At 67.8% G+C, this 55,416-nt stretch carries 50 protein-coding genes, 1 tRNA gene and 1 riboswitch (2 of these 52 cut by a window edge); of the genes, 21 read left to right on the top strand and 30 right to left on the bottom strand.

Going from position 1 to position 55,416, the window contains the following annotated elements:
• Positions 1–1,033 carry the 3' portion of an NAD(P)/FAD-dependent oxidoreductase gene (locus CBM2586_RS04620; RefSeq protein WP_115662653.1) on the top strand. The gene continues 593 nt to the left of window position 1, outside the view, so only the last 1,033 of its 1,626 coding nucleotides appear in the window; its start codon lies off the left edge, out of view; the stop codon is at positions 1,031–1,033.
• Here CBM2586_RS04620 and CBM2586_RS04625 read toward each other — a convergent pair.
• The gene (locus tag CBM2586_RS04625) at positions 1,030–2,304 is read right to left on the bottom strand and encodes a TIGR03862 family flavoprotein (RefSeq protein ID WP_115686931.1); all 1,275 of its coding nucleotides are present in this window, start codon (positions 2,302–2,304) and stop codon (positions 1,030–1,032) included. The genes CBM2586_RS04620 and CBM2586_RS04625 overlap by 4 nt on opposite strands.
• Positions 2,305–2,434: 130 nt before the next feature.
• On the opposite strand from CBM2586_RS04625, the gene CBM2586_RS04630 reads away from it, so the two are divergent.
• On the top strand, positions 2,435–3,046 hold the full coding sequence (locus tag CBM2586_RS04630) for a DUF1415 domain-containing protein (protein ID WP_115688644.1): 612 nt from the start codon (positions 2,435–2,437) through the stop codon (positions 3,044–3,046).
• Here CBM2586_RS04630 and CBM2586_RS04635 read toward each other — a convergent pair whose 3' ends face one another.
• Positions 3,047–3,889: a class I SAM-dependent methyltransferase gene (locus CBM2586_RS04635; protein WP_115662651.1), complete on the bottom strand. Its 843-nt coding sequence runs from the start codon at positions 3,887–3,889 to the stop codon at positions 3,047–3,049.
• 187 nt (positions 3,890–4,076) lie between these two features.
• Between CBM2586_RS04635 and CBM2586_RS04640 the strand changes: the two genes are divergently transcribed.
• Positions 4,077–5,690 (top strand): DUF342 domain-containing protein, encoded by a 1,614-nt coding sequence (locus tag CBM2586_RS04640; RefSeq protein ID WP_115686932.1) that lies wholly within the window; start codon positions 4,077–4,079, stop codon positions 5,688–5,690.
• A gap of 261 nt (positions 5,691–5,951) precedes the next feature.
• On the opposite strand, the gene CBM2586_RS04645 is transcribed toward CBM2586_RS04640, so the two are convergent.
• Complete coding sequence (locus tag CBM2586_RS04645) at positions 5,952–7,064, bottom strand: CapA family protein (protein ID WP_115686933.1); 1,113 nt, start codon at positions 7,062–7,064, stop codon at positions 5,952–5,954.
• 225 nt (positions 7,065–7,289) lie between these two features.
• Between CBM2586_RS04645 and CBM2586_RS04650 the strand changes: the two genes are divergently transcribed.
• From CBM2586_RS04650 to CBM2586_RS04660, 3 genes are all read left to right on the top strand, one after another.
• The gene (locus tag CBM2586_RS04650) at positions 7,290–8,678 is read left to right on the top strand and encodes an FAD-binding oxidoreductase (RefSeq protein WP_115663794.1); all 1,389 of its coding nucleotides are present in this window, start codon (positions 7,290–7,292) and stop codon (positions 8,676–8,678) included.
• Positions 8,679–8,798: 120 nt separating this feature from the next.
• Positions 8,799–9,716: a polyphosphate kinase 2 gene (gene ppk2, locus CBM2586_RS04655; protein ID WP_115662648.1), complete on the top strand. Its 918-nt coding sequence runs from the start codon at positions 8,799–8,801 to the stop codon at positions 9,714–9,716.
• A 68-nt stretch (positions 9,717–9,784) separates the two neighbouring features.
• Positions 9,785–10,021 (top strand): hypothetical protein, encoded by a 237-nt coding sequence (locus CBM2586_RS04660; protein WP_115662647.1) that lies wholly within the window; start codon positions 9,785–9,787, stop codon positions 10,019–10,021.
• 40 nt (positions 10,022–10,061) lie between these two features.
• Here CBM2586_RS04660 and CBM2586_RS04665 read toward each other — a convergent pair.
• The 3 genes from CBM2586_RS04665 to pepN all read right to left on the bottom strand — a co-directional run bounded on the left by CBM2586_RS04665 (position 10,062) and on the right by pepN (position 14,091).
• Positions 10,062–10,137, bottom strand: a tRNA-Thr gene (locus CBM2586_RS04665).
• A gap of 144 nt (positions 10,138–10,281) precedes the next feature.
• A complete protein-coding gene (locus tag CBM2586_RS04670) occupies positions 10,282–11,298 on the bottom strand; it encodes a class 1 fructose-bisphosphatase (protein ID WP_115662646.1) in 1,017 nt (338 codons plus the stop codon).
• 81 nt (positions 11,299–11,379) lie between these two features.
• Positions 11,380–14,091 carry an aminopeptidase N gene (gene pepN / locus CBM2586_RS04675; protein WP_115686934.1) on the bottom strand — a complete coding sequence of 904 codons (2,712 nt, stop codon included), beginning with the start codon at positions 14,089–14,091 and terminating at the stop codon, positions 11,380–11,382.
• Positions 14,092–14,376: 285 nt separating this feature from the next.
• Between pepN and CBM2586_RS04680 the strand changes: the two genes are divergently transcribed.
• Positions 14,377–15,006: a DUF4136 domain-containing protein gene (locus CBM2586_RS04680; protein WP_115663793.1), complete on the top strand. Its 630-nt coding sequence runs from the start codon at positions 14,377–14,379 to the stop codon at positions 15,004–15,006.
• A 303-nt stretch (positions 15,007–15,309) separates the two neighbouring features.
• The gene (locus CBM2586_RS04685) at positions 15,310–17,631 is read left to right on the top strand and encodes an NADP-dependent malic enzyme (protein ID WP_115662644.1); all 2,322 of its coding nucleotides are present in this window, start codon (positions 15,310–15,312) and stop codon (positions 17,629–17,631) included.
• A gap of 100 nt (positions 17,632–17,731) precedes the next feature.
• Here the strand turns inward: CBM2586_RS04685 and CBM2586_RS04690 are convergent, their stop codons facing one another.
• The 6 genes from CBM2586_RS04690 to CBM2586_RS04715 form a co-directional block, all read right to left on the bottom strand.
• A complete protein-coding gene (locus tag CBM2586_RS04690) occupies positions 17,732–17,977 on the bottom strand; it encodes a hypothetical protein (protein WP_012352285.1) in 246 nt (81 codons plus the stop codon).
• Positions 17,978–18,205: 228 nt separating this feature from the next.
• Positions 18,206–19,273 (bottom strand): porin, encoded by a 1,068-nt coding sequence (locus tag CBM2586_RS04695; protein WP_115662643.1) that lies wholly within the window; start codon positions 19,271–19,273, stop codon positions 18,206–18,208.
• Positions 19,274–19,453: 180 nt separating this feature from the next.
• Positions 19,454–19,972 (bottom strand): 2-oxo-4-hydroxy-4-carboxy-5-ureidoimidazoline decarboxylase, encoded by a 519-nt coding sequence (gene uraD, locus CBM2586_RS04700; RefSeq protein WP_115686935.1) that lies wholly within the window; start codon positions 19,970–19,972, stop codon positions 19,454–19,456.
• Positions 19,969–20,919: an allantoinase PuuE gene (puuE, locus tag CBM2586_RS04705; RefSeq protein ID WP_115686936.1), complete on the bottom strand. Its 951-nt coding sequence runs from the start codon at positions 20,917–20,919 to the stop codon at positions 19,969–19,971. The genes uraD and puuE overlap by 4 nt, the downstream gene beginning before the upstream one ends.
• 157 nt (positions 20,920–21,076) lie before the next feature.
• On the bottom strand, positions 21,077–22,483 hold the full coding sequence (locus tag CBM2586_RS04710; protein WP_115662640.1) for a nucleobase:cation symporter-2 family protein: 1,407 nt from the start codon (positions 22,481–22,483) through the stop codon (positions 21,077–21,079).
• Between the two features lie 171 nt (positions 22,484–22,654).
• Positions 22,655–23,431, bottom strand: coding sequence for a GntR family transcriptional regulator (locus tag CBM2586_RS04715; RefSeq protein ID WP_115662639.1), 777 nt, complete (start codon positions 23,429–23,431; stop codon positions 22,655–22,657).
• Positions 23,432–23,729: 298 nt separating this feature from the next.
• Between CBM2586_RS04715 and uraH the strand changes: the two genes are divergently transcribed.
• A complete protein-coding gene (gene uraH / locus CBM2586_RS04720) occupies positions 23,730–24,083 on the top strand; it encodes a hydroxyisourate hydrolase (protein ID WP_012352291.1) in 354 nt (117 codons plus the stop codon).
• Positions 24,084–24,114: 31 nt separating this feature from the next.
• Complete coding sequence (locus CBM2586_RS04725) at positions 24,115–25,326, top strand: urate hydroxylase PuuD (RefSeq protein WP_115686937.1); 1,212 nt, start codon at positions 24,115–24,117, stop codon at positions 25,324–25,326.
• Positions 25,327–25,493: 167 nt separating this feature from the next.
• On the opposite strand, the gene CBM2586_RS04730 is transcribed toward CBM2586_RS04725, so the two are convergent.
• The 7 genes from CBM2586_RS04730 to xdhA form a co-directional block, all read right to left on the bottom strand.
• Positions 25,494–26,069 (bottom strand): TMEM165/GDT1 family protein, encoded by a 576-nt coding sequence (locus tag CBM2586_RS04730; protein ID WP_115662636.1) that lies wholly within the window; start codon positions 26,067–26,069, stop codon positions 25,494–25,496.
• Between the two features lie 27 nt (positions 26,070–26,096).
• Positions 26,097–26,332: riboswitch (yybP-ykoY riboswitch) on the bottom strand.
• Positions 26,333–26,381: 49 nt separating this feature from the next.
• Positions 26,382–27,545, bottom strand: a complete 1,164-nt coding sequence (locus CBM2586_RS04735) for a fatty acid desaturase (protein ID WP_115662635.1) — start codon at positions 27,543–27,545, stop codon at positions 26,382–26,384.
• Positions 27,546–27,729: 184 nt separating this feature from the next.
• Complete coding sequence (gene guaD, locus CBM2586_RS04740; protein ID WP_115686938.1) at positions 27,730–29,052, bottom strand: guanine deaminase; 1,323 nt, start codon at positions 29,050–29,052, stop codon at positions 27,730–27,732.
• A 77-nt stretch (positions 29,053–29,129) separates the two neighbouring features.
• Positions 29,130–30,185 carry an adenosine deaminase gene (locus CBM2586_RS04745; protein ID WP_115662633.1) on the bottom strand — a complete coding sequence of 352 codons (1,056 nt, stop codon included), beginning with the start codon at positions 30,183–30,185 and terminating at the stop codon, positions 29,130–29,132.
• A gap of 55 nt (positions 30,186–30,240) precedes the next feature.
• On the bottom strand, positions 30,241–31,230 hold the full coding sequence (gene xdhC, locus CBM2586_RS04750; RefSeq protein WP_115662632.1) for a xanthine dehydrogenase accessory protein XdhC: 990 nt from the start codon (positions 31,228–31,230) through the stop codon (positions 30,241–30,243).
• A gap of 152 nt (positions 31,231–31,382) precedes the next feature.
• Entirely contained in the window at positions 31,383–33,743 is a 2,361-nt protein-coding gene (gene xdhB / locus CBM2586_RS04755) for a xanthine dehydrogenase molybdopterin binding subunit (protein WP_115686939.1), read from the bottom strand.
• Between the two features lie 26 nt (positions 33,744–33,769).
• Complete coding sequence (gene xdhA / locus CBM2586_RS04760) at positions 33,770–35,272, bottom strand: xanthine dehydrogenase small subunit (protein WP_115686940.1); 1,503 nt, start codon at positions 35,270–35,272, stop codon at positions 33,770–33,772.
• Positions 35,273–35,502: 230 nt separating this feature from the next.
• Between xdhA and CBM2586_RS04765 the strand changes: the two genes are divergently transcribed.
• Positions 35,503–36,450 (top strand): LysR substrate-binding domain-containing protein, encoded by a 948-nt coding sequence (locus CBM2586_RS04765; RefSeq protein ID WP_010809162.1) that lies wholly within the window; start codon positions 35,503–35,505, stop codon positions 36,448–36,450.
• A gap of 9 nt (positions 36,451–36,459) precedes the next feature.
• Complete coding sequence (locus CBM2586_RS04770) at positions 36,460–36,981, top strand: GrpB family protein (RefSeq protein WP_115686941.1); 522 nt, start codon at positions 36,460–36,462, stop codon at positions 36,979–36,981.
• Positions 36,982–36,985: 4 nt separating this feature from the next.
• Here CBM2586_RS04770 and CBM2586_RS04775 read toward each other — a convergent pair whose 3' ends face one another.
• Positions 36,986–37,828: a substrate-binding domain-containing protein gene (locus tag CBM2586_RS04775; protein ID WP_115662628.1), complete on the bottom strand. Its 843-nt coding sequence runs from the start codon at positions 37,826–37,828 to the stop codon at positions 36,986–36,988.
• A 144-nt stretch (positions 37,829–37,972) separates the two neighbouring features.
• On the opposite strand from CBM2586_RS04775, the gene CBM2586_RS04780 reads away from it, so the two are divergent.
• From CBM2586_RS04780 to CBM2586_RS04800, 5 genes are all read left to right on the top strand, one after another.
• Complete coding sequence (locus CBM2586_RS04780; protein ID WP_115662627.1) at positions 37,973–39,070, top strand: substrate-binding domain-containing protein; 1,098 nt, start codon at positions 37,973–37,975, stop codon at positions 39,068–39,070.
• Between the two features lie 120 nt (positions 39,071–39,190).
• Positions 39,191–39,790: a DUF4126 domain-containing protein gene (locus tag CBM2586_RS04785; protein ID WP_115662626.1), complete on the top strand. Its 600-nt coding sequence runs from the start codon at positions 39,191–39,193 to the stop codon at positions 39,788–39,790.
• Between the two features lie 84 nt (positions 39,791–39,874).
• Positions 39,875–42,490, top strand: coding sequence for an ABC transporter permease (locus tag CBM2586_RS04790; protein WP_115686942.1), 2,616 nt, complete (start codon positions 39,875–39,877; stop codon positions 42,488–42,490).
• Between the two features lie 36 nt (positions 42,491–42,526).
• Positions 42,527–42,943 (top strand): group II truncated hemoglobin, encoded by a 417-nt coding sequence (locus tag CBM2586_RS04795; protein ID WP_115686943.1) that lies wholly within the window; start codon positions 42,527–42,529, stop codon positions 42,941–42,943.
• Positions 42,944–42,987: 44 nt separating this feature from the next.
• Positions 42,988–43,584 carry a DUF924 family protein gene (locus CBM2586_RS04800; RefSeq protein WP_115686944.1) on the top strand — a complete coding sequence of 199 codons (597 nt, stop codon included), beginning with the start codon at positions 42,988–42,990 and terminating at the stop codon, positions 43,582–43,584.
• An 18-nt stretch (positions 43,585–43,602) separates the two neighbouring features.
• Here CBM2586_RS04800 and CBM2586_RS04805 read toward each other — a convergent pair whose 3' ends face one another.
• The 10 genes from CBM2586_RS04805 to CBM2586_RS04850 all read right to left on the bottom strand — a co-directional run bounded on the left by CBM2586_RS04805 (position 43,603) and on the right by CBM2586_RS04850 (position 51,099).
• Complete coding sequence (locus CBM2586_RS04805; protein ID WP_115686945.1) at positions 43,603–44,187, bottom strand: TIGR00730 family Rossman fold protein; 585 nt, start codon at positions 44,185–44,187, stop codon at positions 43,603–43,605.
• A complete protein-coding gene (locus CBM2586_RS04810; RefSeq protein ID WP_115662622.1) occupies positions 44,184–44,882 on the bottom strand; it encodes a TetR/AcrR family transcriptional regulator in 699 nt (232 codons plus the stop codon). The genes CBM2586_RS04805 and CBM2586_RS04810 overlap by 4 nt, the downstream gene beginning before the upstream one ends.
• A gap of 108 nt (positions 44,883–44,990) precedes the next feature.
• Positions 44,991–45,476, bottom strand: coding sequence for a diacylglycerol kinase (locus CBM2586_RS04815; RefSeq protein WP_115662621.1), 486 nt, complete (start codon positions 45,474–45,476; stop codon positions 44,991–44,993).
• Entirely contained in the window at positions 45,403–46,542 is a 1,140-nt protein-coding gene (locus CBM2586_RS04820; protein WP_115686946.1) for a glycosyltransferase family 4 protein, read from the bottom strand. Before CBM2586_RS04820 ends, CBM2586_RS04815 begins: the two co-directional genes overlap by 74 nt.
• A gap of 72 nt (positions 46,543–46,614) precedes the next feature.
• A complete protein-coding gene (locus tag CBM2586_RS04825) occupies positions 46,615–47,589 on the bottom strand; it encodes a UDP-2,3-diacylglucosamine diphosphatase (protein WP_115686947.1) in 975 nt (324 codons plus the stop codon).
• Between the two features lie 117 nt (positions 47,590–47,706).
• Positions 47,707–48,687 (bottom strand): esterase/lipase family protein, encoded by a 981-nt coding sequence (locus CBM2586_RS04830; RefSeq protein ID WP_115662618.1) that lies wholly within the window; start codon positions 48,685–48,687, stop codon positions 47,707–47,709.
• Positions 48,684–49,211, bottom strand: coding sequence for an RDD family protein (locus CBM2586_RS04835; RefSeq protein WP_115662617.1), 528 nt, complete (start codon positions 49,209–49,211; stop codon positions 48,684–48,686). The genes CBM2586_RS04830 and CBM2586_RS04835 overlap by 4 nt, the downstream gene beginning before the upstream one ends.
• Positions 49,212–49,332: 121 nt before the next feature.
• Positions 49,333–50,100 (bottom strand): DUF3106 domain-containing protein, encoded by a 768-nt coding sequence (locus CBM2586_RS04840; RefSeq protein WP_115686948.1) that lies wholly within the window; start codon positions 50,098–50,100, stop codon positions 49,333–49,335.
• Position 50,101: 1 nt separating this feature from the next.
• Positions 50,102–50,533 carry a DUF3619 family protein gene (locus CBM2586_RS04845; RefSeq protein ID WP_115662615.1) on the bottom strand — a complete coding sequence of 144 codons (432 nt, stop codon included), beginning with the start codon at positions 50,531–50,533 and terminating at the stop codon, positions 50,102–50,104.
• Positions 50,530–51,099 (bottom strand): RNA polymerase sigma factor, encoded by a 570-nt coding sequence (locus CBM2586_RS04850; protein WP_115662614.1) that lies wholly within the window; start codon positions 51,097–51,099, stop codon positions 50,530–50,532. The genes CBM2586_RS04845 and CBM2586_RS04850 overlap by 4 nt, the downstream gene beginning before the upstream one ends.
• 380 nt (positions 51,100–51,479) lie before the next feature.
• On the opposite strand from CBM2586_RS04850, the gene CBM2586_RS04855 reads away from it, so the two are divergent.
• The 4 genes from CBM2586_RS04855 to CBM2586_RS04870 form a co-directional block, all read left to right on the top strand.
• Positions 51,480–53,243, top strand: a complete 1,764-nt coding sequence (locus CBM2586_RS04855; RefSeq protein WP_115662613.1) for an acetolactate synthase 3 catalytic subunit — start codon at positions 51,480–51,482, stop codon at positions 53,241–53,243.
• Complete coding sequence (ilvN, locus tag CBM2586_RS04860) at positions 53,243–53,734, top strand: acetolactate synthase small subunit (RefSeq protein WP_012352317.1); 492 nt, start codon at positions 53,243–53,245, stop codon at positions 53,732–53,734. The genes CBM2586_RS04855 and ilvN overlap by 1 nt, the downstream gene beginning before the upstream one ends.
• 118 nt (positions 53,735–53,852) lie before the next feature.
• The gene (gene ilvC, locus CBM2586_RS04865) at positions 53,853–54,869 is read left to right on the top strand and encodes a ketol-acid reductoisomerase (RefSeq protein ID WP_115686949.1); all 1,017 of its coding nucleotides are present in this window, start codon (positions 53,853–53,855) and stop codon (positions 54,867–54,869) included.
• Positions 54,870–55,126: 257 nt separating this feature from the next.
• Positions 55,127–55,416, top strand: partial view of a phosphatidylserine decarboxylase gene (locus CBM2586_RS04870; RefSeq protein WP_115662612.1) — the start only. 361 nt of this gene lie beyond the right edge of the window; only the first 290 of its 651 coding nucleotides appear in the window; its start codon is at positions 55,127–55,129; the stop codon falls past the right edge of the window.

Genomic DNA, 55,416 nt, shown 5'->3' on the forward strand with positions numbered 1-55,416 from the left:
CATCCTGTACAAGGCACGCCCGCATATCGGCACCTTCCGGCTGGTCAGCATGGTCGAGAAGATGCGCGCCGAGATCATCGAGCTGGGCGGGGAGATCCGCTTCGAAACCCGCGTCGACGATATCGACATCGACGGCGGCAAGGTGCGCGGCCTGAAGCTGTCGAATGGCGAGTACCTCGAAGCCGACCACGTCATCATGGCGGTCGGCCACAGCGCGCGCGATACCTTCCAGATGCTGCATGACCGCGGCGTGTTCATGGAGGCCAAGCCGTTCTCGCTGGGTTTCCGCATCGAGCATCCGCAGGGGCTGATCAATCGCAGCCGCTTCGGCAAGTTCGCCGGCAACAAGCTGCTGGGCGCGGCCGACTACAAGGTGGTGCACCACTGCAGCAACGGCCGCTCGGTGTACAGCTTCTGCATGTGCCCGGGCGGCACGGTGGTGGCAGCGGCGTCGGAGCCGGGGCGCGTGGTGACCAACGGCATGAGCCAGTACAAGCGCGCCGAGCGCAATGCCAATGCCGGCATCGTGGTCGGCATCACGCCGGAAGACTACCCGGGCGGCCCGCTCGCCGGCATCGAGTTCCAGCGCAAGTGGGAAGAGCGCGCGTTCGAGCTGGGCGGCGGCAACTACAACGCGCCGGGCCAGCTGGTCGGCGACTTTATCGCCGGCCGCGCGTCGACCGCGCTGGGCTCGGTCGAGCCTTCCTACAAGCCAGGCGTGACGCCCACCGACCTGAGCACGTCGTTGCCCGACTACGTGATCGAGGCGATCCGCGAAGGCATTCCCGAAATCGACAAGAAGTTGCCTGGCTTCGCCCTGCATGATGCGGTGCTGACCGGGGTCGAGACGCGCACCTCGTCGCCGCTGCGCATCCGCCGCAATCACGACGACTACCAGAGCATCAACGTCAAGGGCCTGTACCCGGCCGGCGAGGGCGCGGGCTATGCGGGCGGCATCTACTCGGCGGCGATCGATGGCATCGAAGTGGCCGAGGCGGTGGCGCTCAGCATCGCCGGCGGCAGGGCTGCCTAAGCCTGTTGCTTCAGATAAGCCGCGGCCCCCAGCGCCGCGGTGCGGCCGCTGGCGAAGCAAGCCGTCAGCAGGTAGCCGCCGGTGGGCGCTTCCCAGTCCAGCATCTCGCCCGCGCAGAACACGCCGGGCAGGGCGCGCAGCATCAGGCTGGCATCCATCGCCTCGAAGCGCACGCCGCCGGCGCTGCTGATGACCTCGTCGATCGGGCGCGGGCGCAGCAGGCGCAACGGCAGCGCCTTCAGCGACACGGCCAGCGTGCCAGGGTCCTGCATCGCATCTTTCGTCAGGCATTCGCGCAGCAGCCCGGCCTTGACGCCGGTAATGCCGAGCCGGCTTTGCAGATGGCTGGATAGCGAACGCGAGCCGCGCGGATGCTCCACCTGCGCGCTGACCTGTTCGGCGCTGTGCGACGGCAGCAGGTCGAGGTGGACGGTGGCCTCGCCATCGGCTTCGATGCGGTCGCGGATCGGTGCCGACAGCGCGTAGACCAGGCTGCCTTCGATGCCGTCGCGGCTGATCACGAATTCACCCTGACGGTAGTGTGCGTGGCCATCACGGTCATTCAGCGCGATCGCCACCGGCTTGACCGGCGCGCCGGCAAAGCGCTCCGCGAAGGCCTCGCTCCACGCCACGTCGAAGCCGCAATTGGCTGGCCGCAGCGGGTCGATCCCGACGCCGCGCTCGGCCAGCCGCGGCACCCATGCGCCATCTGAGCCCAGCCTGGCCCAGCTGGCACCGCCCAGCGCCAGCACCACGGCGCGCGCGCGTACGATCGTGTCACCCTGCGGCGTGGCAAAGCGCAGCGCATGCGGCGCGGCGTCGCCATCCTCCCAGCCGAGCCAGCGATGGCGCATATGGAACTGCACGCCGGACTCGCGCAGCCGGTGCAGCCACGCGCGCAGCATCGGCGCGGCCTTCATGTCGGTCGGAAAGACGCGCCCGGAGCTGCCGACGAAGGTGTCGATGCCCAGCCCATGGACCCAGTCGCGCAGCGCCTGCGCGCCGAAGCCGGCCAGCATCGGCGCCAGCTGCGCCGTGCGCGCGCCGTAGCGGCCCAGGAAGGCCGGCTCGGGCTCGGCATGGGTCAGGTTCATGCCGCCCTTGCCGGCCATCAGGAACTTGCGGCCGACCGACGGCATCGCGTCATAGACCGCCACGCCGGCGCCCTGCGCCGCCAGCACTTCGGCCGCCATCAGGCCGGCCGGGCCGCCGCCGATGACGGCAACGTCGGCAGTGGCATAGTCAGGGGCGGGCGTGGTGGCAGCGGGCATCGGCAGGACTCGGCAGGACTCGGCAGGACTCGGCAGGACTCGGCAGGACTCGGCAGGGCGGGGGTGTTTCCGCCGCGGATTATAGAGCCTGCGGCAGCGCTAGAATGAGGCTTTGCCGCGCCTTGCCATCATGTCTTCCCCCATGCACTCCGACAGCCAGCCCGACGATGCCGTCATTGCCGCCACCCGCCACTGGCTCGAGCGCGCGGTGATCGGGCTCAACCTGTGCCCGTTCGCCAAGAGCGTGTACGTGAAGGAGCAGGTGCGCTATGTGGTCAGCGCCGTCACCGAGGCGCCGGATGTGATGGATGAGCTCGAGCGCGAGCTGCGCCTGCTGGCCGCTGCCGACCCGGCGCAGATCGACACCACCCTGCTGATCCTGCCGCATGCGGTGGCCGATTTTCTGGACTTCAACGACCTGCTGTACTTTGCCGAGCGCCTGCTCGCCAGCCTGGGGCTGGAAGGCACGCTGCAGATCGCCAGCTTCCATCCGCAGTACCAGTTTGCCGGAACCGAGCCGGACGATATCGAGAACTACACCAACCGCGCGCCATACCCGATCCTGCATCTGCTGCGCGAGGACTCGATCGCGCGCGCGGCGGCGGCCTTCCCCGATGCGGCGGACATCTACGAGCGCAACCAGGCGGTCATGCGCCGCCTCGGCCACGAGGGCTGGCAACGCTGGATGGCTGGCGAGGATGAGCCCCGGACCGAGCCCGGCATCGAGCCCCGGAAGGCGTAGTTACGCCACCGCTGCCGGCGCGGTGAAGAAGCGCTCGCGCAGTTCTTCCAGTCCCAGCCGCCCCAGCACCTCCTCCAGCCGCTCGGCCGGGCGGCGGCGCGGCAGGTCCTTGTACTGGGCGATGATCAGTTCGTTCTTCATCGAGTGTTCCCAGCCCACCAGCTCGGTCACGCTGACCTGGTAGCCGTGCGCCTCCAGCTGCAGGCAGCGCAGCACGTTGGTCACCTGGCTGCCGAACTCGCGCGTGTGCAGCGGATGGCGCCAGATCTCGGTCAGCGGATTGCCAGCCAGCAGCTTGCCCTTGTGCTTGCGCAGCACGCCGGCCACTTCGGCCTGGCAGCAAGGTACCAGCACGATGTGCTGCGCGTGCCTGGCCAGCGCGAAGCGGATCGCGTCGTCGGTCGCGGTATTGCACGCATGCAGCGCGGTGACCACGTCGACGGTGGGCGGCAACTGCGGCGAGGCGATCGAGTCCGCCACCGACAGGTTCAGGAACGACATCCCCGCAAAGCCCAGCCGCGCCGCCAGCGCCTGCGAAGTCTTCACCAGTTCTTCACGGGTCTCGATGCCGTAGATGTGCGAGTCGTCCTGCAGGGCCTTGAAGAACAGGTCATAGAGGATGAAACCGAGATAGGACTTGCCGGCGCCGTGGTCCACCAGCGTGACGCGGCCGCGCGCGGCCTTGACCTCCTGCAGCAGCGGTTCGATGAACTGGAACAGGTGGTAGACCTGCTTGAGCTTGCGCCGGCTGTCCTGGTTCATCTTGCCGTCGCGCGTCAGGATATGGAGTTCCTTGAGCAGTTCGATGGACTGGCCGGGGCGGATTTCGTGGGTATTTGACATGGAGGGACTGCACAAGGCTGCGGGGCGCGGCGCGCCCGGGAATGGCGACAGTTTACCGAAAAGTCGCGCGGAGCCCGCCGCGGGGACCGGGTGCGCTAAAGTTCCCAGCGCGCCGGCCGTTGGTGATGTATCGATAACAAGCAGAGCGCCGGCAATCGCCGTCGCCGCCAGACGATTCAGGGGACGCATGATGCATGAATCGGGACTGAGCCTGGAGCTTGCCGAGCCGGGCGAACAGGTGCATGCACGCTACACGCCGCAGCCGGGCCGGCTGCCGCCGGACCCCGGCAGTCTGCAGCAATGCCTGGAGGGGCTGGGCTGGTCCGGCGCGCGGCTCGATGCGCGTGCGGTGGCGCGGTTCCTGGCGCAATGCCAGGGTGCCGAGCATGAGATCGACGCCACCATCGGCGCGCTGATCGATGGCGCATTCGAGCTCGACATCAGCAATGACGGCCTCGCCGTGCGGCTGACGCTGATGCCGGCGGAGGGCGGCCGGCCGGTCAGCGCGGAAGAGATCCGCCGCGCCGTGGCGGAGCGCGGCGTGGTGGCGCCGATCCAGGCGCTCGCGCTGGACGACGCACTGGCCGAGGGCGGCTGCGAATTGCGCACCATCGCCGCAGGCATTGCGCCGCGGCAGGGCGAGCCGGCGCGCTTCATCAACCTGCTCGAGCCGCGCAAGCCGGCGCAGAGCGACGACGATGCCGGCAAGGTCGACCTGCGCGAGCTGGGCAACCTGCTGCTGGTCAGCCCCGGCACGCCGCTGATGCGGCGCATTGCGGCGGTGCCGGGCCATGCCGGCGTCGACGTGTTCGGCCAGCCGATTGCCGCCGATGCGGTCGACGACCCGCCATTTGCCGAGGGCCTGACCGGCGCCGCGGCCGATGCGGACGACCCCGGACTGCTGCGCGCGACGATAGCCGGAGCGCCGGTGGTCGGCATCTGCGGCATCTCGGTCAGCCCCGTGGTGCAGGTGGAATCGGTGGACCTGCACTCCGGCAACGTGGCGTTCGACGGCACGCTGCGCGTGTCGGGCGACATCCGCACCGGCATGTCGGTCAACGTCAGCGGCGACGTGGTGGTCGAAGGCACCATCGAAGCCGCCAGCGTCGAGGCCGGCGGCAACGTCATCGTCAAGGGCGGCATTATCGGCAAGTCCGAAAGCGTCCATGCCGAAGGCGGCATCCGCCGCGCCAGCGTGCGCTGCAAGGGCGCGGTGAAGGCGCGCTTCATCGAGAATGCGGTGGTCGAGGCCGGCACCGAAGTCACCGTCGACAGTGGCATCCGCCAGAGCGACGTCGCCGCGGGCCAGCGCATCGTGGTGGGCGGCACCGGCATGCAGGGCAGCATCAGCGGCGGCCGCAGCCGCGCCTTGCTGGCGGTGCGGGCCGCGGTGCTGGGCGCGCCGGCCGGCACCGCCACCAGCATCCAGGTCGGCCTCAATCCCTATGCCGACGCCCAGCGCGCCGCGCTCGAGGCCGAGCGCCGGCGCATGCTGGAGGAGCAGAACAAGGTCAGGCAGCTAGTGGACTTCTTTGCCAGGCACCCCGAGCGCGCCGTTGGCGACCTGCGCGAAAAGGCGCGCGCGACGCTGTTCAAGCTGTCGCGCGACCTGTTCGAGCTGGAGGCGCGCGTGACCGAACTGGGGCAGCAGATGCAGCCGACCGCCGATGCCGTCATCGATGCTCCGCGCCGTATCCACGGCGGGGTCATGCTGCAGGTGGGCAGCCGCGTGCTCAAAGTGATGGAAGACAAGCCCGGCGGCCAGGTCCGCCTGCTCGACGACCGCATTACGGTCGGCTGATAACGCGCGCTTTCCTGATCCTGCTTTGATCCGCGGGGATTTGTACTATCCTGCAGGTATGTCCTGGGGTGCCGCAGGATGGGCGACCGAGCTAGCGTTGGGCAATGAATGCAGAAGCGGATCAGCACTCTGTGGAAGCGTTACACCGAACCGACGCACGTGGCACTTGAATCAACGGGAAGGCCAGCCATCGCGCTGGCCTTTCTGTTTTCCTGCGGCCGGATTGGCAGCTACCGGGATCGTGGCAGGTACGGCCTGCGCTCATGCCGCCCCCAGCCGCAACTCATGCAGTCCGCTACGCGCCACGCGTGTGCCAAGCGCGCGTCCTTGTGCTTCGAACATGGCTTGCAGCCATGCCATGTCGACTTCGCGCGCATACGCCAGCCGGAAGTGGCTGCGCCGCAAGGGCACCAGCCGCAGCTCCGCGCTGCCGCCGCGATCGAAGCCGACGAATGCCATCAGCGCCAGGTCCGGGCGGTAGTCATCGTATCCGCCGATGCCCTCGTAGTCGTTGATGAAATCGCCGCAGCCATACAGGATCGGCTTGCCGGCATGCAGCTCGATGCCCAGCGGATGATGCGAGGAATGCCCGTGCACGATGTCGATGCCGGCGTGCTCGACCAGCGCGCGGGCGAAGGCGCGCTGCGCGGGGTCGATGTGGTAGCCCCAGTTCGGGCCCCAGTGGATCGACAGCACCATCACATCGCCGGGGCGCCGCAATTGCAGGGCCTGCGCGGCAATGCGCTGCTGCGCGTCCGTGCACCAGTCGTCCAGCAGGTTCACGCCCGAGTGCCCGGCGGTGGCGCGCCACGCCGCCGGCGTGCCGGCATTTGGCATGGCGCAGGCGAGCACCACCACGCGGCCGCCGCCGGGCCGCGCCAGCACCGCGGCGCGTGCCGCGCTGGCCTCGTCGGGACCGGCGCCGGCGTGCGCGATGTGCGCGCGATCCAGCGCGTCGAGCGTATCGGCCAGGCCGGCGCGGCCCCAGTCGAGCACATGGTTGTTGGCGAGCACCGCGCAGTCGATGCCGGCGGCCTGCAGGCAATCGACGTTGCGCGGATGCATGCGGTAGTGCACGGACTTGCCGGGCCAGGCATCGTCGCTGGTGGTGATGGCGGTTTCCAGGTTGACGATGCGCGGCTGCGCGGCGCGGCTTGCCAGTTCCGCCAGCGCATCGCCCCACGGATAGTCCGGCCCGGCGGGGCGCGCGATCGGGCCGGCCTTGCGTTCCGCCAGGCGCACGTAGTCGAGCGCGGAATGCACATACGATTCATGCAGCAGCGGCTGGCTGGGATGCGCCAGGATCTGGTCGATGCCGCGACCTGTCATCACGTCGCCGCACAGGAACAGGGGAGGTTGGCTGGCAGGGTCCATTGTGCAGGCGCACGGCGCGCGGCACCGTGCCGCCGTGCCTCCATGATAGGCCGCGCGGCCACGACACGATCTCGGAGCCACCCGCGCAATGCGCCATGTGCAGCGCGCATTTACATTCCCGCGGTGCCTGCCTTAAATGATGAAGTCATCGGTCCTCGTGGCCATTTTTTCGCTCCTGGCGCCGCGTGCCGTCCGATGTTTCCAACCAGCATCGGGAGGCAGATCATGGCCCAGCCATCGCAGGAACATATTGAGGCACTCAAGGCGCAGCTGCGCGGGCGCTTGCTGCAGCCGGGCGACGGCGGCTACGACGACGCGCGCCGGATCTGGAACGCGATGATTGACCGCCATCCGCAGTGGATCGTGCAGGCCGCGGGCGCGGCCGACGTTGCCGCGGCGGTGAACTTCGCGCGCGAGCACGGCGTGCTGATGTCGGTCCGCGGTGGCGGCCACAATATCGGCGGGCTGGCGATCTGCGAGAGCGGCATGGTGCTGGACCTGTCGCCGATGCGCTCGGTGCGCATCGATCCCCACGCCCAGCGCGCGTGGGTAGAGCCGGGCGCCACGCTGCGCGACTTCGACCACGAAGCGCAGGCCCAGGGCCTGGCCACGCCGCTCGGCATCAACTCCACCACCGGCGTGGCCGGGCTGACGCTCGGCGGCGGCTTCGGCTGGCTCAGCCGCAAGTTCGGCACCACCGTCGACAACCTGATGTCGGCGCAGGTCGTCACCGCCGACGGCAAGCTGGTGCGCGCCAGCAGCGACGAGAACGCCGACCTGTTCTGGGCGCTGCGCGGCGGCGGCGGCAACTTCGGCGTGGTGACGATGTTCGAGTTCCGGCTGCATCCGGTCGGGCCGCAGGTCTATGGCGGACTGATCGTCTATCCGCTGGAGCAGGCCGCCAGCGTGCTGCCGGCCTATCGCGAGCTGTATGAATCGATGCCCGATGAACTGACGGTATGGGTGGTGCTGCGCCAGGCGCCGCCGCTGCCGTTCCTGCCGCCCGAGGTGCACGGCAAGCCGGTGGCGGCGCTGGCGATCTGCTATATCGGTCCGCCGGAGAAGGGGCCGGAACTGGTCGAGCCGCTGCGCCGGCTCGGCACCCCGTATGGCGAGCACCTGGGGCCGATGCCGCTCACCGCGTGGCAGCAGGCCTTCGATCCGCTGCTGACGCCGGGCGCGCGCAACTACTGGAAGTCGCATAACTTCGCGGGCCTGGACGACGGGCTGATCGCGATGCTGATCGAGCAGATCGGCAAGCTGCCGTCGCCGCAATGCGAGGTGTTTATCGGCGCGATGGGCGGGCAGACCAACCGCGTCGCGCCCGACGCCACCGCCTACGCCGCCCGCGACGCCAAGTTCATCATGAACCTACACGGGCGCTGGGATAGCCCCGCCGATGACGACCGGTGCATCGGCTGGGCGCGCGAGGTGTTCCGCGCGGCGGCGCCGTATGCGCTCGGCAGCGTCTATGTCAACTTCCTCACTCAGGAGGAGGTCGACCGCGTCGGCGCCGCCTATGGGCCGAACTACGACCGGCTGGTGGCAGTGAAGCGGCGCTACGATCCCGACAACCTGTTCCGCCATAACCACAACATCAATCCCGCGGGCTGAAAGCCGTAACCCGTGGCGGGCCGGAGCGGAGCAGGGTGCCTGCTCCGCCTTCACGCGGCTGCAATACAGCCGTGCCAGCATCGCCGCGACCGCGTTGTATCGACAGGGAGAGCAGATCAGATGAGACCGGGCGAAGCAGAACTGGTGCGGCGCATCCACAACGAGGTGGCCGACTACTACGACGAAGAGATCGAACTGGAACTGGACGACCGCGAGGCCAGCGAGGCCTTCGGCGATCCTGTGCAGCTGGACGACCAGGCCGCGCAGGAAAGCCGCCGGCGCTATTTCCGCGAGCTGTTCCGGCTGCAGGGCGAGCTGGTGCGGCTGCAAAGCTGGGTCGCCGCCAGCGGGCACAAGGTGGTGATCCTGTTCGAGGGGCGCGACGCCGCCGGCAAGGGCGGCGTGATCAAGCGCATCACGCAGCGGCTGAACCCGCGCGTGTGCCGTGTCGCCGCGCTGCCCGCGCCGAACGACCGTGAACGCACCCAGTGGTATTTCCAGCGCTACGTCGCGCACCTGCCCGCCGCCGGCGAGATCGTGCTGTTCGACCGCAGCTGGTACAACCGCGCCGGCGTCGAGCGCGTGATGGGCTTCTGCAGCGACGACCAGTACGAAGAATTCTTCCGCTCCGTGCCCGAATTCGAAAAGATGCTGGTGCGTTCCGGCATCCAGGTGATCAAGTACTGGTTCTCGATCACGCACGAAGAGCAGCGCCTGCGCTTCCTCAGCCGCATCCATGACCCGCTCAAGCAGTGGAAGCTCAGCCCGATGGACCTGGAATCGCAGCGCCGCTGGGAAGACTACACCCGGGCCAAGGAGATCATGCTCGAGCGCACCCACATCCCCGAGGCGCCGTGGTGGGTGGTGCAGGCCGACGACAAGAAGCGCGCGCGGCTGAACTGCATCCATCACTTGCTGAGCCTGGTGCCGTATGCCGAAGTGGAGACCCCCACGGTAGTGCTGCCCGGCCGCGAGCGCCATGAAGACTACGTGCGCCAGCCGGTGCCCAAGGAGATGATCGTGCCGGAGGTGTACTGAGCGATGCCCCGGGCCTAGGGTATCCACGGGGTGCGCCATCGGCCCCATGCCGGAGGCAGCTACCTATAATGAAAGCGGCCACCCCGACATCCGCGGCGGCCGTGATCGTGGAACTGCTAGCCTTCTGGGCGGCCATGCTTGCCGCCTATCTTCTAATGAAGCGTGCCGGCTGCTTCAGCCAGCCGGTGCTCTATCCCGATCTGGACCACCCCTTCCGCTACTGGTGGGCGCAACGGCTGGGGCGCCAGTCGGCGCCATTGCCATCCCCACCGGAACGCGGGCAACAAAAAACCCGGAGAGCGTGACGCTGTCCGGGTTTGCGCGGGCTGGGCCCTGGAATTCTGGTGGTGCCGAAGAGAGGAATCGAACCCCCGACCTTCTCATTACGAATGAGCTGCTCTACCGACTGAGCTACTTCGGCAACATGTTCCGTTGATCTGGAACAGCCCGCAATAGTAGCAGCGTTTTCCGGCCTTGTGAAGCCCTTTGTGTCGCCGATGCCATCCGGGGCCGGCACGGAAAAACGGGGCGCGCAGCGCCCCGTTCAATGCGGTGGCGGCCGGAATCAGGCCTTGGCTTGCGCTTCCTGATGGTAGCGCGTGACGCGTTCCACTTCGTTCTTCGAGCCCAGGATCACCGATACGCGCTGGTGCAGCTTGGTCGGCTGCACGTCGAGGATGCGCTGCTCGCCGTTGGTGGCGGCGCCGCCGGCCTGCTCGACCAGCATCGCCATCGGGTTGGCCTCGTACATCAGGCGCAGCTTGCCGGGCTTTTCCGGCTCGCGCTTGTCCCACGGGTACATGAAGATGCCGCCGCGGGTCAGGATGCGGTGCACGTCGGCGACCATCGACGCGACCCAGCGCATGTTGAAATTCTTGCCGCGCGGGCCTTCGTCGCCGGCCAGGCACTCGTCGATGTACTTGCGCACCGGCGGGGCCCAGTGGCGCATGTTCGACATGTTGATGGCGAATTCCCTGGTGTCTTCCGGAATCGTGACGTTGGACTGGGTCAGCACGAAGCTGCCGGCCTCGCGGTCCAGCGTGAACATGTGCACGCCGTTGCCGACCGTCAGCACCAGCGTGGTCTGCGGGCCGTACACCGCGTAGCCGGCGGCGACCTGGTGCGTGCCGGGCTGCAGGAAGTCGGCCTCGGTCACGGTCTGGCCGGGCTTGGGCATGTGCAGCACCGAGAAGATGGTGCCGATCGAGACATTGACGTCGATGTTCGACGAGCCGTCGAGCGGGTCGAACATCAGCAGGTATTCGCCCTTCGGGTAGCGGTTGGGAATCTCGTAGAACGATTCCATTTCTTCCGACGCCATTGCGGCCAGGTGGCCGCCCCATTCGTTGGCGTCGAGCAGCACTTCGTTGGCAATCACGTCCAGCTTCTGCTGGGTTTCGCCCTGGACGTTGCCGGTGCCGGCCGAGCCCAGCACGCCGGCGAGGGCGCCCTTGCTGACGGCGTTCGAAATGGCCTTGCAGGCACGAGCGACCACTTCGATCAGCAGCCGCAGTTCGGGCTGGATGGTGTTGTGCTTGCGCTGTTCCTCGACCAGGTAGCGGGTCAGGCTGATGCGAGTCATGGTTGGTTCTCCTTGGATGGCCGCAATTCTACATGCCCGGCCGCGCCAGGGCCGGGCATTGGGGGCGTGGGCCGGTCGCGCTCAGCCGGCCAGCGCCTTGCCGACGATCTCGCGCACGTCGCGCGACAGCGTGCTGCAGGCGGCGACGCGTTCCAGCTCGGCGCGCATGCGGTCGCGCAACGCCAGTTCGTATTTCTGCCAGCGGTCCATCACGCGTGCCAGGCGCGCCGCCACCTGCGGGTTGATGGCGTCCAGCGCCAGCACCTGGTCGGCCCAGAAGCGGTAGCCCGAGCCGTCCTCGGCGTGGAACTGCGCCGGGTTGCCCGAGCAGAAGCTGAAGATCAGCGAGCGCGCGCGGTTGGGGTTGCGCAGGTTGAAGGCGGGATGCTCCATCAGCGCGCGCACGGTATCGATGGTGCGCTTGCCGGCGTGCGGGCCGCCGGGCTGCGGGCCAACGCTGCCGCGCTGCATGCCCTGCAGCGAGAACCACTTGTCGATCACCAGCGGGTCGTCTTCGAAGCGTTGGTAGAAGTCAGCCAGCGCATGCTCGCGGCCGGGGGCGAAGCTGTTGACCAGCGCCGACAGCGCGGCGAAGCGGTCGGTCATGTTGTCGGCCTGCTGGTATTGCTGGTCGGCCAGCGCCTGCAGCGCGGCGTCGCCGCTGTCGGCCAGGTAGCCGAGCGCGAGGTTGCGCAGCGCGCGCTTCGCCGCCGAGGCGGCATCGGGCGAATACAGGCCAGGCGTGGCATTGGCGTCGTAGGCGGCGAGCCAGTCGGCCTGCAGCGCGCGCGCCAGGCCTTCGCGCATGAACTGGCGGGCGCGGTGGATGGCGGCGGGATCGGCCACGCCCATGCGCTCGGCCAGGTAGGCCTCGGCCGGCAGCACCAGCGCCTGCTCGCGGAAGGCGGGGTTGAGCGTGTCGTCGGTCAGCACCGCGCGCATGGCGCGCACCAGCGCGGGATCGAGCTCGAGCTGGCGGCCGGCCTGCACATCGGCCACCAGCTGCAGCAGCGCGCGCGTGGCCAGGCGCTGGCCGGCTTCCCAGCGGTTGAAGGCGTCGCCGTCGTGCGACAGCTGGAAGGTCAGCTGCGTGTCGGTGTATTCGGCATCGACGATCACCGGCGCGGAGAAATTGCGCAGCAGCGAAGGCAGCGGCGCGTCGGTGCCGCGCGGCAGGTTGATGAAGCGAAAGCTCTGCTCGGCCTGCGTGAAGTCGAGCACGCGCGTGGTGCCGGCGGGCGCGCTCTCGCCCTCGAGCTGCAGCGGCAGGTCGTTGCCGTCGGCGCCGAGCAGGCCGAGCGCGAAGGGAATATGGAAGGGCTGCTTCTCGGGCGTGCCGGCGCGGGTCTCGATGCCGACCTTGGGGCAGCGCTGCGACAGCGTCAGCGTCAGGCTGCCGTCGTCGCCGTTCCACGCGGTGCGCGCGGTCACCACCGGCGTGCCGGCCTGGCTGTACCACAGGCCGAACTGGTTCAGGTCGCGGCCATTGGCATCGGCCATGGCGGCGCGGAAGTCATCGCAGGTCACGGCCTGGCCGTCGTGGCGCTCGAAGTACAGGTCCATGCCCTTGCGGAAGCCGTCGCGGCCGAGCAGGGTCTGGTACATGCGCACCACCTCGGCGCCTTTCTCGTACACCGTGACGGTGTAGAAATTGTTGATCTCTTCGTAGCTGTCGGGGCGCACCGGGTGCGCCATCGGGCCGGCGTCCTCGGGGAACTGCACCTGGCGCAGCACGCGCACGTCCTCGATGCGCTTGACCGCGCGGCCCGATTCCGAGCCCATCATGTCGGCCGAGAACTCCTGGTCGCGGAACACGGTCAGGCCTTCCTTCAGCGACAGCTGGAACCAGTCGCGGCAGGTCACGCGGTTGCCGGTCCAGTTGTGGAAGTACTCGTGGCCGACCACTGCCTCGATATTGGCGAAGTCGGTGTCGGTGGCGGTTTCCGCATTGGCCAGCACGTACTTGGTGTTGAAAATGTTCAGGCCCTTGTTCTCCATCGCGCCCATGTTGAAGTCGCCGACGGCGACGATCATGAAGCGGTCGAGATCGAGCTCAAGGCCGAAGCGCTGCTCGTCCCAGCGGATCGAATGGACCAGCGAATCCATCGCGTGCCGGGTCTTGTCGAGGTCGCGCGGCTCGACCCACACCTGCAGCAGCTTGTCCTTGCCCGAGGCGGACTGGATCCGTTGCTCGATGCATTGGAGCTTGCCCGCCACCAGCGCGAACAGGTAGGACGGCTTGGGGAACGGGTCTTCCCACACGGCCTCGTGGCGGCCGTCGGGCAGTTCGCGCTGGCTCACCAGGTTGCCGTTGGACAGCAGCACCGGATAGGCGGCGCGGTCGGCGCGCAGCGTGACGCGGTAGGTCGCCATCACGTCGGGGCGGTCGAGGAAATAGGTGATGCGGCGAAAGCCCTCGGCTTCGCACTGGGTAAAGAAGTTGCCGTTGGACACATAGAGGCCCGACAGCGTGGTGTTGGCCGCGGGCTGGCACGCGGTGGTGATTTCCAGCGTGCCCTGCGCCGGCAGCCCGGGCAGTGTCAGCGTGCCGCCGTCCTGGGTGGCGTTGGCCACCGGCTTGCCGTCCAGGCTGACGCCGATCAGCTCGAGTTCTTCGCCGGCCAGCACCAGCGGCGCGTCGGGGGCGCCGGCCGTGCGCGCAAAGCGCAGCGTACTGGTGACCACGGTGCGCCGGGGATCGAGTTCCAGCACCAGTTCGGCGTGGTCGATGGCGAACGGCGGCGGGGTATAGTCCTTGCGATAGACGGTAACGGGCGTGTCGGTGCGCAGCATGGAGGGATCCTGTCTTCGGAAGACCGTTAGGAAAAAGGGGGCGGCCACGCGCGTGCAAGCAAAGCATGGCGCTGAAGTCCTCATTGTAGCCAAGGGGTTGGGGCGCGGTCTGGCGGGCGCCGCACCAAGCGCTGCAGGGAATTCCGCGGCACCGGCGTGGTCTCAGAGACACGCAGGGTTCAGCAGACAGAAGAGCGAGGTAGCACTATGTGGCAGCGCGCAGGCGGTGTCGGCAAGGATGGGGCAGCGGGCCGGTGGCCGGGGCTGCGCGGAACGTGGGGCGCGTTGGCGCTGCTGGCGGCGCTGCTGCTGACGGGGTGCGCCAGCACCGTGACCACCGATGTCACGGCGTTCCGCCTGCCGGGCTGGCAGAACGACGCGCCGCGCACCTACAGCTTCGATCGCAGCGCCGAGCAGGCGGCCCAGCTCGACCGCCAGACCTATGAACAGTGGCTGGCGGCGGCGCTGGCCGGGGTCGGCTTCGAGCAGGTGCCGGCCCGGCAGGCGCGCTACCTGGTCAGCATGGACTACGACTCGGCACCAGGTCTGGTGCGCGTGGTCGAGACGATCTACCCGGACCCGTGGTACGGGCCGTGGGGCCCGTACTGGGGCCCATACTGGGGACCGGGCTACTACCGGCCGTGGGGCCCTTGGGGGCCGTGGGGCCCGGGCTACTGGCCGCCCCAGACGGTGGTGCGCGACGTGCCGGTGACGTTCTCGAGCCTGCGGGTGTATTTCAAGGACGCGGCCAGCGGCAAGCGGGTCTGGCAGGTCACGGCGCAGAACCAGACCGAGAACGGAAGTTTGCCGGCGATGATGCCCTACCTGATCCGCAGCGCCTTCACCGACTTCCCGTCCGACAGCGGCCGGCCGCGCCGGGTGACGCTGGAGGTAGAAAAAGAGAACGGCAAGTAGGCCCGCCAGCGCAATGCGTGCGGATGCATGCAGGAGCATGCTTTTGCATCGCTATTGCATACCCAATGGTAAAAGCTGTTTAACGGCCAGAATCCGCGCAAAATGCGGCCTGCAGGCGTGCCGCGGTGGTACTTTGCGCGGGCGCGTGGGCTAGAATAGCTGCTCGATTTTTCCGGCCTGGCTGCCGGAGTCGTCAGTTTCGCTGCCAGAGCTTGTCCTTCGCTGCCGGCTTGTCGCTTGAGCCGCGCCGAACCATGGCGGGAGAGGGGCGCTTCCGGTCCGGGCCATTTTCCGGACGAGCCAATGAGCAGCAAGAACGGCGGTGATGCACCGCAACATGCCCCGAACAGTCCTGAAGCGCAGCTGCGCCTCGCCGCGCTGGAATACCACCGCAGCCCGACCAAGGGCAAGATCCAGGTCACCGCGACCAAGGCGCTGTCCAACCAGCGCGACCTGTCGCTGGCCTACTCGCCGGGCGTAGCGTACGCCTGCGAGGAGATTGCCAAGGATCCCGCCACCGCCGCCGAATACACCTCGCGCGCCAACCTGGTGGCCGTGATCACCAACGGCACCGCCGTGCTGGGCCTGGGCGACATCGGCCCGCTTGCCGGCAAGCCGGTGATGGAGGGCAAGGGCTGCCTGTTCAAGAAGTTCGCCGGCATCGACGTGTTCGACATCGAGCTCGACGCGCGCGATCCGGACCAGATCGTCGAGATCGTCGCCGCGCTCGAGCCCACGCTGGGCGGCGTCAACCTGGAAGACATCAAGGCGCCCGAGTGCTTCTACATCGAGCAGAAGCTGCGCGAGCGCATGAACATCCCCGTGTTCCACGACGACCAGCATGGCACCGCGATCATCTCGGCGGCGGCGCTGCTGAACGGCCTGAAGGTGGTCGGCAAGGACATCGCCAAGGTCAGGATGGCGGTGTCGGGCGCCGGCGCTGCCGCGATCGCCTGCCTGGACACCATGGTGAGCCTGGGCGTGAAGCGCGAGAACATCTCGGTGGTCGATTCCAAGGGCGTGATCCATGTGGGCCGCGACGCCAACATGGAAGCCAACAAGGCGCGCTACGCGCAGGACACCTCGGCGCGCACGCTGGCCGACATCGTCAAGGGCGCCGACGTGTTCCTGGGCTGCTCGACCGCCGGCGTGCTGACCGGCGACATGGTCAAGACCATGGCCGACCAGCCCATCATCCTGGCGCTGGCCAACCCCGAGCCCGAGATCCGCCCGGAAGTGGCCAAGGCCGCGCGGCCGGACTGCATCATCGCCACCGGCCGTTCGGACTACCCGAACCAGGTCAACAACGTGCTGTGCTTCCCGTACATCTTCCGCGGCGCGCTCGATTGCGGCGCCACCAAGATCACGGAAGCGATGAAGCTGGCCTGCGTCAAGGCCATCGCCGAGCTGGCCGAGGCCGAGCTCAACGACGCCGTCGCCGCCGCCTACGGTGGCCGCGAGCTGAAGTTCGGCCCCGACTACATCATCCCGACGCCGTTCGACCAGCGCCTGATCGAGAAGATCGCGCCGGCGGTGGCCAAGGCCGCCGCAGAGTCCGGCGTGGCCACGCGCCCGATCCAGGACCTGGAAGCGTATCGCCAGCAGCTGTCCACCTACGTCTACCACACCGGCCTGATCATGAAGCCGGTGTTCTCGGCCGCCAAGGCCGCGCCCAAGCGCGTGGCCTATGCCGAGGGCGAGGAAGAGCGCGTGCTGCGCGCGGTGCAGTCGGTGGTCGACGAAGGCCTGGCGCGTCCGATCCTGATCGGCCGCCCGCACGTGATCCAGATGCGCATCGACAAGGCCGGCCTGCGCCTGAAGCCGGGCGTTGACTTCGAGCTGATCAACCCCGAGGACGATCCGCGCTACCGCGCCTACCACGAGGCCTACCACGCGCTGCGCGGCCGCGACGGCGTGACGCCGGACATGGCCAAGGTGGCGCTGCGCCGCTCCAACACGCTGATCGGCACCATGCTGATGCACATGGGCGACGCCGACGCGCTGCTTTGCGGCACCGTGGGCCGCTTCGAGGCGCACCTCGAGCACGTGCGCGACGTGATCGGCCTGGCGCCGGGCGCGCATGTGTTCGCCGCGATGAACGCGCTGATGCTGGAGAAGTACACGCTGTTCATCACCGACACCTTCGTCAACGACGACCCCAGCGCGGAACAGCTGGCGGCCATCGCCCAACTGGCCGCGGAAGAGATCGCGCGCTTCGGCCTGCAGCCCAAGGTGGCGCTGATGTCGCACTCGATGTTCGGCTCGTCGACGCGGCCGTCGGCGCGAAAAATGCGCGAGGCCGCGCAGATCCTTGCGCGCGAGGCGCCGCACCTGGAAGTCGAAGGCGAGATGCAGGGCGATGCCGCCCTGGTCGAGGACGTGCGCCGCCACTTCCTGCCGTCTACCAAGCTGGCCGGCAGCGCCAACCTGCTGGTGATGCCGACGCTGGACGCCGCCAACATTGCCTTCAACCTGCTCAAGATCACGGGCGGGCAGGGCGTGACGGTGGGGCCGATCCTGCTGGGCGCGGCCAAGCCCGTGCACATCCTCAACCCGCAGGCCACCACCCGCCGGATCGTCAACATGACGGCCGTCGCCGTGGCCGAGTCCAACGCGGTGCGCTGATTCGGCGCGCAGTCCGCCATGCAAAAAGCCGGGTCGATGACCCGGCTTTTTGTTTGTTGCCCCGCCGCATCGGTGCGGCAAGGGGCGGTTGGGGTGGTGGCTACTGCAGCACGTTGTACTGCTCGCGCATGACCACGATGATCGATTTCGCCGCTGCGAGCTGGTGACCCAGGTTGTCGACGGACTCCTGCGGGAAATCGACCTCCGCGCTCCAGTTGCAACCGGTATGGTCAGGCTGGTGCATTCGCACCGCGTGCAGCTCGCATTCGCCGCACTCGGGGTTGTTGTCGAGGCACTGGTTCAGGATGGCCATCAGTTCCGAACGGGTCTTCGCGTATCGCCGCATGTGTCACCTCGCTGTCATGGTTTTTGAGGCCTGGAACACCAATCTAGGAAGCGCGCCGGGGCCATTCCAATTGAATCCGCCTATGGAGCGGCAGTTTCCCATCCGCCACGGCATGGCGCAGCGCAGCATGGCTGCGCGCCACCGGTGACGCGCGAGGCGCCTCGTCGCCAATAGAAAAAGCCCGCCGGAAAGGCGGGCTCCAGTGCTGCCGGTGACGCGCTCAGCGCATCAGAATTTGTGGCGCACGCCAACGCCGAAGGTATCGCCGTGCTCGATGCCGGTGATCTTGTCGTAGTAATAGGCGGCGTACACGTCGGTGCGCTTGGACAGGTTGTAGTCGTAGGCGACGGCAAAGGTGTTGCGCTTGAAGTCGCCCAGCGAGTTGTCGACCTTGCCGTAGGCGTACGACGCCAGCAGGTTGCCGGCGCCGATCGGCACCGAGGCGCCGAACTGGCCGTCGATGTGCTTGATGTCGCCCGACGGCGCGGTGGTGGCGCGGGTCTTGATGTACTGGCCCTGCGCGAACAGCTTGACCACCTTGAAGTCATAGGACAGGCCGAGCTGCGCGGCGTCCTGGCGCGACAGGCCGATGTCGGACATGTCGGTCGGCACGTTGTTGAAGCGCACCTGCTGGTAGGCCACGGTCGCGGCGAACGGGCCGTTGAAGTACAGGACGTTGCCGCCGAACTTCTGCTTGCCCGCGGCGCCCGGCTGCTCGCCGAAGCCGTAGATGAAGTTGGCGGTCAGGCCGCCGAAGTTCGGCGTGCTGTACACCACCGAGTTGTTCCAGCCCGAATCGCCGATGATGCCGGGATCGGCAACGGCGCCGCTGACCGCGCCGAAGTAGGTGTGGAAGATCGTCGGCGAGAACACGTAGGAGTCGACCAGCGGGTTGAACAGGATGGTCGAGATGAAGTACGGCGTGGTGTTGCGGCCCAGCTTGATGGTGCCGGCCTTGTCGTTCTGCAGGCCGACATAGGCGTTGCGGCTGAACATCGAGTCGCCGTTGAAGCGGCCGCTGCTGCCGCTGTCAGTGCGGAAGAAGCCGTTCAGGTCGAAGATCGCCTTGGTGCCGCCGCCCAGGTCTTCGGTGCCCTTGATGCCCCAGTAGGACGTCTGCATGCCGCCCGAATTGGCTACCCAGGCGCGCTCGCCCGAACCCGGGCTTTTCACGCCGCCGACGAACATGTCAGCCTGGCCGTACAGCGTGACGCTGGACTGGGCCATGGCAGCGCCGGAAAAAAGGGTAGCCGCTACCGCCGCCAGCTTGAGCGCCGGCTTGTACTGCTTCTGCATTGTTAGACCTCCGTGGTTTTGATCCTGCTTGGAACGTTGTGTACTGGGTCCCTGACGGGTTCTTGTCATGTCTTTGTGCTTTTATTCGTGCCGCCTGGCCAGGGCTCGGTGTGTGTTGCTGTGGGGGGCCGGCGGCATCGGGGTACAGCGTTTTTTGTTATACAGGTGACGCTTTTTTGCTCACGCGGATACTAAGTCGTCAAGACGGAACTGCGCAATGCGATGGATCTGGTTGATGCAAGTTTGCAACTCCTGCTGCGGCGTGTTTTCGATGCGGCGCGCGAACTCGGCGATGATGCCGTGGCGGTCGTAGCCGCGCACCGCCAGGATGAACGGGAAGCCAAATTTCTGGTTGTACGCCGCGTTGAGTGACTGCAGGCGCTCGAACTCCTCGGGCGTGCACTGGTTCAGGCCGGCGCCGCCCTGCTCGCGCGTCGATTCGGCGGTCAGCTCGCCGCGCACGGCGGCCTTGCCAGCCAGCTCCGGGTGGGCGCGCACCAGCTTCAACTGCGCCGCCTCGCCGGCTTCATCGACAGCCTGGCGCAGCGCCTGCGCCAGCGCGGCGCCATCGGCGAAGGGCCGTTGCGCGGCCGCGGTCTCGGCAAACCACGGCGAATGTTCGTAGATGCCGCCCAGCACCTGCACGAATTCCGCGACCGGCATGGTGTTGAGTTGGGCGATGGTGTAGGTCTGGCTCATGCTTGGTTCCGGGGAGTGTAGGGATGGATGGCGGCCCAGTGCCGGGCGATGTCGACACGGCGGCAGATCCACACCTTGTCGTGCCCCTGCACGTAATCAAGAAAGCGCTGCAGCGCGCGGAAGCGGCCCGGGCGGCCGAGCAGGCGGCAGTGCATGCCGATCGACAGCATCTTGGGGCTGTCCTGGCCGCTCGGGTCGCCTTCCTCGTACAGCACGTCGAACGCGTCCTTCAGGTACTGGAAGAAGTGCTCGCCGGTGTTGAAGCCCTGCGGCGTGGCGAAGCGCATGTCGTTCGAGTCGAGCGTGTACGGCACCACCAGGTGCGGCTTCTTCTCGCCGCCGGTGACTTCGACCTCGGTCCAGAACGGCAGGTCGTCGCCGTAGTAGTCGGAGTCATAGAGGAAGCCGCCGTGCTCGACCACCAGGCGGCGCGTGTTGGGGCTGTCGCGGCCGGTGTACCAGCCCAGCGGCAACTCGCCGGTCAGGTCCTTGATGATCTGCATGCCGATGCGCATGTGCTCGCGCTCGGTGGCTTCGTCGATGTTCTGGTAGTGGATCCAGCGCCAGCCGTGGCAGGCGATCTCGTGGCCCAGCTCGACGAAGGCGCGGGTCAGCTCCGGATGGCGCTGCAGCGCCATCGACACGCCGAAGATGGTCAGCGGCAGGCCGCGCTTTTCGAATTCGCGCAGGAGGCGCCAGACGCCGGCGCGCGAGCCGTATTCGTAGATGCCCTCCATGCTCATGTGGCGGTCGGGATAGGCCGCGGCGCCGACGATCTCGGACAGGAACTGCTCGGAGGCGGCGTCGCCGTGCAGCACGCAGTTCTCGCCGCCTTCTTCGTAGTTGAGCACGAACTGCAGCGCGACGCGCGCGCCGCCCGGCCAGCGGGCGTGCGGCGGACGGGCGCCGTAACCGATGAGATCGCGTGGATAGTTATCGTTGGTCATGTGTCGTTGCTTGCTTCAGGAAACCACCCGGCACCGCCGTCCCGCCGCAGGCGCCACCGTCACGCAATGAGCGTGCCAGTGGTGCCAGCGTCGGCGCCGGTACTGCTTCGGGCCGGCCCCCTGCGGGGGCGGCGGCCCAGCCTTGCCGGTACTTCGATTACTCGGTGCCGTGCGAGTTGGCCGCGGCGTTGCGCATGGCCTCTTCGCGCGACTGGATGCCGTTGTAGAACAGGTTCAGCGCCACCGCGACGATGGTGCCGAGCACGATGCCGCTGTGAGTGAACGGGCTGGTCCACTTGGGCAGGTACTGGAAGAACGTCGGCGCCAGCGTCGGGATCATGCCGAAGCCGATCGAGATGGCGACGATGAACAGGTTGTGGCGGTTGCGGTTGAAATCGCACGCGCCCAGGATGCGGATGCCGGTGGCTGCCACCATGCCGAACATCACGATGCCGGCGCCGCCCAGCACGAACTGCGGCACCGAGGCCACCACGTGGGCCATCTTGGGGAACAGGCCGAAGGCGATCAGGATGATGCCGCCGGCCGCCGCCACGTAGCGCGAGCGCACGCCGGTCACCGTCACCAGGCCCACGTTCTGCGAGAACGAGGTGTAGGGGAAGGTGTTGAAGATGCCGCCGATCACCGTGCCCAGGCCGTCGGCGCGCAGGCCGCGGGTCAGGTCCTGGTTGCTCAGCTTCTTGCCGGTGATGTCCGACAGGGCCAGGAACATGCCGGTCGACTCCACCAGCGTGATCAGCATGACGATGCACATCGACAGGATCGCGGTCACTTCGAAGGTCGGCATGCCGAAGTGCAGCGGCGTGATGACGGCGACGAGGCTGGCTTCATCTAGGCCGTCGAACGACACCTTGCCCATCGCCATTGCCGCCAGCGTGCCGGCGATAATGCCCAGCAGCACCGCGCAGTTGGCCACCAGGCCGCGGCCGTACTTGGTCAGCAGCAGGATGATGACCAGCGTCAGGCCCGCGATGCCAAGGTTGGCCAGGTCGCCATAGGCGAGGTTGGGCACTTCCTTGGCGACGCCGTCGATGACCGCGCGCGTTGTGGGCTGGCCGCCGGCCGACCAGTTGATGGCCACGCGCATCAGCGACACGCCGATCAGCGTGATCACCGTGCCGGTCACCACCGGCGGGAACAGGCCGAGCATGCGCCCCATCATCGGCGAAATCAGGATGCCGAAGATCCCTGACGCAATCACTGCGCCGTAGATGCCGAGCAGGCCGACGTTGGGATCGGTGCCGATGGCGATCATCGGCGCCACCGAGGCGAAGGTCACGCCCATCATCACCGGCAGGCGGATACCGAATTTCCAGAAGCCGATGGCCTGGATCAGCGTGGCCAGGCCGGCGGCGAACAGGTCGGCGTTGATCAGGAAGGCCAGCTGGTCCTTGGGCAGCTTGAGCGCGCCACCCACGATCAGTGGCACGGCAACCGTGCCGGCGTACATCACCAGAACGTGCTGCAACCCGAGCGCGAGCAGGCGCCCGGAAGGCAAACGCTCGTTGGTGAGGTCCGTCGGGACCGTGGTGCTTGCGGAATTCATTGGTGCGTCTCCTCTCCTTTGGTTTGATGGGAACGCCACGTCCGGTGCCGGCAGTTTGGTCGGTGTTGTTATGGGCCCATCGTCGCCGCGCTCTCGTTTGCACTGCCTGGGCGCGGTACTGACGACGGGCCTGCTGCCTTCTTCTTGCGGGGGCGTGACGGGAACACCGTGCTAGGTGGAGCGGCCTAGTACGCTGCGAAGATCGAAGTTGCCGGGTTCGTCGGGCTGCACGCGGTCGGCGCAGGCGCCAAGGTGGTGCGCCATGCGCGACTGGGCCAGTGCGGCGTTGCCCTGTTCGAGGGCGTCGAGGATTTCTTCGTGCTCGTCGAACGAGCAGGCGTTGTTGCCCGGCGCTTCCACGCTGGCGATCATCAGCGTGGTGCGCGACACCAGGCGGCGCATCATGTTGACCAGCAGCGCATTGCCCGACAGTTCCGCCAGCGCGGTGTGGAATTCGGCGGAGAGGCGGATCCACTTGGGGCGGTCGTGCGTCAGGAAGGCCTGGCGCTCGTTGGCCACCATCTGGCGCAGCGGCGCGATCACGGCCTTGACGTCAGGCATGCCGGCCAGCTTTTCCAGCACCGCGCGCTCCAGCATCTGGCGCAGCTCGAACATGTCGTGCGCTTCGTCGGTGGACGGGCTGGCGATAAAGGCGCCGCGGTTGGGCTCGAGGTCGACCATGCCGTCCGCCGCCAGGTGCGACAGCACCTTGCGCACGGTGTGGCGCGCGGTGGCATAGATCTCGCAAAGCGAATGCTCGGTGAGCTTGGTGCGCGGCGGCAGCCGGTGCTCCATGATCGCGTCGTAGATCTCGTGGTACATGCGCTCCTCGACCGAGCCCTTGCGCGCGGGCTTGGCGGGCTTGCCCGCGGTCTCGGTCGGCTCGCCGACGTTGGATTCGGCCTTGGATTCGGCGTTGGCGGCAATCAGCTTCAGGCTCTTGGACATCGTGGCACCAGCAGGTCAGGCAGGGCACCGTAAATCCTGCGTATCAGGGTACGGTGATCCAAAAATTGTTGACAATTATTTGGTTACGGCCTCAATATTGTCAACAAAACCAACTCAGGTTTTCGACAACTCAGGGAAATCCCTGAATTGCCAACGGGGAAGTGCAGGCGCATTGTCGCCACGCACCAACCCAGCGCCGGGATGCGTTACCAGACGTACCGAGCGGGCACCATCCCACACATGGTGCTAGTGAAGGCAGCGGCGCCCCTCACAACCCAATCGCAAAAGGACAAATACGATGGGACGCTTGACCACCCATGTTCTCGACACCGCTGCGGGCACGCCCGGGCAGGGCATGTCGATTACTCTCCATAAAATTGTCGACAATCGTAGGGAAACCCTCAAGACCGTGGTCACCAACCACGACGGCCGCTGCGACCAGCCCCTGCTGGAAGGCGCCGACCTTGCCGCGGGGGTGTACGAGCTGGAGTTCGCCGCCGGCGACTACTTCCGCGCCCAGGGCGTGAAGCTGCCCGAGCCGGCCTTCCTCGACGTGGTGCCGCTGCGCTTCGGCATTGCCGACGTCAACGCGCACTATCACGTGCCCCTCCTGGTTTCGCCCTGGTCGTACTCGACCTACCGCGGCAGCTGAAGCGGTGGCATAGGGAAACAGGAGACAAGACATGGAAGGCTATATCCTCGACTGGGCCAATATGCTGCTGCGGTGGGTGCACGTCATCACCGCCATCGCATGGATCGGCTCTTCGTTCTATTTCGTGTGGCTGGACAACAGCCTGACCAAGCCCACCGCGCCGGACCTGAAGGACAAGGGTGTCGACGGCGAACTGTGGGCCGTGCACGGCGGCGGCTTCTACAACCCGCAGAAGTACCTGACCGCGCCCAAGCAGCTGCCGGAAAACCTGCACTGGTTCTACTGGGAGTCGTACTCGACCTGGATGAGCGGCTTTGCGCTGCTGGTGGTGCTGTACCTGTTCAACGCCAGCACGTTCCTGATCGACAAGAACGTGTTCGACATGTCGCCCGGCGCGGCGGTCGGGTTCGCGGTGTCGTACCTGCTGATCGGCTGGATCGTCTATGACAGCATCTGCCGCCTGTTCAACAAGAACGATCGCCTGGTCGGCATCCTGGTGGCGATCTACATCGCCGCCGCCGCCTACGTTGCGTGCCATATCTTCTCGGGCCGCGCGGCGTTCCTGCTGACCGGCGCGATGATCGCGACGATCATGAGCGCAAACGTGCTGGCGTGGATCATCCCGGGCCAGCGCAAGGTGGTGGCGGCACTGAAGGCCGGCCAGCCGGTGGATCCGATCCACGGCAAGCGCGGCAAGCAGCGCAGCGTGCACAACACCTACTTCACGCTGCCGGTGCTGTTCGCGATGCTGTCGAACCACTACAGCATGACCTACGCCCACAAGTACAACTGGGTGGTGCTGATCCTGATCATGCTGTCGGGCGTGCTGATCCGCCAGTTCTTCATCCTGAAGCACAAGGGCAAGATCAACGTGCTGTGGCCTGCCGCCGGCGTCGCCGCGCTGGCCGTGGTGGCGGTGATGATCGCGCCGCAGCCGCGACCTGCAGTGGCCAAGGCCGAAGGTGCCGACGCCGCAGCGACCAGCGTGAGCTTCGCCAAGGTGCAGGAAGTGATGAACGCGCGCTGCGTGCAGTGCCACGCCGAGCAGCCGAAGATGATGCCGACCGCGGCCAAGGGCATCAAGCTCGATACCGCCGAGGACATCAAGGCCCACGCCCAGCTGATCTACCAGCAAGCGGTGCAGCAGAAGGCGATGCCGCTGGGCAACGTGACGCAGATTACCGACGACGAGCGGGCGCTGCTGGGGCAGTGGTTCGAAGGCGGTGCCAAGACTACGAATTAACGCGTTCTGAATCGAGAAGCATCGGGGCTGGCTCTTGCAGAGCTGGCCTCGGAAATCCGAGCATCGGTGATCGACGGTCCGGAGGGCTGAGCAATTGGCAGCCGTCAGTACCGGACCGGCGAGGGTTTGAACGGGGCCTCGTGCCCCGTTTTTTTTCGCCTGGCGAGTTATCCGCCGATATTCAGCAGCGCCAGCACACCCAGCGCCAGGAAGATCACGGCCGCAATCTTGTGCACCAGCCCGATCGGCATCTTGTTGGCGAACTTGTCGCCAAGCAGAACCGCCGGCGCATTGGCGACCATCATGCCGAAGGTCGTGCCGGCCACCACCGCGAGCACCGCATCGCTGAAGCGCGCCGCCAGCGCCACCGTGGCGATCTGGGTCTTGTCGCCCATCTCGGCGAAGAAGAAGGCAATCAGCGTGGTGCCGAGGATACCAATAAAGCCCTTGACCGGCCGCGCCTGCTCGGCGTCGTCGAGCTTGTCGGGGATCAGCATCCACGCGGCCATCGCGATAAAGCCGAGGCCCAGGATCCAGCGCAGCAGGCTCTCGCCCACCACCTGCGTGAGCCAGCCGCCGAGCGCGCCGGCGAAGCCGTGGTTGAACAGCGTGGCGATCAGGATGCCGAGGATGATGGGCACCGGCTTGCGGTAGCGCGCGGCCAGCACCAGTGACAGCAATTGCGTCTTGTCGCCCATTTCTGCGAGGGCGACGATGCCTGTGGAGACGAGGAAGGCTTCCATATTGGTCTTGTGGGGTAACCGGGCCGCAATGCATCGCGAGATGCCAATGACGCAACCCTTTCCCGGCCCGGCCAGAAAGGGATGGTCATCGGTCTCGCCAGGCATGGACGCTGCCTGGGCCGTCTGGCCAGGCGGGTCCGGAGCTGCGCACGCCATAACCGCAAGCGGTCAAGTCTGTTGACGTACGCCCCTGTCCCCGGGAATCCGCATTGCGCGGCGCGGTGAGAGCAGGGCGGCTACTCCCCAATGGAAGCGGCGATTATAACCGCGGCGGCGCTGGATCGTCCACCACCGCCGCGGCTGGCAAGGCGATCAGGCCGGCACCGGCGCGTTCTCGCTGGTCTGGCGGCCGCGGAAATCGGTCCAGCACAGCGCCTTGAAGTCATAGAGCTTGCAGCGACGCGCGGTGTCGAAATACCAGCGCCAGGAGAAGTTCTCGATGATGATGCGGCCCGGCAGCGCGTGTTCCAGCAGCGCCTGCGCGCGCTTGAGGCGGTACAGCGGCACGCTCATGTCGACGTGGTGCGCGGTGTGTTCCATGATGTGGTGCAGCGCCGCGCCGATGCCATGGCGGAAGCGCAGGTGCACGGTGGTCGAGACGAAGGGCTGGGCCCGCGCCCACATCGTCTTGGTGTCGTACCAGGCGACGCTGGTGTGGGTATGGTGCACGTACAGCACGAAGCCGACGGTGATGTTCCACACCAGGAAGGGCAGCACGAAACCGGCGCCGACCAGCATCCACACCGATTGCTGCGTGGCCAGCGCGAGGCCCGCCAGCGCGCCGATCCAGGCCAGCCCGAACACTGCGACCAGCACGCAGTCGCCGGTAAAGATCGGGCGGCGCGTGGCCATCTGGCGCTTGCTGGGGAAGAACAGCTTGCACCACCAGATCTCCACCAGGTAATACAGGCCCGGGCCGAAGCCGGTGCGGTAGATGCGCTCCATCACGCGGCGCCAGCGTGGCAGCGCGTTGAATTCCTCGAGCGAATACGGCGCCCAGACGAAGTCGAAGCCCTTCAGGTTGGTGTAGCCGTGGTGCACCACGTTGTGGCCGACTTCCCACAGGCTGTATGGCGTCAGCGACGGCAGGAAGGTCAGCCGGCCCAGCCACTTGTTCAGGCCCCGGCGCGGGGTCAGGCTCTGGTGGCAGGCATCGTGGCCGATGATAAACAGGCGCGCGATCACCAGCCCGGCCAGCACGCCCAGCGCCAGCTTGGCGGCCCAGTGCGGCGCCAGCACCACGCCGGCCAGCACGGCGCCGAACAGCAGGTAATCGAACCCGAACAGCATCAGCGCGCGCGGCGTGCTGCGCTGGCCCAGCGGGATCAGCCAGCCGCGGATGATCTTGCGCGAGGGCAGCGGCGCGTCCGCTGCGATCGGTTCGGGCAGCGGCGCCTGGTGCCGGGCCTGGGCGCGCGCGCCGGCATGCGACTGGACGTGCCCGGGGGCGGGGTCAACGGATTGATATGCGGTCATGCAGAACCTTCTGATTGCGGTCGTTGGGTATCGGTGCGCGGCAAGAGTGGCCGCGGCGGAACCGCAAGGTTAGAAGGCTTTGTCGAAGGCAGTCTTGACGGTCGTCAAGCCGGTGGGACGGCGGAAGCGGTAAAGGCGGGTCCGCCGCAGGTGCGGCGGGCCCGAGATGCTGCGGTGTGGCGGATCAGGCTGCCGGGACGCTGGCCGGCTCGCCCATCACATAGACGCTGTCGATCACGCGGTCGTCGCCCAGCATGGCAAAGGCGAACAGTTCTTCCTCCAGCGTTTCGGAGCGGTTGCTGCGGCGTGCGATCAGCGGCGTGGCCTGCGGATCCAGCACGATGAAGTCCGCCTCGCAGCCCTCGCTGAAGCTGCCGACGCGGCCGGTCCAGCCCAGCGCCTCCGCCGCGGCGCGGGTGGCGAGATAGAACATGCGCAGCGCGGTCAGGTAGTAGCCGCCCATGCGCGCCACCTTGTGCGCGGCGTTCATGGTGCGGAACATCGAGAACGAGGTGCCGCCGCCGACGTCAGTGGCCAAGGTCACGTTCAGGCGGTTGGCATCGGACTGGTGGAAGTCATAAAAGCCGCTGCCGAGGAACAGGTTGGAAGTCGGGCAGTGCGCCACCGCGGCGCCGCTGTCGGCCAGCCGGCGGCGGTCGTCCTGGTCCAGGTAGATGGCGTGGCCGTACATCGCGCCGGGGCGCAGCAGGCCGTAGCGGTCGTAGACGTCGAGGTAGCTGCGCGCGTCCGGGAACAGCTCGGCCACCCATTTGACCTCGTCGCGGTTCTCCGCCACGTGGGTCTGGATAAAGGCGTCCGGATAGGCGCGCGCCAGTTCGCCGCAGGCGGCCAGCTGCGCCTCGGTCGAGGTCGGCGCGAAGCGCGGCGTGATCGCATACGACAGCCGTCCCTTGTTATGCCAGCGCGACAACAGGTCTGCGGAATCCCGGGCGCCGCTTTCGGCGGTGTCGCGCAGGAATTCGGGACAGTTGCGGTCCATCATTACCTTGCCGGTGACCATGCGCAGGTTGCGCGCCTCGCTTTCGGCGAAGAGGGCCTCGGCCGAGGCCTTGTGCACCGTGCTCCAGACCACCGCGCTGGTGGTGCCGTTGCGCAGCAGTTCCTCGGTGAAGAAGCCGGCCACGCCGCGCGCATAGTCGTGATCGGCGAAGCGGCGCTCTTCGGGGAAGGTGTAGGTGTCGAGCCAGTGCAGCAGGCCGGGCGACGGCGACGCGATCATGTCGGTCTGCGGGAAGTGCACGTGGGTGTCGATAAAGCCGGGCACGATCAGCTTGCCGCGGTGGTCGATGACCTCGGCGCCGGCCGGGATGCGCGCCGACAGCTGCGCGTAGTCGCCGGCGGCGGCGATGCGGCCGTCGGTGACGATCAGCACCCCGTCGTCCCAATACTGATACGCGTCCTCATGGAATTGCGGGTCGCGCAGGAAATGCAGCACGCGGCCGCGGATGGCACGGGTACGGGAGTCAGTGGTGGGGTGCGTCGTCATTGCTTTGTCTCTCGTGGCCGGCCCGCGCGGCACCGCATGGTGCAAGCAGCAGGCCGGGCTATTGGCATGCGCCGGGCTCAGGCCGCGGGGGCCGTCGCGGGCGGGGACTTGGGTGGAGCGGACCAGAAGTGGTCGACTTCCGCCAGGAACTCGGCCTTCTGCATGGCAGGCAGGAAGGCCGCTTCAAAACTGTTGCGGGCCAGCTTGTGCGCGTCGGCCGCATCCAGCGGCAGCGCGTCGAAGGTGGCTTCCCAGTTTGCATTCATATAGCCGCCGAAGTAGGCCGGGTCGTCCGAATGCAGGGTGATCGCGACGCCCGCGTCCAGCATGCGCTTGAGCGGGTGGTCGCGCAGGTCGGGGTAGACCTTGAGCTTGACGTTCGACAGCGGGCACACCGTCAGCGCCACGCGCTCGCGCGCCAGGCGCTCGACCAGCGCGGCATCGTCGATGGCGCGCACGCCGTGATCGATGCGCTCCGCCTTGAGGATGTCGAGGGCATCGGTCACGTATTGCGCCGGGCCTTCCTCGCCCGCGTGCGCCACCAGGTGCAGGCCGAGCTCGCGCGCGCGGGCGAACACGCGCGCGAATTTCTCGGGCGGATTGCCTTTTTCCGACGAATCGAGTCCGACCCCGACGAAGCGGTCGCGGTAGGGCAGCGCTGCTTCCAGCGTGGCGAACGCATCCTCTTCCGACAGATGGCGCAGGAAGCACAGGATCAGGCTGCTGGAGAAGTCGTACTCGGTGCGCGCCTGCGCCAGCGCATCGGCAATGCCGTCGATCACCACGCCGATCGGCACGCCACGCGCGGTATGGGTCTGCGGATCGAAGAAGATCTCGGCGTGGCGGACATTGTCGGCGACCGCGCGCTTGACGTAGTCCATGGTCATGTCGAAGAAATCTTCCTCGGTCAGCAGCACGCTGGCGCCGGCATAGTAGATGTCCAGGAACGACTGCAGGTCGGTGAAGGCATAGGCGGCGCGCAGCGCGTCGACGCTGGGGTAGGGCAGCGCCACCTGGTTGCGCTGCGCCAGCCGGAAGATCAGTTCCGGCTCAAGCGTGCCTTCGATATGCACATGCAGTTCGGCCTTGGGGGTGCGGCGGATCTGGTCCGCGAGCGCGGCATCGATGGTCATGGGGGCCTCGTTTCTGGGCTTTTCTGTGCCGGCCGGCAGCGCCGGCGGCACGGGTTCAGGGATGCACCGTCTCCGTGCGTCCCGCACGCAGCGCGGCAAGGCGCTGTTCGCGGACCTGGAGCAGCTGGGCGACGATGGCTACCGCAATCATAGCCGGAGCCTTGTCGGTGATCCCGGGAACCCCCATGGGGCATGTCATTTCCGCAAACCGGGCCGGGTCGATGCCGTGCTCGGCCATGCGGTGTTCAAAGCGCGCGCGCTTGGTCTTGGAGCCGATCAGGCCGAAGTAGGCGAAATCGGTGCGCTTGAGGATTTCCTCGCACAGGGTCTGGTCGAGCGCATGGCTGTGCGTCATCACCAGGAAGTAGCTGCCCGCCGGCGCCTGCGCTACCACGGCCTCGGGCGTGTCGCTGGCCTCGGCCTCGACGTTGTCGGGCAGGCCGCCGGGGAACAGCGTGTCGCGCTCGTCGACCCAGTGTACGCGGCACGGCAGCGTGGCCAGCACCTTGACCAGCGCATGGCCGACGTGGCCGGCGCCGAACAGCACCACGTGCATGGTGTCGGGCACCAGCGTGTCGGTCCAGCTGCCGTCCGCTTCCAGTTCCACGCCGGCGAGCACGGCGCGGCTGTCGCAAAAAGTCACCGCGCCGCTGGCCGGCACCCGGCGTTGCAGCGCGCGCTGCGCGGCGAAATTGCGCTCGACCGCATCGAGCCAGGCCAGGTCGGCCGGGCCCAGCACTTCGAAGGCGAGCTGCACCACCCCGCCGCAGCACTGCCCCAGCGCCGGGCCGAGCGGAATGCGCTCGATCCGGCGCGGCTCGCCGTCCACCAGCATCGCGCGGGCGATGTCCATGCCGCGCCATTCCAGGTGGCCGCCGCCGATGGTGCCGACCAGGTCGTCGGCGCTGACCAGCATGCGGATGCCGGCCTCGCGCGGCGCCGAGCCCTTGACCTCGACGATGGTGACCATCGCCACCGGCACGCCGGCGCGCACCATGCGGGCGGCGTCGGCGAAGCGGAAGGGTTTGAGCGGTGCGTCCTGCATGGTCGTGGCCTCGGGGAGATGCGGGTGATGTCTGGCGTTGCGTTGTGTCAGCGGTGGCGCGCGCCTGCTTCTTCCGCCGGCCCCTCGCCTGTCAACGCAGTCGAGGGGGGAAAGTCCGGGGGGTCCGCAGGCGCGCGCTTCCTTGCCACCGTTCAGGCTGCCTGCGCAGCCCCTTGCGCCGCCGCCGCGCGCACGGCGTCGACGGCGTCGAGGATAGCCTCGCTGGTGGCCGGAGCCTTCAGCGGCGGGTTGATGCGATAGTCGCCCAGCGCGGCCACGGCATCGCGAATCGCGAAGAACACCGAGAACGGCAGCAGCAGCGGCGGCTCGCCCACGGCCTTGGAACGGTGGATGCTGTCCTCGACGTTGCGGTTCTGGAACAGGCGCACGTTGAAGGCTTCCGGGCAGTCGTTGACCGTCGGGATCTTGTACGTCGACGGGGCGTGCGTCATCAGCTTGCCGTCCTTGTTCCACCACAGTTCCTCGGTGGTCAGCCAGCCCATGCCCTGGATAAAGGCGCCTTCGACCTGGCCGATGTCCAGCGCCGGGTTCAGCGAGCGGCCGGCGTCGTGCAGCGCGTCGGCGCGCAGCAGCTTCCATTCGCCGGTGAGCGTGTCGACCAGCACCTCGGAGCACGCGGCGCCGTAGGCGAAGTAGTAGAACGGGCGGCCCTGCAGCGTCTTCTGGTCCCAGTGCAGCTTGGGCGTGGTGTAGAAGCCGTCGGACCACAGCTGCACGCGCGCCACGTAGGCTTCGCGCGCCAGCTCGCCGAACGACAGGCGCAGCTCGCCGGCGCTGACCACATCGTCGTTGAAACGCACCGCGGACGACTCCACCCCCGCCTTGCGCGCGGCAAACGCGGCCAGGCGCTCGCGGATCTGGCGCGCGGCGTCCTGCGCGGCCTTGCCGTTAAGGTCGGCGCCGGTCGATGCCGCGGTGGCCGAGGTATTGGCCACCTTGCTGGTATCGGTCGCGGTCACGCGCACGCGCTCCATGCGGATGCCGAGCTCGTGCGCCACCACCATCGCCACCTTGGTGTTCAGGCCCTGGCCCATTTCAGTGCCGCCGTGGTTCACCAGCACCGAACCGTCGTTGTAGACGTGCACCAGCGCGCCGGCCTGGTTGAAGTGGGCCACGTTGAAGGAGATGCCGAACTTCACCGGGGTGATGGCGATGCCCTTCTTCAGCACCGGGCTGGTGGCGTTGAACGCGCGCGTGGCCTCGCGGCGGGCGCGGTATTCGCTGCTGGCCACCAGCTCGTCGATCAGCTCGTGGATGACGTTGTCTTCCACGGTCTGGCCGTAAGGCGTGACGTTGTTCTCGCCCTTGCCGTAGAAGTTGGCGCGGCGCACGTCCAGCGAATCCTTGCCGACCGTGCGGGCGATATTGTCCAGGATGTACTCGACCGCGAACGCGCCCTGCGGGCCGCCGAAGCCGCGAAAGGCGGTGTTGCTCTGCGTATTGGTCTTGCCGCAGTAGCCGTCGATCTGCACGTTCGGCAGCCAGTAGGCGTTGTCGAAGTGGCAGATGGCGCGGGTCATCACCGGGCCCGACAGGTCGGCCGAGAAGCCGGCGCGCGACACCATCTCGACCTTGACGCCTTCGATATGGCCCTCGTCGTCGTGGCCGACGCTGTAGTCGAACACGAAGTCATGGCGCTTGCCGGTGATCATCATGTCGTCGTCGCGGTCCGGGCGCAGCTTGACCGGGCACATCAGCTTCCACGCCGCCAGCGCGGCGCAGCACGCAAACAGCGCCGACTGCGATTCCTTGCCGCCGAAGCCGCCGCCCATGCGGCGGCATTCGACCAGCACCTGGTGCGCCTGCCAGCCCAGCATATGGCACACCGCGTGCTGCATCTCGGTCGGGTGCTGGGTCGAGCACCACACTTGCATGCCGTCGTTCTCGCGCGGCGCGGCGTAGGAGATCTGGCCTTCCAGGTAGAACTGCTCCTGGCCACCCAGGTGGATCTCGCCGCTGTCCTGGTGGGTGGCGCCGGCAATGCGCGCGGCCGGTTCGCCGCGGGTCAGGTGCATCGGCGGCAGCACATAGCTGCCGGCCTCGTGCGCGGCCTGCGGCGACAGCACCGGCGGCAGGTCTTCATAGTCGATCACGCCGAGGCGGGCGGCGCGGCGGGCCGCGTCATGCGAGGTCGCCACCACGATAAAGACCGGCTGGCCGATGAACTGCACCACGTCGCGCGCCAGGATCGGGTCGTCGTGGATGATCGGGCCGCAGTCGTTGGTGCCGGGGATGTCGTCCACCGTCAGCACGTCGACCACGCCCGGCGCGGCGCGCACCTTGTCGAGCGAGACCGACTTGATGCGCGCGTGCGCGCGGGTGCTCATGCCGAGCGCGGCGTGCAGCGTGCCGGCCAGCTCGGGGATGTCGTCGGTGTAGGTGGCGGTGCCGGCCACATGCAGGTGGGCGGATTCGTGCGGACGCGAGATGCCGACCTGCGGTACCTGTTCGGCGGCGGCGTCGAGCAGGAAGGGTTCGGTTTGCTTGTTCATGCCGATGTCGTTCCTTGTTCTCCGGCTCAGGCCGTGGCGGTTTGGTTGATGCCGGCGCCGGGGGCGCGGACATTGACGGCTGCGGCGGGCATCGCGTCGGCGTTGGTTTCCAGCCAGAACCGGTACAGCAGGTTGGCGGCACCGCGGCTGCGGTACGACGCGGTCGCGCGCATGTCGGTGAGCGGCGTGTAGTCCTGCGCCAGCGCGGCCATGCCGGCGCGGGCGGTGGCTTCGTTCCACGGCTGGCCGGTCAGCGCCGCCTCGGTCGCGGCGGCGCGCTTGGGCGTCGCGGCCATGCCGCCGAAGGCGATGCGGGCCTGCGTGACGATGCCGTCCTGCACGATGATGCCGAACGCGGCGCACACCGCGGAAATATCCTCGTCAAAGCGTTTGGACAGCTTGTAGGTGCGGAAGTGCTGCGGGCCGGCCACCGGCACGCGCAGCGCGGCGACGAACTCGCCTGGCTGCATCGCGGTCTTCTGGTACGCCAGGTACAGGTCTTCGAGCGGCAGCGTGCGGCGCGTCTCGCCGTGCTGCAGCACCACTTGCGCGCCCAGTGCGATCAGCGCCGGCATCGAATCGCCGATGGGAGAGCCGTTGGCGATATTGCCGCCCAGCGTGCCGGCATTGCGGATCGGCAGCGAGGCGAAGCGCTTCCACAGTTCTTCCAGCTCGGGATGCGCGGCGTTGAGTGCGGCGTAGGCCTTTTCCAGCGTCACCGCGGCGCCGATCTCGATCATGCCGTCGCGTTGCTCGATCTGGTTCAGGTCTTCGACCTGGCCCACGTAGAGCAGGCTGCCGAGCTCGCGGAACTGCTTGGTGACCCACAGGCCCACGTCGGTGCTGCCGGCGAGGATGCGGATGTCGGGCTGCGCCGCCTTGATCGCGCCGAACTCGGCCGCGGTGCGCGGGGCGAAGAACTCCTGCCCCTGCGCGCGGTAGCGGAAGGTTTCGCCGCGCTTGAGGTTGCGCAGCGTGTCGGCGATCTGGCGGGGGTCGAGCTTGTCCGCGCTGGGGGCGGGCAGGGCCATCATGCGTTCGCCGGCATCGATGATCGGGCGGTAGCCGGTGCAGCGGCACAGGTTGCCGGTCAGCGCGTCGCAGATGGTCTGGCGCGAGGACGCCGCGCCGCCCGGCGTGTGCTGCTGGTACAGTGCCCACAGCGACATCACGAAGCCCGGGGTGCAGAAGCCGCACTGCGAGCCGTGGCACTCGACCATGGCCTCCTGTACCGGATGCAGGTTGCCGTCGGCCTGGCGCAGGTCCTCGACCGTGATCAGGGCCTTGCCGTCGAGCGTGGGCAGGAACTGGATGCAGGCGTTGACCGCCTTGAATTCGACGTCGCCGCCGTCCTGCAGCTCGCCGATCACGACGGTGCAGGCGCCGCAGTCGCCTTCGGCGCAGCCTTCCTTGGTGCCGGTGCAGCGCGCGTCTTCACGCAGATACTGCAGCACGGTGCGGGTAATGGGGGCGTCGGATACTTCCTTGACCTGGCCGCGATGGAAAAAGCGGATGGTTTGCGTCTCCATGGTCTTCTCTCTCTTGGTGATGGCGGAAACATAGCACCCGGGACTTTCCAGCAATATTCGGCCCAGGTGATATGCCCCATCAGCGGGCACCCTGGACGGTGCGCCGCCGCACCAGGCGGCGCCCCCCGGCAGTGGGTGATTTGACCGATTGTGGGGTGCCTGTCATACACTATGCGCCGTTCCCATCCCCCACGCCACCCATCCGGCCGCGCCGGAGGGCCGCCATCGCCATGCACGGACGCGACCATCTCGATACCTATTTGCTGCGGGTGCTCCATACCCTGCTCACCGAGCAGAGCGTGACCCGCACCGCCGTGCGCCTAGGCCAGTCCCAGCCCGCCATCAGCAATACCCTGAAGCGCCTGCGCGAGATCACCGGCGATGCCATTTTGGTGCGGGGCAAAAACGGCATGGTGCCCACCGAGCGCGGCCGCGAACTGCTGGCCCTGGCCGAGCAGAGCCTGGCGGCGATGGACCGCATCGCGCGGCCGCCGCAGCAGTTCGACCCGGCCACCACGACGCGCACCTTCCACCTTGGCGCCCCCGACTACCTGGACGCCTTCTTCCTGCCCAATATCGTCGAGCGCGTGCGGCGGCTGGCGCCGGGTGCCAAGCTGTTCGTGCATCCGATGACGTCGTCGTCGGATTTCCTCGACGACCTCGAGCAAGGGCAGCTGGATATCGTGGTCGGCAACTGGCTGTCGCCGCCCGAGCATCTGCATATCTCGCCGCTGTTCGACGATGAGGTGGTGTGCATGCTGGGCGCCCAGCACCCGCTGGCGCGCAAGGGGCTGACGCTCAAGCACTACCTGGAGATGCCGCACTTGGCGCCGGCGCCCTATGCGTCGATGCAGCGCAGCATGATCGACCAGGCGCTCGCCGAGCAGGGCTACAAGCGCAATATCCAGGTCACGCTGCCGTATTTCGGGCTGGTGCCGTACGTGCTGATGAAGACCGACATGGTCTTCACCACCGGCCGGCAGTTCGCCGCGCACTATGCGCAGTACCTGCCGATCCGGATGGTGCCGTCGCCGGTATCGTTCCCCCGCATGCGCTTCTACCAGCTATGGCACGAGCGCTGCCATGCCGCGCCGGACGTGATGTGGATCCGGCGCATGATCGCGGAGGTAGCGGCGGATCTGCCGCAGTTGCCGAGGCTGGAGGCCGAGGCGGGCTGAGGCGGCGCGATGTCCGGTGATGGCGGGGAACGGTTGCGGCTCGATCCTTCCGCAGCGACCGGTGGCGCCGCGGAGCGCTTATTCCGGGCGCTCCGTCGTCGCCTCGCCGCGATCCTGCCGGCCGACGCCGTCATAGAGCATGTCGGTGCCACGGCAGTGGGCGGCTGCCTGACCAAGGGTGATCTCGATATCTGCGTGCGGGTCAGCGAGGAAACGTTTGCCGAGGCCGATCGGGCGCTGGGCGCTCTGTATGAAAGAAACCTGGACTCGGTGCGTACGGCTGATTTTTCCGCCTTCAAGCACGACGGCCTGCGGCCAACAGTGGGCATCCAGCTGGTGGCGCGTGGCGCGCCCCTAGACGTATTTGTTCGCTTCCGTGATTGCCTGCGGGCTGATCCCGTATTGGTCGAGCACTACAATGCGCTGAAGCGCAGCTACGATGGCGCGGCAATGAGCGACTACCGCGCAGCCAAATCGGCCTTTATTGAGCAGGTGCTGGGCGCAGCCGGCAAGGCGACAGCCACTCAATAGGACGTCATTTGGCCTTGTGGTCCGGAAAAAACAGCTGCTCCCCATCCACCTTATACCCCGCAATCGCCTCCTGCCCTTCTCTTGACGTGATCCACTCGACCAGCTTCATCGCGTCCTTGTAGTTGGTGCCCGGATGTTTGGCCGGGTTGACCGCGATGATGCCGTAGGGATTGAACATCTTCGGATCGCCCTCGATGGCGATCGCCAGGCCGGTCTTGGCACGGTAGGCGCCGTAGGTGGCGCGGTCCGACAGCGTATAGGCCGGCATCTGCGCCGCCATGGTCAGCACCTCGCCCATGCCCAGGCCGGCGTTGACGTACCACGGCTGGCCCTTGGGCTCGATGCCGATCTGTTTCCAGTAGTCCTTCTCCATCACGTCGGTGCCGGAATTGTCGCCGCGCGAGATGAACTTGCTGCCGCTGGCGGCGAGCTTGCGGAACCCGGCCAGCACGTCCTTGCCGCCCTGCACGCCCTTGAGGCCGGCCGGGTCGCTGGCGGGCCCGACCACGATGAAATCGTTGTACATCACGTCGCGCCGGTTGACGCCGTAGCCGGCGGCGACGAAGGCGTCTTCCAGCTTGCGCGCGTGCACCAGCAACACGTCGACATCGCCCATCTCGCCCATCTTCATGGCCTTGCCCGAGCCCACCGCGATGACTTTCACGGTGACGCCTGATTGGTGCTCGAAACGCGGCAGCAGGTATTTGAGCAGGCCGGAGTTGTCGGTGCTGGTGGTGGTGGCGAGCTTGATCTCGCCGGCATGCGCGGCCGACAGCAGGCCGAGGCAGAGCAGCGGCACGGCGAGGTGGCGCGCGCGGCGGCGCAAGGATTGGGCACGGCGGGACATGGGCGATCTCCTCGTTATTATGTTTTTACCGACATAATTGATTTTGCCTTCGGATCTCACGGAGAATCCGGCAAAACAACATAAGAATGGGGTATTCATTGTGGTCCAGCCGAGATCGACAAGTAAATATGTAGCGGGGAACCTATGACCTTCCGCTTCGACCTGTTTCCGGTGATCGCCTCCGACGACAATCCGCGCGCCAATGCCAAGGTGTTCCAGCTGCTCAAGGCCGTGCGCGAAACCGGATCGCTGCACCGCGCCGCGCGCGAGATCGGGCTGTCGTACCGCCACGCCTGGGGGGTGATGCGGTCGTGGGAAGAGATGCTTGGCCGCAGCATGCTGGATATGGAGCGCGGGCGCGGCGCCTCGCTGACGCGCTTCGGCGAGCGGCTGCTGCGCGCCGAGCTGCGCCTGCGCGAGTCGATCGAGCCGGCGGTGCAGCGCGCCATGGCGGAGTTCATTGCCGAGCTGGACGATGCCCAGCAGCCGCAGTCGTGCGTGCATTTCACCGGCAGCCACGACCCGGCGGTGGAGGTGCTGGCCGCCGCGCTGGGCACGGCCGGGAGTCCGCTGCAACTTGATACGGTGTTCTGCGGCAGCGTGGAGGGGCTGATCTGCCTGCAGGAGCGCCAGTCCGAGCTGGCCGGGTTCTATGTCTCGCCGGTGCAGACCGCGGGCTCGGTGGCGCATGTGACCTTGCGCAAGTGGCTGCGGCCAGGCGCGGTGCGGCTGCTGCGGCTGGCGTGGCGCGAGCAGGGCCTGATCCTGGCGCCGGAGCTGGCGCGCGAGGTACCCGACCTGCGCGGCCTGGCGCGCAGCCAGGCGCGCTTCGTCAACCGGCAGCGCAGTTCGGGCACGCGCATGCTGTTCGACCAGCTGCTGGCCGCCGAGGGCCTGTATCCGGACCAGATCGCCGGCTACGACGAAACCGAGTTCAGCAACGAAAAAGTGGCGGAAGCCGTGCACAGCGGCCGGGCCCAGGCGGGATTCGGGCTGCGCATGAACGCCGAGGCCCACGGCCTGGCGTTCGTGCCGCTGACGCGCGAGGCCTATTACCTGGCGTTGCGCAAGAACGACCAGACCGCCGGCTGGATGGGCGCGCTGCTGGCCTTGCTGGCCGATCCGGCCTTTGCGCGGCGCATCGAGGCGCTGCCCGGCTACGCCATGGCCGAGCCGGCGGGCATCCTGACGCCGCAGGAGGCGCTGCCGTGGTTCGGCCCGGACGGCAAGGAAGACGGCTGAGGGCCTGACCTTCCCCGACCGCGCACGGCCGGGCGCACCGCGCGCGGGTCCGTATTACACTCCCTGCCAGGGCGCGCCGATGTCTGCACCGGCCCGCGCCGGACCCTTGCAAGGAGCGCCATGCTGGAAACCGCCGCGCTGGCCGCGGGCATGTCCTGGGCCAGCGGCTTTCGCCTCTATCTGGCCGTGCTGGCCGCCGGAGTGCTGGCGCGGCTGGGCTGGCTGGAACTGCCGCCCGGGCTGCAGCCGCTGGAGTCCTGGTGGGTGATCGGCGTGGCCGCGGTGCTTGCCGTGGCCGAGTTCGTCGCTGACAAGGTGCCGGCTTTCGACACCGTCTGGGACGGCATCCATACCTTCATCCGCATTCCGGCCGGGGCGATCCTGGCGGCCGCCGCGTTCGGCCAGCTGGATCCGCAATGGGTGGTGGCGGCGGGGCTGGTCGGCGGCACGCTGGCCGGCACCGCGCATGCGGTCAAGGCCGGCACGCGAGCGCTGATCAACGTGTCGCCGGAACCGTTTTCCAACTGGACGGCCTCATTCACTGAGGACCTGACCGCCACCGGCAGCCTGCTGCTGGCGTTCTTCGTGCCGGTGCTGTTCCTGGTCCTGCTGGCGGTGTTCCTGGTGGGCGCGGTGTGGCTGCTGCCGAAGTTGTGGCGCGGGGTGCGCCGCCTCCATGCCAGCCTGCGCGGCGCGGCCCGGCATGACGTGACGCGCTAGCGGCGCGGCCGTTCCCGCCAGCTTTTTGCATTGCCTGACTGACCCGAGGCGCACCGGCGCCAGCAACCAAGAACCAACCAACCGATGCCTTCCGAGTCCGCCATCGACGTCCCGGCCACCGCCGCACAGTCCGCCGGACTGCATGCCGCCGCTGGCGGCAAGTTTTCCGCCTGGCGCCAGGCGCTGCGCATGGCCCGGCGCGACTGGCTCGCGGGCGAACTCTACCTGCTGCTGTTTGCGCTGGTGCTGGCCGTGGCCGCGCTGACCAGCGTGGGCTTCATGGCCGACCGCATGCGGCTGGGCCTTGAGCGCGACGCGCGGCAGATGATTGCCTCGGATGTGCTGCTGGTGGCCGACCAGCCGTTCCACGCCGCGTTTGCGCAGCGCGCCCGGGCAGCGGGCCTGGTGGTGGCGCAGACCGTCACCTTCCCCAGCATGGCCACCGCCAACGTCAACGCGCGCGACGGCGCCGAGCCGCCCAGCCAGCTGGCCGCGCTCAAGGCGGTGACCGACGGCTATCCGCTGCGTGGCCGGCTCAGGGTGGCCGGCGCGCCGGGCGGGCCGGACGCGCCCGCGGACGGCATTCCCGCGCCGGGCACGGTATGGGTCGACGAAGCGCTGCTTGGCGCGCTGGGCGTAGCGGTGGGCGACAGCCTGCGGCTGGGCAGCCGCAGCTTTCGCATCGACCGCATCATCACGCAGGAACTCGACCGCGGCACCGGCTTCATGAATTTCGCGCCGCGCGTGCTGATGCCGCTGTCGGACCTGGACAGCACCGGCCTGATCGGCTGGGGCAGCCGCGTCACCTACCGGCTGCTGGTGGCGGGCCCCGATGCCGCCGGCGCGGCCTTCCGGAAATGGGCCCAGGACGAGATCGAACGCCGCCGGCTGCGCAATACGCGGGTCGAGTCGCTGGAATCCGGCCAGCCGCAGATGCGTGCCACGCTGGATCGCGCCGAGCGCTTCCTGTCGCTGGTGGCGGTGCTGTCGTCGATGATCGCGGCGGTGGCGATCGCGATGTCGGCGCGCCGCTATATGCAGCGCCACACCGACGCCTGCGCGGTCTACAAGTGCCTGGGGCTGTCGCGCGGGCAGATCCTGCGAACCTTCGGGCTGGAATTCCTGCTGGTCGGCGCGGGCGGCGCGCTGGCCGGCGTGCTGCTCGGCTACCTGGCGCACTATGGCCTGCTGCTGTCGCTGGGCGGGCTGCTCAAGGTGTCGCTGCCGCAGCCGTCGCTGCTGCCGGCGCTGGTGGGCGTGCTGGCCGGGCTGGTGCTGCTGGCCGGGTTTGCGCTGCCGCCGCTGCTGGCGCTGACGCGGGTCGCGCCGCTGCGGGTGCTGCGGCGCGATATCGGGCTGCCGCCGGTGTCGGCCTGGGTGGCCTACGCGCTGGGGCTGGGCGCCTTTGTCGCGTTGCTGCTGGTGGCGGCGCGCGACCTGCGCCTCGGCCTGACCACCGCCGGCGGCTTTGTCGCCGCCGGGGTGGTGTTCGGGGTGCTGGCGCTGGGCCTGCTGACGCTGCTGTCGCGGCTGCTGCGCGGACGCCTGCGCGGGCGCGCGGCGATGGGCTGGCGTTTTGCGCTGGCGGTGCTGGAGCGCCGCCGCGGGGTCACGGTGCTGCAGACCGTGGCGCTGGCGGTGGGACTGATGGCGCTGCTGCTGCTCGGCATGACCCGCAACGACCTGGTCGATTCCTGGCGCAACGCCACGCCGGCCGACGCCCCCAACCGCTTCATCATCAATATCCAGCCGGACCAGCGCGAGCCCCTGCGCCAGATGCTGGCCGGCGCCGGCATCGCCGACCTGCTGTACCCGATGGTGCGCGGGCGCCTGACCCATATCGGCGAGCGCGCCATCCGCAGCGACAGCTTCGAGGACGGGCGCGCGCGCAACCTGGTCGAGCGCGAGTTCAACCTGTCCTATACCGATGCGCTGCCGGAAGGCAACCGCGTCATCGCCGGGCGCTGGTCGAACGGGTCCGACGGCGCCGTGGCGGGCGCGTCGGTGGAAGAGGGCATCGCCAAGACCCTGGGCATCCGGCTCGGCGACACGCTGCGCTTCGACGTCGCCGGCCAGCCGGTGCAGGCGCGCGTGACCTCGCTGCGCAAGCTCGACTGGGGCTCGATGCGCGTCAACTTCTTCGTGATCCTGCCGCCGCGGGCAATGCAGGGCATGCCCGAGACCTACATCACCTCGTTCCACCTGCCGGCCGCCAGCGCCGCGCTGGGCAACCGGCTGATCGCGGCCTTTCCCAACATCACCGTGGTCAACACCGACATGATCCTGCGCCAGATCCAGGACATCCTGGACCAGGTGATCGCGGCGGTGGAGTTCCTGTTCGTGTTCACGCTGGCCGCCGGCGTGACGGTGCTGTACGCGGCGTTGTCCGGCGCGCGCGACGAGCGCATGCGCGACGCGGGACTGCTCAAGGCGCTGGGCGCCTCGGCCGCGCTGGTGCGGCAGACGCAGTATGCCGAGTTCCTGGTGGTGGGTGGCCTTGCCGGCCTGCTGGCCAGCCTGGGCGCGATCGCGGTGGGCTGGGGGCTGTCGCAGTTCGTGTTCGACTTCCCCTACCGCTTCAATGCGTGGATCGTGCCGGTTGGCGTGGTTTCTGGCATGCTGTGCGCTTTTGCCGGCGGCTGGCTGGGCCTGCGCGAAGTGCTGCGCCAGCCCGCGCTGGCAACCTTGCGCGATGCCTGAGCCCGCGTGCCGGCGCCGCCGCAGACCGAGTGTGTGATGAGTACTGAATCCGACGACAAGCCCGGCAATGCCGAGGTCACTGCCTTTGAACTGGTGGGCGGCGAGGCGCGCGTGCGCGAACTGGTCGACCGCTTCTACGACCTGATGGACCTGGAGCCGCAGTTCGCGGCGCTGCGCGCGCTGCACCCGCCGTCGCTCGAGGGCTCGCGCGACAAGCTGTTCTGGTTCCTGTGCGGCTGGCTGGGCGGCCCCAACCACTTTATCGAGCGCTTCGGCCATCCGCGCCTGCGCGCGCGGCATATGCCGTTCGAGATCGGCGTCAGCGAGCGCGACCAGTGGATGCGCTGCATGGCGCTGGCGATGCAGGACATCGGCCTGCCCGAAGACCTGCAGCTGCGCCTGATGCAGGCCTTCTACCAGACCGCCGACTGGATGCGCAACGTGGCGCGCTGAGGCGCCCACGCTGCCGTTTCTACACCGAGAGCTTGCCCCTGCCGATGACAGCCCAACTGCCTGAAGACGCCCTGCGGGTGCTGGATTTCTGGTTCGACCGGCCCGGGTCGGCCGCCTGGAATACGGCGCGGCCGCAATGGTTCACCAAGTCGGATGCGTTCGACGCGCAGATTCGCGCGAACTTCCTGTCCGACTGGCAGGTCGCCTGCGACGGGGGGGCTGACGACTGGTCGGTCACGCCCGAGGGCGCCTGCGCGCGCGTGGTGCTGCTGGACCAGTTCCCGCGCAACATGTTCCGCAACGATGCGCGCAGCTTCGGCACCGATGCGCAGGCACTGGCACTGGCCAAGCGCATCGTCGCCAGCGGCATCGACCGCGCGCTGCCGACCGACTACCACCGCATGTTCTGCTACATGCCCTTTGAGCATTCCGAGGCGCTGGAAGACCAGGACGAGGCGGTGCGCCTGATGACGCAGCTGCGCGAAGCCAGCGGCGGGGTGGTGGATGCCGTCGAGTGGGCCGAGAAACACCGCGTGATCATCGCGCGCTTTGGCCGCTTCCCGCACCGCAATGCGGTGCTGGGCCGGCACAGTAGCGCCGAGGAGCAGGCGTTCCTGCGGCAGCCGGGCTCGTCGTTCTGAGCCAGGCCCGGGGCGCGCTCAGGTCTGGTCGCGCGCCTGCTGCCACTTGTCGACGCGCACGCGCGGCGCGGCCGCCAGCTGCGCCAGCAGGCCGGCGGGCGTGTCGCCCACGTGCAGCAGCTCGGCATGCACCTGCTTCAGGAAGCCTTCGCGCACCGCGTGCGACAGGAAGCCCAGCATGCCGTCGTAGAACCCGGCCAGGTTCAGCAAGCCCACCGGCTTGGCGTGGTAGCCCAGCTGCAGCCAGGTGAAGGTCTCGAACAGTTCCTCGAAAGTGCCCACGCCGCCGGGCATGGCGACGAAGGCGTCGGCGCGGTCGGCCATCATCTGCTTGCGTTCGTGCATGTTGCGCACCACGTGCAGCTCGGTCAGGCCGCGGTGGCCGACTTCCTTCTGCATCAGCGCTTCGGGGATGATGCCGACGGCATGGCCGCCGTGTTCCAGCACGGCGTCGGCGACGATGCCCATCAGGCCGACCTTGCCGCCGCCGTACACCAGCGTCAGGCCGCTTTCGGCCAGGGTGCGGCCGAGCAGGCGCGCGCCCTCGGCATATTCGGGACGATTGCCGGGACTGGACCCGCAATACACGCAGACGGATTTCACTTTGCTTCCTTTGCCGCGCCGGCGGCCCTGGCGGCCGCGTAGTCGCGCGCCAGCTGGTCGAATGCCTCCCGCGCCCGGCCGCGCAGGTAGGGCGCCAGGATCGAGAAGATGTGGTAGCTCGAGCCGTGCAGGTAGCCGCGGATCTGCTCGGGGTCGTTGTACTGGCGCGGATGCTGCACGAACTGGAACGACAGCCAGTAGGTGGCGATCACCACCATGTTGGTGCAGATGGCCTCGACCTGCTCGGGCGTGGCTTCCATCTCGCCGTCCTCGATGAACTGGCGGCAGATCTCGTGCGCAAAGCGCTGCTTCTGCTCGACGATGCGCTTGAAGTTGGTCTCCAGCATCCGGTTGCGCGCCAGCAGGTCGTTGATGTCGCGGTACAGGAAGCGGTAGTTCCACAGGAACTCGGACATGTACTGCAGGTAGCCCCAGCTCTCGTCGAGCGTGGCCTTGTGGTCTTCCGGCATCTTCAGGCGGCGCTCCATCTCCTGCTCGAAGCGCACGAAGATCGAGTTGATGATGTCGTCCTTGTTGCGGAAGTGGTAGTAGAGATTGCCGGGGCTGATCTCCATCGCTTCCGCGATGGTGGTGGTGGTGACGTTGGGCTCGCCGACTTCGTTGAACAGGCGCAGCGAGACGTCGAGGATGCGGTCCCTGGTGCGGCGGGGTCCGGTTTGCGGTTTCGGTTCCATGGGCGTCCGGGCGATCGGTGCGATCGGCAAGTCGGGGGCAGGGTAGCGATTATAAGCAATCGGCCTGCCTTGCCCATTCTGCGCCGGCCACGCCTGGGCCGGGGAGGATCAGCGCGCCAGCGCCTGCACCCACCGCAGCACGTGCGGCCCGGCGATGGTGATCCAGGTGCCGCCGCACAGCACCAGCGCCAGCATCACCGCGGCGCTGCCGAAGTCCTTGGCACGCTTGGACAGGCTGTGCCGCTCCAGCGAGATGCGGTCGACCGCGGCCTCGACGCTGGAGTTGAGCAGCTCCACGATCAGCACCACCAGCAGCGTGCCCAGCAGCAGGATGCGCTCGACCGCCGTCGCCGGCACCAGGAAGGCGCACGGCGTCAGGATCACCACCAGGGTCAGCTCCTGGCGGAACGCGCTCTCCTCCAGCACCGCATAGCGCAGCCCCGACAGCGAATTGATGGCCGCATGCCAGGCCCGCGCGAGGCCCCGGTTGCCCTTGTGCGGATTCTGGTCGATCGAGTAGTCAGCGCTCTGCATGGCGGGCGGCGGCCTCTGCATTGGCGGGTCGGACGGCAGTTGCGGATGCGGTTTCGGCATGGGTTTGCGGGGCGGAAGGCTTGGCTGTGGCCGCCGCGGGCGCTGCGCCGCCCCGGTCCGGCCTGGTGGCGGCGAACGGCCGCAGGTGGGCCAGGAACTGCTCGGACGCGGCGCGCCACGAGAAGCGCTCGGCATGGGCCCGGGCCGTGGCGCGGTCGATGCGCAACGCTTCCAGGCAGGCTTCGCGCAGGTCTTCGTGCATCACGCCGGCGGGACTGTCGCCGAGCACGTCGATCGGGCCCGTGACGGGATACGCGGCCACCGGCAGGCCGCTGGCCAGCGCTTCCAGCAGCACCAGCCCGAAGGTATCGGTGCGGCTCGGGAACACGAACACGTCAGCGGAAGCATACACCCGCGCCAGCTCGGGCTGGCTCAGCACGCCCAGGTAGTTGGCGCCGGGATAGCGCGCGCGCAGCGCCGGCAGCGCCGGGCCGTCGCCGACCACCCATTTGGAGCCGGGCAGGTCCAGCGCCAGGAACGCCTCGACGTTCTTCTCCACCGCCACGCGGCCCACGTACAGGAAGATCGGGTGGGCGGTGTTGAGCACATTGGCGCGCTGCGGCGTGAACACGTCCAGGTCGACGCCGCGCGTCCACAGCACGGCGTTGTCGATACCGTAGCGCCGCAGGTCGTCGAGCACCACCGGCGTCGGCGCCATCACCGCCTGGGCGGGGCCATGGAACCAGCGCAGGAAGCGGTAGGTCCACGCCAGCGGAATGCCGAAGCGGGCCTGCACATACTCCGGGAAGCGCGTGTGGTAGGCGGTGGTGAAGGGCAGCCTGTGGCGCAGCGCATGGCTGCGCGCGGCCAGCCCCAGGGGGCCTTCGGTGGCGATGTGCAGGGCGTCGGGACCGAAGGCCCCGATGCGCCGCCGCACGCGCGCGCCCGGCAGCAGCGACAGCCGGATCTCGGGGTAGGTCGGGCATGGCACCGTGCGGAATTCCAGCGGCGTGATCATCTCGACCGTGTGGCCCATCGCCTCCAGTTCGCGGCGCGTGGACTTGAGCGTGCGCACCACGCCATTGACCTGCGGTTCCCAGGCATCGGTGACGATCAGGATCTTCATGCAGCCTCCTTGGGCGCGGTGGAAGGGCAATGGGGATGGCGCCAGGCGGACCATGGCGCAAGCGTCCCGGACTCAGCCGGCCACGGCAGCGCGGCGCCGCCGGCGCATGGCGGACGCAGGGGCGTCGAGCAGCGTGGTCCAGTAGACGATCTTCAGTTCGCCTTCCAGGGTTTCGACCAGCGCCGACAGGCTTTCGACCCAGTCGCCGTCGTTGCAGTAGAGCTGGCCGTTGACCTCGCGGATCTCGGCCTTGTGGATGTGGCCGCAGACCACGCCGTCGCAGCCGCGGCGGCGCGCCTCGTCGACCATCGCGCTCTCGAACGCGCCGATGTAGTTGACCGCGTTCTTGACCTGGTGCTTCAGGTACTGCGACAGGGACCAGTACGGAAAGCCCAGGCGCGCGCGCAGGCTGTTGAAGTGCCGGTTCAGCGCCAGGATCATGGTGTAGAGCGAATCACCCAGGTAGGCCAGCCAGCGCGCGTGCTGGACCACGCCGTCGAACAGGTCGCCATGCACCACCCACAGGCGGCGCCCGGTGGCGGTCACGTGCACCGCCTCCTCGCGCACGGTGATGTCGCCGAAGGCCATGCCGTCGAACTGGCGCGCGGCTTCGTCGTGGTTGCCGGGGACGTAGATCACCTCGGTGCCCTTGCGCGCCTTGCGCAGCAGCTTCTGCACCACGTCGTTGTGGCTTTGCGGCCAGTACCAGCCGCGGCGCAGCTGCCAGCCGTCGATGATGTCGCCGACCAGGTAGAGCTGGTCGGATTCGTTGTGCTTGAGGAAATCCAGCAGGTAATCGGCCTGGCAACCGGGGGTTCCCAGGTGGATGTCCGACAGCCAGATGGCGCGGTAACGCTGGATCGGATGCGGCTCGGGCGGGTAGCTTTCATGCGCTTCGCGCGGCGGCGCCAGCGTGGCGCTATCGAGCGCCGGCGCCATGAAGGCGGTCACCGGCGCGGCGCGGCCGCTGTCAGCGCTGCGGCGCCACGGCGGCAGTTGCGAGGCCTTGGACAGATACCCGCGGGCAGATCGGATTGCTTGCACCATGCCAGTCCCGGTTGCGGCGATGGCTGCATTCAGCCAGCCCGCGGTGACGGCGCCGTGACGAAAAGATGACTGACATATGAATCGTTGCGGCCGCGGCACTGCGCGGCCATCAGCGGCTCAGCGGCCGCGGGCGGACAGCTCGGCCAGTGCGTCGAGCACGGCACGCACCGCGGCGGGATGGCGCAGCAGCGACACATGGCCGATGCCGGACAACGGGATATGGCCGGCGCCGTCGAGCCAGGCGGTGCAGGGCGGGCCCGCGATCGAATCGTGCCAGCTGAAGATCGAGATCATGCGCGCGCGCAGCCGCGGTGTCTCGGCGGCCGCGAGCGCGCGCAGCCAGGGGCTGCCGCAACGCATCTGGCGCGCATTGTGGCCGCCGCCAAAGCGCGCCAGCGCGCTGCCGTGGTGCGGGCTGCCCAGGGTCACGATGCCAGCGCAGACGTCCTCGTCGCCGGCCAGCCGCAGCGCGGCGCGCGCGGCCAGGCCGCCCATGCTGTGGCATAGCAGCAGCGGCGCGCGCCCGGCCTCGGCGCGGATGCGCCGCATCGCCGCCAAGAGCGCGTGCGCGTAGTCGTCGATGTCGCCGAACACGGGTTCCAGCTCGATCCCCTGGCAGCGGTAGCCGGCGGCGGCCAACGCCGGCTGCATGTCGAGCCAGATCGCCTGGCCGCAGGCGTAGCCGTGGACCAGCAGCACCGGCGGGGCATCGCGGCCCGGCCGCGCATGGTCGGCCGGCGCAAACGGCGCCCGCGCGCGAAAGGGCTGCAGCCAGTCGAACATGCGCAGCACCGCCAGGCATTCCGCCGCGTAGCAGCGCATGGCATCGGCAAGCCGCAGCGGCTTGCGGGTGGCGGCGAGTTCAGCGGGCGGCGCGGGCGGGCGATTGCCGTGTCCGACCCACAGGCCGCGCCCGGTGAGCGCGAAAGCAATGGCAATGGCGCCGGCAAAGCCGCCCAGGATCAGCCCCGCGGCGGCGGCGAGCGCGCCGGGCCACGGCCACGCGGCGGTGTGTACCAGCGAAGCGGCAATGCCCAGCGCCGCGGCCGCCTGCAAGGTCACCGCGACGCGGCGAATGCCGGCGGCGCCCAGGCTCATGGCTTGGCGCGCAGGTCGGTCAGGCGCGTGCCGGCCAGGCGGTCATGCAGGAACTGGCGGCGCGGGTCCAGCCAGGCCAGCAGGATCCAGAGCAGCAGGCCGGCGCACAGCACGCCGACGAACGGCCCCTTGACCAGCCCGAGCAGATGGCCGACGGCCGCCGACGGCGGCAGCCACAGCCACGCCAGCAGGTAGCGCAGCGCCGCCTGCGGCCAGCGCGGCGGCACGCCCGCGTCGTTTTCGACCCGCATGCGCCAGGTCTGCATTGCCAGGGTCTGGCCGTTGCGCTGCCAGAACCAGGTGAAATACATCCCCATCACCAGGAAGCTCCACAGCTGGATCATCAGCGGCCCGTCCACGCCCAGCTTCTGCAGCAGCGGCCGCAGCAGCAGGTAGGCGGCGGTCGAGGCGCTCAGCACGCCAAACAGCAGCACGCCTTCATAAAGCATGCAGGCGATGCGGCGGCGCAGCGGCGGGGCGGCCGGCGCGGCGGACGGCACGGGGTCGAGAATGGCAGCGGGCATGGATGGCGATCGGGAACGGGGGCACCGGCGCGCGGCATGCCGATGCCGGTGCGGGCCTGGCAGAGGGCCGGCTCGCGCGCGGGTCGGCGTCAGGCGGCCATTATGCCAAATGGCCCGCGTATTACTGGCGCACGGTGGCGTCGGAGGCAGCGGCCGCTTCGGTGGCGACCTCGGCCGGCGGCGCGGCAGCGGCCGAGGCGGGGGAGGGTGCGGCGGCTGCCGCCGGCGCAGAGGCGGCTTGCGCCCGGGCTTCGCTGGCGGGCATGGCGGCTGCACGGCTGGCCTGGCCCACGGCTGCGGTAGCCGTCCGGGCCGGGTGGCGCAGCTGGTGGCTGGTGTCGCTGGGCAGGCGCTTGCCGGTGGGCAAGGCGCTGACCGCGCCCGGGCGGCGCGGCACGTGGTCGGCTGCGGCCAGCTTCTTTTTCTGCTCTTCGGGCAACTGCTGGTACTTGTCCCAGGCCTCGGCCTTCTTTTCGGTCGGCAGCGAACGGGTGATCTGGTAGTTCTCGCGTGCCAGCCGCCGCTGCTGCGGCGTCATGCTGACCCACTCCGCCATGCGTGCCTGCAGCCGTGCCTGCTCGGCCGGCGAATACTTCGGATAGCGCGCGGCGATGCGCAGCCACTTGTGGCGGTTCAGCTCCGGCAGGCTGTCCCACAGCGGCTGCAGCGGTGCCAGGATGCGCTGGTTGACGGGGCTGAGATCGGCCCAGGCGGGCCTGGCGCTGACCGGCTGGGCCGGATGGGGGCCAGCGCTTCCGTCCACCGCGGAAGCCCCCTGTGCCTGCGCCGGGGCGGGCAGCAGGGCCCAGCAGGTGGCTGCGCCGGCGCCGGCCAGCAGGGCGGCCAGCCGGCGGCGCAGGGCGTCGGGGCGGAGGTACGGGCGTGTCATGCTACTGGCCGTGCTTCAGGAACACGTGGAAGCCTTCGTCGGCATAGGCCGTGGGCGGCAGGTCGTCGAGCAGCATGGCGGCGTCGATATCGGCCAGTTCTTCGATGCGCTTCTGCTCCTGCCAGTGGTAGATGCCCACCAGGCCGGCGCCCAGCGCCACCAGCGTCCAGACCAGCCCCAGCCGGCGCAGCCAGGCGCCGGCGCGGTGCAGCGGCGAGGCGTCGTCGTCGAACAGCGGCGCCGGTGCGCCCGGCATGGCGAACTGTGGCACCAGCACGGGCGCCTCGGCCTTCTTGCGGGCGACCGCCATCCGCCGCGCGGCGGCGAGCCGTTCGGAAATGTCGGCCGGCAAGGCTTCGGCGCCGGCGTCGAGTGCCGCGCGAACCTCATGCGCAAACCGGCGCTCGCGGATTTCTTTGTCGTTTCTGCTCATAGTCGGACCCCCCGTGCGCGCAGGGCCTGCGCAAGTGTATGCGTGGCACGGGAACAGTGCGTCTTGACGCTGCCTTCGGAACAGCCCATCACGGACGCGGTTTCGGCGACGTCCATATCTTCCCAGTAACGCATCAGGAATGCCTGGCGTTGACGCGTGGGCAGGCGCTGGATCTCCTGCTCGATGATATGCATGACCTGCGCGCGCTCGACCTTGTCGGCGCTGCTTTCGGCCGATTCAGAGCCGGCCTGCGCCTCGAGCGTTTCCAGCAGGTCGCTATCGTCCCCGCCGTCGCGGTCGTCGCGCAGGCTGGAAAACAGCGAGACCCAGGTATTGCGCACCTTCTGGCGCCGGAACCAGTCATGGATGGTGTTCTGCAGGATGCGCTGGAACAGCGGCGCGAGTTCCGCGGCGCTCTTGTCGCCATACTTTTCGGCCAGCTTGATCATGGCGTCCTGGACGATGTCCAGCGCGGCCTCGTCGTCGCGGACGGCGAACACGGCCTGCTTGAAGGCGCGCCGCTCGACGCTGGCAAGAAAGGCGGACAGTTCCTGATCGGTGGCCATTCAGGCGGTTGAGGCTTGTTGCGGCGGGACCAAGGCCCGATTCTGGTGAATGTGCTGCCGAGGGCGCGTGGCACACCCGATGTGCTGCGATGCTAGCAAAATTTCGCTCCGCTGTACCGTTTTGTATGGCGCGACATACATTGCGGTGCGCAAAACCACCCCCCGCCTCCCCGGGAACTTTCCGGCGCGGAGAGCATAAACAACCATAGACCGCGCTGGTGCATTGCAGTATCATCGACGGTTCACACGACATCAGTGGTTGTCTCATCCGGCCGCTTATGAGGCGGTCTTCCATGCAGACGCGCACCGCTTGAACCCGAGCCACAAGTTCGGCAGAGAGCATCCAAACAATTTTTTGCCGAAAATTGCAAAGGACTGAAATGAACATGCCCAGCGCGGAATTCTCCCACGCCGATAGCAATTCATCTGCCGCACCCGAAATGATCGGTGCGGAAATCCTCGTTCACGCACTTGCCGAAGAAGGCGTCGAGTACGTCTGGGGCTACCCCGGCGGCGCAGTGCTGTATATCTACGACGAGCTCCACAAGCAAACCAAGTTCGAGCACATCCTGGTGCGCCACGAGCAGGCCGCGGTCCATGCCGCGGACGGCTACGCACGCGCAACCGGCAAGGTGGGCGTCGCCCTGGTGACCTCCGGCCCCGGCGTGACCAATGCCGTCACCGGCATCGCCACCGCGTACCTCGACTCGATCCCGATGGTGGTGATCACCGGCAACGTGCCGACCCACGCCATCGGCCAGGACGCCTTCCAGGAGTGCGATACCGTCGGCATTACCCGCCCGATCGTCAAGCACAACTTCCTGGTGAAGGACGTGCGCGACCTCGCCGCGACCATCAAGAAGGCGTTCTTCATCGCCTCGACCGGCCGTCCCGGCCCGGTGGTGGTGGACATCCCCAAGGATGTCTCGCGCAATGCCTGCAAGTACGAGTACCCCAAGTCGATCGACATGCGCTCGTACAACCCGGTCAACAAGGGCCACTCGGGCCAGATCCGCAAGGCGGTGGCGCTGCTCCAGAATGCCGAGCGCCCGTACATCTACAGCGGCGGCGGCGTGGTGCTGGCCAATGCCAGCGACGAGCTGCGCCAGCTGGCGGCGCTGACCGGCCACCCGGTGACCAACACGCTGATGGGCCTGGGCGCGTTCCCCGGCACCCACAAGCAGTTCGTCGGCATGCTCGGCATGCACGGCACGTATGAAGCCAACATGGCCATGCAGAACTGCGACGTGCTGATCGCCATCGGTGCCCGCTTCGACGACCGCGTGATCGGCAACCCGTCGCACTTCACCTCGCAGGCGCGCAAGATCATCCACATCGACATCGATCCGTCGTCGATTTCCAAGCGCGTCAAGGTCGATATCCCCATCGTCGGCAACGTCAAGGACGTGCTGCAGGAACTGATCGCCCAGATCAAGGCCAGCGACGTCAAGCCCAAGCGCGAAGCGCTGGCCAGGTGGTGGGAGCAGATCGAGCAATGGCGCTCGGTCGATTGCCTGAAGTACGACCGCAGCTCCGAGATCATCAAGCCGCAGTACGTGGTCGAGAAGATCTGGGAACTGACCCACGGCGACGCCTTTATCTGCTCGGACGTCGGCCAGCACCAGATGTGGGCCGCGCAGTTCTACAAGTTCAACGAGCCGCGCCGCTGGATCAACTCCGGTGGCCTGGGCACGATGGGCGTGGGCCTGCCGTATGCAATGGGCATCAAGAAGGCATTCCCGGAGAAGGAAGTCGTCACCATCACCGGCGAGGGCTCGATCCAGATGTGCATCCAGGAGCTGTCGACCTGCCTGCAGTACGACACCCCGGTGAAGATCTGCTCGCTCAACAACGGCTACCTGGGCATGGTGCGCCAGTGGCAGGAGATCGAATACGACAACCGCTACTCGCACTCCTACATGGATGCGCTGCCCGATTTCGTCAAGCTGGCCGAGGCCTACGGCCACGTCGGCATGCGCGTCGAGAAGACTTCGGACGTCGAGCCGGCGCTGCGCGAGGCGTTCCGCCTGAAGGACCGTACCGTGTTCCTGGACTTCCAGACCGATCCCACCGAAAACGTCTGGCCGATGGTCCAGGCCGGCAAGGGCATTTCCGAAATGCTGCTCGGCGCGGAGGACCTGTAATGCGACACATCATTTCGGTCCTGCTGGAAAACGAAGCCGGTGCGCTGTCGCGCGTGGTGGGCCTGTTCTCGGCCCGCGGCTACAACATCGAGACGCTGACCGTGGCGCCCACCGAGGACTCCTCGTTGTCGCGCATGACCATCGTCACCACCGGTTCGGATGACGTGATCGAGCAGATCACCAAGCACCTGAACCGCCTGGTGGAAGTGGTCAAGGTGGTCGACCTGACCGAAGGCGCGCACATCGAGCGCGAGCTGATGCTCGTCAAGGTGCGCGCGGTCGGCAAGGAGCGCGAGGAAATGAAGCGCACCGCCGACATCTTCCGCGGCCGCATCATCGATGTCACCGAGAAGACCTACACCATCGAGCTGACCGGCAACGGCGTCAAGCTCGATGCGTTCCTGGACGCGATCGACCGTACCGCCATCCTGGAGACCGTCCGTACCGGCGGCTCGGGCATCGGCCGCGGCGAGCGCATCCTGAAGGTCTGAGCCAGCGCCGCTCGCACAGGTTCAAGCAGTATCCCCCGGGCGGCGCGATCCGTGCGCACACAATGCGCACGAGGATGCCGCCCCCCTCATATAAAAGACAGAGATTGAAGGATTTATCATGAAAGTGTTTTACGACAAGGACGCCGACCTCTCGCTGATCAAGGGCAAGAACGTCACCATCATCGGTTATGGCTCGCAGGGCCACGCCCACGCGCTGAACCTGAAGGATTCGGGCGTCAACGTGACGGTCGGCCTGCGCAAGAGCGGCGCGTCGTGGAACAAGGCCGCCAACGCCGGCCTGCAAGTCAAGGAAGTGGCCGAGGCAGTCAAGGGCGCCGACGTGGTCATGATCCTGCTGCCGGACGAGCAGATCGCCGAGGTGTACAAGAACGAAGTGCACGCCAACATCAAGGAAGGCGCAGCGCTGGCCTTTGCCCACGGCTTCAACGTGCACTACGGTGCCGTGATCCCGCGCGCCGACCTGGACGTAATCATGATCGCGCCGAAGGCCCCGGGCCACACCGTGCGCGCCACGTACTCGCAAGGTGGCGGCGTGCCGCACCTGATCGCCGTGCACCAGAACAAGTCCGGCGCCGCCCGTGACATCGCCCTGTCGTACGCCACCGCCAACGGCGGCGGCCGTGCCGGCATCATCGAGACCAACTTCCGCGAAGAAACCGAGACCGACCTGTTCGGCGAGCAGGCCGTGCTGTGCGGCGGTACCGTCGAGCTGATCAAGGCTGGCTTCGAGACCCTGGTGGAAGCCGGCTACGCGCCGGAAATGGCCTACTTCGAGTGCCTGCACGAACTGAAGCTGATCGTCGACCTGATCTACGAAGGCGGCATCGCCAACATGAACTACTCGATCTCCAACAACGCGGAATATGGTGAGTACGTCACCGGCCCGCGCGTGGTGACCGAAGAGACCAAGAAGGCGATGAAGCAGTGCCTGAAGGACATCCAGACCGGTGAGTACGCCAAGAGCTTCCTGCTGGAGAACAAGGCCGGCGCCCCGACCCTGATCTCGCGCCGCCGCCTGAACGCCGAGCACGAGATCGAAGTGGTCGGCGAGAAGCTGCGCGCGATGATGCCGTGGATCGCCAAGAACAAGATGGTCGACCAGTCGAAGAACTAAGCAGAGTCGCTGTCTGATGGCCCGCGCCGCACGGCGGCGGGCCGAAGCCGTTCAGCGTTCCGTGCCACGCCCTTCTATTATCGGATAGGGAATGCGCCGGGACCTGAACGGCTTTTTGTTATCCTTGTCGAACTTTTCAGGCAAGGCGTGCCGGATGTTGCCCTCACTACAACGGGCCGGCTGGCACCGCCGCGGCGCATGTGGCTTGCCACGGCGACGTTCTGGCCTTGGTTCTGACTCATCGAAACTCGTACTGCATGAACTATCCTCATCCGCTGATCGCCCGTGAAGGCTGGCCGTTCCTGGCCGGCGCCTTTGTCATCTCGCTGCTGGTGCACGCCAGCGCGGGCTTCTGGTGGGCGTTGCCGCTGTGGATCATCACGGTATTCGTGCTGCAGTTCTTCCGCGATCCGCCGCGACCGATCCCGTCGCAGCCCAACGCCGTGCTGGCCCCGGCCGACGGCCGCATTGTCGTGGTCGAAAAGGCGCAGGATCCGTACGCTAACCGCGAGGCGCTGAAGATCAGCGTCTTCATGAACGTCTTCAA

This window comes from Cupriavidus taiwanensis (assembly GCF_900250115.1).
Classification (GTDB): domain Bacteria; phylum Pseudomonadota; class Gammaproteobacteria; order Burkholderiales; family Burkholderiaceae; genus Cupriavidus; species Cupriavidus taiwanensis_B.

Excerpts from the sequence above, each read along its gene's own strand:
- CBM2586_RS04625 (WP_115686931.1), bottom strand. The coding sequence starts at position 2,304 with ATGCCCGCTGCCACCACGCCCGCCCCTGACTATGCCACTGCCGACGTT.
- CBM2586_RS04630 (WP_115688644.1), top strand. The coding sequence starts at position 2,435 with ATGTCTTCCCCCATGCACTCCGACAGCCAGCCCGACGATGCCGTCATT.
- CBM2586_RS04635 (WP_115662651.1), bottom strand. The coding sequence starts at position 3,889 with ATGTCAAATACCCACGAAATCCGCCCCGGCCAGTCCATCGAACTGCTC.
- CBM2586_RS04640 (WP_115686932.1), top strand. The coding sequence starts at position 4,077 with ATGATGCATGAATCGGGACTGAGCCTGGAGCTTGCCGAGCCGGGCGAA.
- CBM2586_RS04645 (WP_115686933.1), bottom strand. The coding sequence starts at position 7,064 with ATGGACCCTGCCAGCCAACCTCCCCTGTTCCTGTGCGGCGACGTGATG.
- CBM2586_RS04650 (WP_115663794.1), top strand. The coding sequence starts at position 7,290 with ATGGCCCAGCCATCGCAGGAACATATTGAGGCACTCAAGGCGCAGCTG.
- ppk2 (WP_115662648.1), top strand. The coding sequence starts at position 8,799 with ATGAGACCGGGCGAAGCAGAACTGGTGCGGCGCATCCACAACGAGGTG.
- CBM2586_RS04660 (WP_115662647.1), top strand. The coding sequence starts at position 9,785 with ATGAAAGCGGCCACCCCGACATCCGCGGCGGCCGTGATCGTGGAACTG.
- CBM2586_RS04670 (WP_115662646.1), bottom strand. The coding sequence starts at position 11,298 with ATGACTCGCATCAGCCTGACCCGCTACCTGGTCGAGGAACAGCGCAAG.
- pepN (WP_115686934.1), bottom strand. The coding sequence starts at position 14,091 with ATGCTGCGCACCGACACGCCCGTTACCGTCTATCGCAAGGACTATACC.
- CBM2586_RS04685 (WP_115662644.1), top strand. The coding sequence starts at position 15,310 with ATGAGCAGCAAGAACGGCGGTGATGCACCGCAACATGCCCCGAACAGT.
- CBM2586_RS04690 (WP_012352285.1), bottom strand. The coding sequence starts at position 17,977 with ATGCGGCGATACGCGAAGACCCGTTCGGAACTGATGGCCATCCTGAAC.
- CBM2586_RS04695 (WP_115662643.1), bottom strand. The coding sequence starts at position 19,273 with ATGCAGAAGCAGTACAAGCCGGCGCTCAAGCTGGCGGCGGTAGCGGCT.
- uraD (WP_115686935.1), bottom strand. The coding sequence starts at position 19,972 with ATGAGCCAGACCTACACCATCGCCCAACTCAACACCATGCCGGTCGCG.
- puuE (WP_115686936.1), bottom strand. The coding sequence starts at position 20,919 with ATGACCAACGATAACTATCCACGCGATCTCATCGGTTACGGCGCCCGT.
- CBM2586_RS04710 (WP_115662640.1), bottom strand. The coding sequence starts at position 22,483 with ATGAATTCCGCAAGCACCACGGTCCCGACGGACCTCACCAACGAGCGT.
- CBM2586_RS04715 (WP_115662639.1), bottom strand. The coding sequence starts at position 23,431 with ATGTCCAAGAGCCTGAAGCTGATTGCCGCCAACGCCGAATCCAAGGCC.
- uraH (WP_012352291.1), top strand. The coding sequence starts at position 23,730 with ATGGGACGCTTGACCACCCATGTTCTCGACACCGCTGCGGGCACGCCC.
- CBM2586_RS04725 (WP_115686937.1), top strand. The coding sequence starts at position 24,115 with ATGGAAGGCTATATCCTCGACTGGGCCAATATGCTGCTGCGGTGGGTG.
- CBM2586_RS04730 (WP_115662636.1), bottom strand. The coding sequence starts at position 26,069 with ATGGAAGCCTTCCTCGTCTCCACAGGCATCGTCGCCCTCGCAGAAATG.
- CBM2586_RS04735 (WP_115662635.1), bottom strand. The coding sequence starts at position 27,545 with ATGACCGCATATCAATCCGTTGACCCCGCCCCCGGGCACGTCCAGTCG.
- guaD (WP_115686938.1), bottom strand. The coding sequence starts at position 29,052 with ATGACGACGCACCCCACCACTGACTCCCGTACCCGTGCCATCCGCGGC.
- CBM2586_RS04745 (WP_115662633.1), bottom strand. The coding sequence starts at position 30,185 with ATGACCATCGATGCCGCGCTCGCGGACCAGATCCGCCGCACCCCCAAG.
- xdhC (WP_115662632.1), bottom strand. The coding sequence starts at position 31,230 with ATGCAGGACGCACCGCTCAAACCCTTCCGCTTCGCCGACGCCGCCCGC.
- xdhB (WP_115686939.1), bottom strand. The coding sequence starts at position 33,743 with ATGAACAAGCAAACCGAACCCTTCCTGCTCGACGCCGCCGCCGAACAG.
- xdhA (WP_115686940.1), bottom strand. The coding sequence starts at position 35,272 with ATGGAGACGCAAACCATCCGCTTTTTCCATCGCGGCCAGGTCAAGGAA.
- CBM2586_RS04765 (WP_010809162.1), top strand. The coding sequence starts at position 35,503 with ATGCACGGACGCGACCATCTCGATACCTATTTGCTGCGGGTGCTCCAT.
- CBM2586_RS04770 (WP_115686941.1), top strand. The coding sequence starts at position 36,460 with ATGTCCGGTGATGGCGGGGAACGGTTGCGGCTCGATCCTTCCGCAGCG.
- CBM2586_RS04775 (WP_115662628.1), bottom strand. The coding sequence starts at position 37,828 with ATGTCCCGCCGTGCCCAATCCTTGCGCCGCCGCGCGCGCCACCTCGCC.
- CBM2586_RS04780 (WP_115662627.1), top strand. The coding sequence starts at position 37,973 with ATGACCTTCCGCTTCGACCTGTTTCCGGTGATCGCCTCCGACGACAAT.
- CBM2586_RS04785 (WP_115662626.1), top strand. The coding sequence starts at position 39,191 with ATGCTGGAAACCGCCGCGCTGGCCGCGGGCATGTCCTGGGCCAGCGGC.
- CBM2586_RS04790 (WP_115686942.1), top strand. The coding sequence starts at position 39,875 with ATGCCTTCCGAGTCCGCCATCGACGTCCCGGCCACCGCCGCACAGTCC.
- CBM2586_RS04795 (WP_115686943.1), top strand. The coding sequence starts at position 42,527 with ATGAGTACTGAATCCGACGACAAGCCCGGCAATGCCGAGGTCACTGCC.
- CBM2586_RS04800 (WP_115686944.1), top strand. The coding sequence starts at position 42,988 with ATGACAGCCCAACTGCCTGAAGACGCCCTGCGGGTGCTGGATTTCTGG.
- CBM2586_RS04810 (WP_115662622.1), bottom strand. The coding sequence starts at position 44,882 with ATGGAACCGAAACCGCAAACCGGACCCCGCCGCACCAGGGACCGCATC.
- CBM2586_RS04815 (WP_115662621.1), bottom strand. The coding sequence starts at position 45,476 with ATGCCGAAACCGCATCCGCAACTGCCGTCCGACCCGCCAATGCAGAGG.
- CBM2586_RS04820 (WP_115686946.1), bottom strand. The coding sequence starts at position 46,542 with ATGAAGATCCTGATCGTCACCGATGCCTGGGAACCGCAGGTCAATGGC.
- CBM2586_RS04825 (WP_115686947.1), bottom strand. The coding sequence starts at position 47,589 with ATGGTGCAAGCAATCCGATCTGCCCGCGGGTATCTGTCCAAGGCCTCG.
- CBM2586_RS04830 (WP_115662618.1), bottom strand. The coding sequence starts at position 48,687 with ATGAGCCTGGGCGCCGCCGGCATTCGCCGCGTCGCGGTGACCTTGCAG.
- CBM2586_RS04835 (WP_115662617.1), bottom strand. The coding sequence starts at position 49,211 with ATGCCCGCTGCCATTCTCGACCCCGTGCCGTCCGCCGCGCCGGCCGCC.
- CBM2586_RS04840 (WP_115686948.1), bottom strand. The coding sequence starts at position 50,100 with ATGACACGCCCGTACCTCCGCCCCGACGCCCTGCGCCGCCGGCTGGCC.
- CBM2586_RS04845 (WP_115662615.1), bottom strand. The coding sequence starts at position 50,533 with ATGAGCAGAAACGACAAAGAAATCCGCGAGCGCCGGTTTGCGCATGAG.
- CBM2586_RS04850 (WP_115662614.1), bottom strand. The coding sequence starts at position 51,099 with ATGGCCACCGATCAGGAACTGTCCGCCTTTCTTGCCAGCGTCGAGCGG.
- CBM2586_RS04855 (WP_115662613.1), top strand. The coding sequence starts at position 51,480 with ATGAACATGCCCAGCGCGGAATTCTCCCACGCCGATAGCAATTCATCT.
- ilvN (WP_012352317.1), top strand. The coding sequence starts at position 53,243 with ATGCGACACATCATTTCGGTCCTGCTGGAAAACGAAGCCGGTGCGCTG.
- ilvC (WP_115686949.1), top strand. The coding sequence starts at position 53,853 with ATGAAAGTGTTTTACGACAAGGACGCCGACCTCTCGCTGATCAAGGGC.